Genomic DNA, 57,671 nt, shown 5'->3' with positions numbered 1-57,671 from the left:
TCGCTTCCCCCTGGTCTCTGCGGCCCACACCCGCTCACAACTGCAAGAGCTGATCACGAGGCAGGCCCCCCTTCTTCCGAAGTTACGGGGGCATTTTGCCGAGTTCCTTAACCATGATTCTCTCGATCGCCTTAGTATTCTCTACCTGATCACCTGTGTCGGTTTGGGGTACGGGCGGACTGGGACCTCACGCCGATGCTTTTCTAGGCAGCATAGGATCACCGAATCACCCCACAAATGGGGCGCCTATCAGGTCTCAGAAACATGAGTGGCGGATTTGCCAACCACTCTTCCTACACCCTTGGACCAGGTCAATTCCATTGCCTGGCTCGGCTACCTTCCTGCGTCACACCTGTTAATACGCTGACCTCACTGCATCGGTTCCCACAACACCACACAACAAACAACCCGAAGGTCATCACGCCATGATCCGTCATGGTTAGCATCCACAGCTCAGTATGGGCGGTCCTTCGCCGGTACGGGAATATCAACCCGTTATCCATCGACTACGCCTGTCGGCCTCGCCTTAGGCCCCGACTAACCCAGGGCAGATTAGCTTAACCCTGGAACCCTTGATCATTCGGCGGACGGGTTTCTCACCCGTCATTCGCTACTCATGCCTGCATTCTCACTCGTATAGCGTCCACCGCTGGTTTCCACCGCGACTTCACCCGCTATACGACGCTCCCCTACCCATCCAAACACCCAATCGAAACCGGGTTAATATTTGAATGACGCAACTTCGGCGGTGTGCTTGAGCCCCGCTACATTATCGGCGCGGAATCACTTGACCAGTGAGCTATTACGCACTCTTTCAAGGGTGGCTGCTTCTAAGCCAACCTCCTGGTTGTCACAGCAACTCCACATCCTTTTCCACTTAGCACACGCTTAGGGGCCTTAGTTGGCGTTCTGGGCTGTTTCCCTCTCGACTATGAAGCTTATCCCCCACAGTCTCACTGCTACGCTCTCACTTACCGGCATTCGGAGTTTGGCTAAGGTCAGTAACCTTGTAGGGCCCATCGCCTATCCAGTAGCTCTACCTCCAGCAAGAAACACGTAACGCTGCACCTAAATGCATTTCGGGGAGAACCAGCTATCACGAAGTTTGATTGGCCTTTCACCCCTACCCACAGCTCATCCCCTCCATTTTCAACTGAAGTGGGTTCGGTCCTCCACACGCTCTTACACGCGCTTCAACCTGGCCATGGGTAGATCACTTCGCTTCGGGTCTAGACCGTGCCACTCAAACGCCCTATTCAGACTCGCTTTCGCTACGGCTACCCCACACGGGTTAACCTCGCGACACAGCACTAACTCGCAGGCTCATTCTTCAAAAGGCACGCCATCACAACCACAAGTGGCTGCTCTAACGGATTGTAAGCACACGGTTTCAGGTACTATTTCACTCCCCTCCCGGGGTACTTTTCACCATTCCCTCACGGTACTGATTCACTATCGGTCATCAAGTAGTATTCAGGCTTACCAGGTGGTCCTGGCAGATTCACACAAGGTTTCACGGGCCCCGTGCTACTCGGGTATCAACACTAGAACGGCAGACACGCATTACACCTACGGGACTATCACCCTCTATGGTCCGGCATTCCAACCGATTCACCTATACGCCTGCACCTCATCCCACCAGCAAGATAGCACTGGTACATGTTGACCCCACAACCCCGATGATGCAACGCCTATCCGCTATCACACACCAACCGGTTTAGCCCCATCCGCGTTCGCTCGCCACTACTAACGGAATCACTATTGTTTTCTCTTCCTGCGGGTACTGAGATGTTTCACTTCCCCGCGTTCCCTCCACACAGCCTATACATTCAGCTGCAGGTCACACCACATAACATGGTGCGGGGTTCCCCCATTCGGAAATCCTGGTCTCAACGTCCGGTTATCGACTCCACCAGGCTTATCGCAGATTCCCACGTCCTTCATCGGCTCTTGATGCCAAGGCATCCACCGTGCGCCCTTAAAAACTTCAACACAAAATCAAAGTTCCCAAAAATAATTGAGCAATAAAACAATCTAACAAAATCACACAGACAAGACTCAAACACCCAACAACCCCAGGAAAAGGATCATCAGACTCATCTCATCTGCAAGATGCTCGCGTTCACTATACAGTTCCCAAACAACAACCCCACACCCCCACAACAACACCCCAAACCAACACCAACCCAAAGGCCAGTATCAATCCACCAGGACATCACCGCAGCAAACACAGGACAAACACCGAAACACCAAGAACCCCAACACCACAACAACAACCCCAAAGGATCATCACCACGGTATTAGAGGCTTGTTGCCTCAAAACCCAACAGCATGCCAAACCATACAAACCACACACCACTCACACACCACGTTCCAACACCACCAACAACAACCCCCAAGAGGACCATCATCACCAGTGCGTACTAACAGCACACAAACACCATGCAGCCACAGCCAGTACCCCACACACACCACACAACCCCCATATAAAGGACTGATCAGGCATGCATGCTTTCCAGTACTGAGTTCATTGATATTCCACCCATGAGCAACCCACCCGTACAACACTCGTGCACAGACATGGGCAACCAAAAAATGGTTAGCTCCTTAGAAAGGAGGTGATCCAGCCGCACCTTCCGGTACGGCTACCTTGTTACGACTTAGTCCCAATCGCCAGTCCCACCTTCGACGACTCCCCCCACACAAGGTGGTTAGGCCATCGGCTTCGGGTGTTACCAACTTTCGTGACTTGACGGGCGGTGTGTACAAGGCCCGGGAACGTATTCACCGCAGCGTTGCTGATCTGCGATTACTAGCGACTCCGACTTCATGGGGTCGAGTTGCAGACCCCAATCCGAACTGAGACCGGCTTTTAGGGATTAGCTCCACCTCACAGTATCGCAACCCATTGTACCGGCCATTGTAGCATGCGTGAAGCCCAAGACATAAGGGGCATGATGATTTGACGTCATCCCCACCTTCCTCCGAGTTGACCCCGGCAGTCTCCCATGAGTCCCCACCACTACGTGCTGGCAACATGGAACGAGGGTTGCGCTCGTTGCGGGACTTAACCCAACATCTCACGACACGAGCTGACGACAACCATGCACCACCTGTGAACCAGCCCCGAAGGGAAAGACCATCTCTGATCCGGTCTGGCACATGTCAAGCCTTGGTAAGGTTCTTCGCGTTGCATCGAATTAATCCGCATGCTCCGCCGCTTGTGCGGGCCCCCGTCAATTCCTTTGAGTTTTAGCCTTGCGGCCGTACTCCCCAGGCGGGGCACTTAATGCGTTAGCTACGGCGCGGAAAACGTGGAATGTCCCCCACACCTAGTGCCCAACGTTTACGGCATGGACTACCAGGGTATCTAATCCTGTTCGCTCCCCATGCTTTCGCTCCTCAGCGTCAGTAAATGCCCAGAGACCTGCCTTCGCCATCGGTGTTCCTCCTGATATCTGCGCATTTCACCGCTACACCAGGAATTCCAGTCTCCCCTACATCACTCTAGTCTGCCCGTACCCACCGCAGATCCGAGGTTGAGCCTCGGACTTTCACGGCAGACGCGACAAACCGCCTACGAGCTCTTTACGCCCAATAAATCCGGATAACGCTTGCGCCCTACGTATTACCGCGGCTGCTGGCACGTAGTTAGCCGGCGCTTCTTCTGCAGGTACCGTCACTCTCGCTTCTTCCCTACTGAAAGAGGTTTACAACCCGAAGGCCGTCATCCCTCACGCGGCGTCGCTGCATCAGGCTTGCGCCCATTGTGCAATATTCCCCACTGCTGCCTCCCGTAGGAGTCTGGGCCGTGTCTCAGTCCCAGTGTGGCCGGTCACCCTCTCAGGCCGGCTACCCGTCGTCGCCTTGGTGAGCCATTACCTCACCAACAAGCTGATAGGCCGCGAGTCCATCCCCCACCGATAAATCTTTCAACAACCCACCATGCGGTAAGAAGTCATATCCGGTATTAGACCCAGTTTCCCGGGCTTATCCCAAAGTCGGGGGCAGGTTACTCACGTGTTACTCACCCGTTCGCCACTAATCCACCCTGCAAGCAGGGCTTCATCGTTCGACTTGCATGTGTTAAGCACGCCGCCAGCGTTCATCCTGAGCCAGGATCAAACTCTCCATAAAAAAACAAAAAGCCACCGAAACCCCTCGGAAAATAAGGGAGAATCAATGAAAAAATCCTGGCGAATAAAAAACACTCAAGAACACTACACGGGGGTGCAATGCCTCAAGCAAATGTTATGTATTCACCAAATAAAAATAATTCGGTATCAACAAACTTGGCACACTATTGAGTTCTCAAACAACAAACACTCTCGACACCACAACCACCACAAAACCAGTGACTGCTTCGCTCCGGAGCAACTTTTCTAGCCTACCATGTTTCAAGAACCGGTCAAAACCGGTGAAACCTTTCGGTGAAAAGTGATTGGCTACCGGGTAAACAACTCGTAGATTCCGTGTTGTTTCCGTTCCGGCAGCAGATAAAAACTATACAGAGGTTTTCACGAAGTTACAAATCAGATTGGTACTTTTGGAGGTGACTGTCGTTACACATGAATAAAGCGCCGGCAACATCGGGCTGCAAGGAAGATCAGCGCTTATTCCTACTGGGTATCAGATTCTCTTTCGACGACGGTATTGGTTTCAAAAAACCATGATGAACAGCTCCGCAACAACACGAACTTTCCGATGGTTGCGATACAACCACTCGTCGCAAAACAGACAGCCCGATCTGAGCGGTTCGCCCTAGTGCCGGTCACGGCCACACACGATATGGAACTAGCCAGTTCGCCGGTTCCTTGTCGTGACTGTTCTTGGAGTAGTCAGGCAACCATGCCCTTCTACACGAACGTCTTAGTTCATTCTTAGCGGCGCTGGACTCTGCCCGTTCCACAAGTAGTTAGTACTGAAAGCTATATCACCGGGAGATGAAACCACTTGCGACATGCTAATCACATATTGGCCGCACGCCAGTTCTCTGCCTCCGGCCCGTGGTTATAGCTCCGCTTAGCCCTGGGTACTTGTCTGTCCGGTTCGCGTTCCTAGTATTCCGGCATCCTTTCTCCCCCGCTATCTTTCTTCTAGACCGTAAATGACAAAGAAACCAAGATGAGAACGGATAGTGCAGCATGAGCGCATTCGGCAGAAGGAGCAATCCCGGACTCTGTTCCTAAAACTAACTACTCGTCATGTGAATGCATCAGCAAGGGGAACATTTCCCGTTTCAAAGTTCAGTACCGTTATCCGTCCATACACGGGTTGATGCTTCATGGATCATTTGCCAATAACGAACTGTGGTTGCTGACTCACGGGCCACAGACAATAGCCTCATGAATAGTATTTGATACTTGGTCCCATCAAATCGGCGCCAACCATTATGAACGTAGCAGGTAGCCTATACCCGCTCCCATGCTTTCGTCCTGACGGTTTTCTATTTCTAGGAGTACGGAAACAAGAGCACTATTCAGGTGCAAGTACTCGGGGCAAAGCCCTGAATAGCAACACTGTCTTTGACTCGCGATGTGTCCAGTCTAAGAATTCGCAGCTCCAGAGATTCCTCGTTCAAACTCGAGTTGCGGTGTTCAAGACGACTTTCACCATCCTGTCGAGCGTTATGGAGGGTTAAGTGCCAAAAAGGTTTACAGAACTCCCAAAAAACACAAAACCACTAGGGCTAACACCACAACGACATGCTTTGAATGAATGTAATCCACTGACAGTTTTGGGCATAAAAAAATCGCGGAACCGAAGTTCCGCGATATTTGTGACCCCAACGGGATTCGAACCCGTGTTGCCGCCGTGAGAGGGCGGAGTACTAGGCCGCTATACGATGGGGCCGTATGCTGAAGACGAATCTTCAACTCACCAAATAACTTTGATGAAGCGCTGGGATACCAGGACTCGAACCTAGAATGACGGAACCAGAAACCGTTGTGTTGCCAATTACACCATATCCCAATATGACAAGCTATCCATTCTTGATCGGTAATCCGAACACCAATGAATGCCTTAGCACGAGATATAACTATACCTAAAAAGTTCCACGAACGCACATCCAGAGGCGATATCCTCGAGTGATCTACAGCTCGTGTCCCACATATAAAGGACTGAGCGAACGATGTCGTTGTATTGCACCGTAATTACTTGTCCCCGAAGCCTTTTCTGAGCCAGCAGCATCAATATGTCGTGACAACAGAAAGGGCACCCAGTTCAAAATAGAACTGAATGCCACTTAGCCGTCATTGGTCGGGATAACAGGATTTGAACCTGCGACCTCGTCGTCCCGAACGACGCGCGCTACCAAACTGCGCCATATCCCGCGAACAAGACGTTTTTACTCTACACCCGGCGCAATCTGATCACATAATCCTTTTGCATCCGGCGAATTGTACGAACAGACGAACCCAAACTGCTGATTTATCTAGATAGCTTTACCAGGGTTCAGGATGCCCGATGGATCCAAAAGCGATTTAATGTCTTTTTGAATCTGGAGAACCTCTGTAGATTGTTCCCAAGGGAGCCAATCCTTCTTAATCAGTCCGACGCCATGCTCGCCGGTTATCGTTCCACCCATTTCAAGGGCAAGCCGCACCGAAGTTTCAACGACACGATTTAGCCGGTCCAGTGGATCCGAGCCATCGTTAGGTTCCACAGAGAATGTAGGGTGTAGATTCCCGTCTCCAACGTGAGAAATCAACCGCATCTGCACTCGCTCTTGTTTAGCGACCTTTTGCAGGCGACGAACGTATTCAACCATTTTACTTTTGGGAATAGCGACATCTTCCCCTGTCCTGTATGCATCATCTTTCGTATCGCCTCGGCTTGTACGTCGCATCTCGATGAGTTGAGTAGCTTCACTGCTGCCTTCGACGCTGACTACTACGTTGTGATTGGCGAAAGAATAACGGATGACTTCTTCTTCGCGCATTGCACCGTATCCGTCAAGTCTGATCAACAGCATAGCGCCGCCCGCATCAGCTAAACTAGTGGAATACTGCTCGTCTAATACTTGCATCGTTGCGTGGTCGATTAGTTCAAGGATGGCTGGTTGGATTGTGGCCTTTGCAATGATTTGTACACCGTGGACCGCGTCTTCCAAGGTAGGGAAAAGTAACGAAAGGTCTCGTTCGTCCACAGGCAGGTAGCGCAATCTAAGTACTGCTCTGACGACAATCCCTAAGGTGCCCTCAGATCCAGTGAACAAAGCGGTCAGATCGTAACCGGCTACTCCTTTAAACGTATTCTTACCTACTCGAATCAAGCGACCATCGGCAAGGACGACGTCTAGCGAGAGCACTGATTCACGAGTTACTCCATACTTCGCGCAACGCAGTCCACCGGCATTTGTCGCGATATTTCCGCCCAAGGTCGACATCTTATAGCTGGCCGGATCAGGGGCGTACATCAATCCATATTTGGCCGCTGCTATATTCAGCTCCTGATTGATAACGCCCGGTTCTACGACAGCTATTTCGTCATCGGGGCGAATCTCGATGATCCGGTTCATCTTGCTCAAGTTCAGAATGACTGCTTGACCGATTACGTGAACACCGCCCGAAACGCCTGTTCCTGCCCCTCGGCTGATAACAGGTATCGAAAATTCGGTGGCCAGTCGCATCACTTGTTGAACCTGCTGAACTTGCGTGGGGAAGACAACCGCAATAGGTTGAAGCGGCTCGACGGCAAGCTGACCAAAGTCCCTGGAGTTTTCGGATAAGACGAGTTCGTCCTGGACTATCAATTCACTAGGAAGAACACTCCGTAGTTTTTCAAGGAATGACATTTGCTTGATGGACATCATTGTCTCCATGGTCGCCTGGGTAGGTGGTTTCTCTAGACACTACGACTAATGAAGAAACACAGAAAATTCGTGACCCATTTTTGCTTTCAGATGCAGGACTAAGCGCCCAAATAAGCAAACAGAAAAATAGTGGTTGAGCTACGCCTCAACCCCACCAACCAAACAGCAGCTTTTGTGGTTAAACAGGTGAGGCCCTGAACACCATAGTGTCCAGGGCCTCAAACCATATTCTTTAGGTTAAGTCCGGCGGTGACCTACTCTCCCACACCCTCACGAGTGCAGTACCATCGGCGCAATGGGCCTTAGCTTCCGGGTTCGGTATGGGACCGGGCGTTTCCCCCACGCTATGACCGCCGTAACAATCACGAAGCACACAAACCATCACTCTTGGTCATGTTTCCGGTGTTAAAACTTATCTCATGTTTTTATGGTTCGAGGTTGTTGTCTCGTAACCGCATAGTGAACGCGAACAGCATACTAACTTTGCTAGCAAATTATTGTTTTATAGTTGTGTTGAAAGTCATCGGCCTATTAGTACAGGTCAGCTACACAAGTCTTCAGTCCTTGCTTCCACATCCTGCCTATCAACCCAGTGGTCTAGCTGGGGGCCTCACACACAATAGTGCATGGAAATCTCATCTCGAAGCAGGCTTCCCGCTTAGATGCTTTCAGCGGTTATCCCTTCCCAACGTAGCTAATCAGCGATGCACTTGGCAGTACAACTGACACACCAGAGGTTAGTCCGTCCCGGTCCTCTCGTACTAAGGACAGCCCTTCTCAAATTTCCAACGCGCGCAGCGGATAGGGACCGAACTGTCTCACGACGTTCTAAACCCAGCTCGCGTACCGCTTTAATGGGCGAACAGCCCAACCCTTGGGACCTACTCCAGCCCCAGGATGCGACGAGCCGACATCGAGGTGCCAAACCATGCCGTCGATATGGACTCTTGGGCAAGATCAGCCTGTTATCCCCGAGGTACCTTTTATCCGTTGAGCGACGGCCCTTCCACGAGGTGCCGCCGGATCACTAGTCCCGACTTTCGTCCCTGCTCGAGCTGTCACTCTCACAGTCAAGCTCCCTTGTGCACTTACACTCAACACCTGATTGCCAACCAGGCTGAGGGAACCTTTGGGCGCCTCCGTTACATTTTAGGAGGCAACCGCCCCAGTTAAACTACCCATCAGGCACTGTCCCTGAACCAGATCATGGTCCGAAGTTAGGTGACCGATACAGCCAGAGTGGTATTTCAACGATGACTCCACCTGAACTAGCGTCCAAGCTTCAAAGTCTCCCACCTATCCTACACAAGCTGCACCGAACACCAATACCAAACTATAGTAAAGGTCTCGGGGTCTTTCCGTCCTGCTGCGCGTAACGAGCATCTTTACTCGTACTGCAATTTCGCCGAGTTCATGGTTGAGACAGCGGGGAAGTCGTTACTCCATTCGTGCAGGTCGGAACTTACCCGACAAGGAATTTCGCTACCTTAGGATGGTTATAGTTACCACCGCCGTTTACTGGGGCTTAAATTCTCAGCTTCGCATTACTGCTAACCAGTCCTCTTAACCTTCCAGCACCGGGCAGGAGTCAGTCCGTATACATCGTCTTGCGACTTCGCACGGACCTGTGTTTTTAGTAAACAGTCGCTTCCCCCTGGTCTCTGCGGCCCACACCCGCTCACAACTGCAAGAGCTGATCACGAGGCAGGCCCCCCTTCTTCCGAAGTTACGGGGGCATTTTGCCGAGTTCCTTAACCATGATTCTCTCGATCGCCTTAGTATTCTCTACCTGATCACCTGTGTCGGTTTGGGGTACGGGCGGACTGGGACCTCACGCCGATGCTTTTCTAGGCAGCATAGGATCACCGAATCACCCCACAAATGGGGCGCCTATCAGGTCTCAGAAACATGAGTGGCGGATTTGCCAACCACTCTTCCTACACCCTTGGACCAGGTCAATTCCATTGCCTGGCTCGGCTACCTTCCTGCGTCACACCTGTTAATACGCTGACCTCACTGCATCGGTTCCCACAACACCACACAACAAACAACCCGAAGGTCATCACGCCATGATCCGTCATGGTTAGCATCCACAGCTCAGTATGGGCGGTCCTTCGCCGGTACGGGAATATCAACCCGTTATCCATCGACTACGCCTGTCGGCCTCGCCTTAGGCCCCGACTAACCCAGGGCAGATTAGCTTAACCCTGGAACCCTTGATCATTCGGCGGACGGGTTTCTCACCCGTCATTCGCTACTCATGCCTGCATTCTCACTCGTATAGCGTCCACCGCTGGTTTCCACCGCGACTTCACCCGCTATACGACGCTCCCCTACCCATCCAAACACCCAATCGAAACCGGGTTAATATTTGAATGACGCAACTTCGGCGGTGTGCTTGAGCCCCGCTACATTATCGGCGCGGAATCACTTGACCAGTGAGCTATTACGCACTCTTTCAAGGGTGGCTGCTTCTAAGCCAACCTCCTGGTTGTCACAGCAACTCCACATCCTTTTCCACTTAGCACACGCTTAGGGGCCTTAGTTGGCGTTCTGGGCTGTTTCCCTCTCGACTATGAAGCTTATCCCCCACAGTCTCACTGCTACGCTCTCACTTACCGGCATTCGGAGTTTGGCTAAGGTCAGTAACCTTGTAGGGCCCATCGCCTATCCAGTAGCTCTACCTCCAGCAAGAAACACGTAACGCTGCACCTAAATGCATTTCGGGGAGAACCAGCTATCACGAAGTTTGATTGGCCTTTCACCCCCTACCCACAGCTCATCCCCTCCATTTTCAACTGAAGTGGGTTCGGTCCTCCACACGCTCTTACACGCGCTTCAACCTGGCCATGGGTAGATCACTTCGCTTCGGGTCTAGACCGTGCCACTCAAACGCCCTATTCAGACTCGCTTTCGCTACGGCTACCCCACACGGGTTAACCTCGCGACACAGCACTAACTCGCAGGCTCATTCTTCAAAAGGCACGCCATCACAACCACAAGTGGCTGCTCTAACGGATTGTAAGCACACGGTTTCAGGTACTATTTCACTCCCCTCCCGGGGTACTTTTCACCATTCCCTCACGGTACTGATTCACTATCGGTCATCAAGTAGTATTCAGGCTTACCAGGTGGTCCTGGCAGATTCACACAAGGTTTCACGGGCCCCGTGCTACTCGGGTATCAACACTAGAACGGCAGACACGCATTACACCTACGGGACTATCACCCTCTATGGTCCGGCATTCCAACCGATTCACCTATACGCCTGCACCTCATCCCACCAGCAAGATAGCACTGGTACATGTTGACCCACAACCCCGATGATGCAACGCCTATCCGCTATCACACACCAACCGGTTTAGCCCCATCCGCGTTCGCTCGCCACTACTAACGGAATCACTATTGTTTTCTCTTCCTGCGGGTACTGAGATGTTTCACTTCCCCGCGTTCCCTCCACACAGCCTATACATTCAGCTGCAGGTCACACCACATAACATGGTGCGGGGTTCCCCCATTCGGAAATCCTGGTCTCAACGTCCGGTTATCGACTCCACCAGGCTTATCGCAGATTCCCACGTCCTTCATCGGCTCTTGATGCCAAGGCATCCACCGTGCGCCCTTAAAAACTTCAACACAAAATCAAAGTTCCCAAAAATAATTGAGCAATAAAACAATCTAACAAAATCACACAGACAAGACTCAAACACCCAACAACCCCAGGAAAAGGATCATCAGACTCATCTCATCTGCAAGATGCTCGCGTTCACTATACAGTTCCCAAACAACAACCCCACACCCCACAACAACACCCCAAACCAACACCAACCCAAAGGCCAGTATCAATCCACCAGGACATCACCGCAGCAAACACAGGACAAACACCGAAACACCAAGAACCCCAACACCACAACAACAACCCCAAAGGATCATCACCACGGTATTAGAGGCTTGTTGCCTCAAAACCCAACAGCATGCCAAACCATACAAACCACACACCACTCACACACCACGTTCCAACACCACCAACAACAACCCCCAAGAGGACCATCATCACCAGTGCGTACTAACAGCACACAAACACCATGCAGCCACAGCCAGTACCCCACACACACCACACAACCCCCATATAAAGGACTGATCAGGCATGCATGCTTTCCAGTACTGAGTTCATTGATATTCCACCCATGAGCAACCCACCCGTACAACACTCGTGCACAGACATGGGCAACCAAAAAATGGTTAGCTCCTTAGAAAGGAGGTGATCCAGCCGCACCTTCCGGTACGGCTACCTTGTTACGACTTAGTCCCAATCGCCAGTCCCACCTTCGACGACTCCCCCCACACAAGGTGGTTAGGCCATCGGCTTCGGGTGTTACCAACTTTCGTGACTTGACGGGCGGTGTGTACAAGGCCCGGGAACGTATTCACCGCAGCGTTGCTGATCTGCGATTACTAGCGACTCCGACTTCATGGGGTCGAGTTGCAGACCCCAATCCGAACTGAGACCGGCTTTTAGGGATTAGCTCCACCTCACAGTATCGCAACCCATTGTACCGGCCATTGTAGCATGCGTGAAGCCCAAGACATAAGGGGCATGATGATTTGACGTCATCCCCACCTTCCTCCGAGTTGACCCCGGCAGTCTCCCATGAGTCCCCACCACTACGTGCTGGCAACATGGAACGAGGGTTGCGCTCGTTGCGGGACTTAACCCAACATCTCACGACACGAGCTGACGACAACCATGCACCACCTGTGAACCAGCCCCGAAGGGAAAGACCATCTCTGATCCGGTCTGGCACATGTCAAGCCTTGGTAAGGTTCTTCGCGTTGCATCGAATTAATCCGCATGCTCCGCCGCTTGTGCGGGCCCCCGTCAATTCCTTTGAGTTTTAGCCTTGCGGCCGTACTCCCCAGGCGGGGCACTTAATGCGTTAGCTACGGCGCGGAAAACGTGGAATGTCCCCCACACCTAGTGCCCAACGTTTACGGCATGGACTACCAGGGTATCTAATCCTGTTCGCTCCCCATGCTTTCGCTCCTCAGCGTCAGTAAATGCCCAGAGACCTGCCTTCGCCATCGGTGTTCCTCCTGATATCTGCGCATTTCACCGCTACACCAGGAATTCCAGTCTCCCCTACATCACTCTAGTCTGCCCGTACCCACCGCAGATCCGAGGTTGAGCCTCGGACTTTCACGGCAGACGCGACAAACCGCCTACGAGCTCTTTACGCCCAATAAATCCGGATAACGCTTGCGCCCTACGTATTACCGCGGCTGCTGGCACGTAGTTAGCCGGCGCCTTCTGCAGGTACCGTCACTCTCGCTTCTTCCCTACTGAAAGAGGTTTACAACCCGAAGGCCGTCATCCCTCACGCGGCGTCGCTGCATCAGGCTTGCGCCCATTGTGCAATATTCCCCACTGCTGCCTCCCGTAGGAGTCTGGGCCGTGTCTCAGTCCCAGTGTGGCCGGTCACCCTCTCAGGCCGGCTACCCGTCGTCGCCTTGGTGAGCCATTACCTCACCAACAAGCTGATAGGCCGCGAGTCCATCCCCCACCGATAAATCTTTCAACAACCCACCATGCGGTAAGAAGTCATATCCGGTATTAGACCCAGTTTCCCGGGCTTATCCCAAAGTCGGGGGCAGGTTACTCACGTGTTACTCACCCGTTCGCCACTAATCCACCCTGCAAGCAGGGCTTCATCGTTCGACTTGCATGTGTTAAGCACGCCGCCAGCGTTCATCCTGAGCCAGGATCAAACTCTCCATAAAAAAACAAAAAGCCACCGAAACCCCTCGGAAAATAAGGGAGAATCAATGAAAAAATCCTGGCGAATAAAAAACACTCAAGAACACTACACGGGGGTGTAATGCCTCAAGCAAATGTTATGTATTCACCAAATAAAAATAATTCGGTATCAACAAACTTGGCACACTATTGAGTTCTCAAACAACAAACACTCTCGACACCACAACCACCACAAAACCAGTGACTGCTTCGCTCCGGAGCAACTTTTCAAGCTTACCACCGCGTCAACCAAAGTCAACTCGACGTTTCCAGCTCGTTCACCCCACTGTTTCCTTCAGACCATTTCGGCCCGTCCGGATCAGCGGCGCGAGATAAAACTTTACACGGATTCCCACCAGAGGCAAAATCGGCCTGTCCACTCGCCTTTCCCCACAAAAACCCCGAGTTCATGCGCTTTTCGGGGCCTCGTGAGTGAATTCTGCCCAAAAACAACTGAAATTTGTTGTTATGAAGCGGGTCACGTTACTAAAAATGGGCCTGTACCCGTCCGAGGACAGGTACAGGCCCATTCATCAACGCAGAGCGTTACTTGGTGCCCTGGTTACGCAAACGAGAAACTTCGTAGAGTGAAATACCTACAGCCATCGATGCGTTCAGCGACTCCATAGCCGAGTCGATCGGAATCGAAACAATGGCATCGCAGTTTTCACGAACCAAACGCGATAGACCCTTGCCTTCAGAGCCAACCACGATGCACAGCGGTCCGGTTGCTAGTTCAAAGTTTGGAAGTTGCATATCTCCGCCGGCGTCAAGACCGATCACGAAGATGCCAGCAGCCTTGATTTCCTTCAGCGCATTAGTCAGGTTGGTGCACTTGGCTACCGGAACACGAACCGCAGCACCGGCACTGGTCTTCCATGCCGAAGCAGTCATGCCAACGCTTCGACGTTCAGGAATAATGACTCCGTCGGCACCGAATGCGGAGGCCGAACGAACAATCGCGCCGAGGTTTCGTGGATCGGTGATGCCATCAAGTGCTAGGAACAGTGGCTGGGAGTTGGAGTATCCGCGCTCGTAATCCTTGATGGTCTTGGTCGCCAACTGCACGGCGTCCTTGTACTCATAAGGAGGGATCTGCAGAGCAAGACCCTGGTGGATCGCGTCATCGGTCATGCGATCGAGTTCTGGCTTCGACGCTTCCATCAGTGGAATACCCTGCGCGGCAGCAAGCTTGAGTGATTCGCGCACGCGGTCATCGACGTCAATGCGGATTGCCACGTGAAGTGCCTTGGCAGGAATCCCCGCGCGCAGCGCCTCAACTACCGAGTTACGACCGGTGACAAATTCAGCGTTGACCTTGATGCGGCCGGTGCGCTGACCGGTGGCGCGTTTAGCTGCCGAGCGCTCCGATAGCTGCTTGGCTCGGTAGGCCTTGTGGTACGGGCGATCTTCTGCCTTGGGGGTCGGGCCCTTGCCCTCGAGGGAACGTCGTCCCTTGCCACCACTGCCCTTGGTTGGGCCCTTTTTGCTCATAATATGTGTCCTTATAGTTGAGTTTGTCGTAGCCGATCAGCGGCTAGTTGTTCAGAGTCCAGCGGGCGCCGTCAGCAGAGTCGAGAACCGTGATTCCCGCAGCGGCCAATGCATCGCGGATCGCATCCGAGCGAGACCAGTCCTTGGCTGCTCGGGCTTCAGCGCGCTCAGCAAGCTGCGCTTGAATGAGTTGATCCAATACCTCATGCTCGGCTGAGGCTGCGGAGTTTTGCTCATCACCGGCATCGTCCAATCCGAGTACCTGGGTCATGGCCAATACCTGGCCCAGGGCGGTAGCCGTAGCTGCGTCATCGTGCTGATCCAGGGAAGCGTTTCCCTGGCGTACGGTTTCATGCAGTGCAGCAAGACCCATCGGAACATTCAGGTCGTCGTCCATCGCCGCGGCAAAAGCTTCGGGCACCTGTGTGGCAACGATTGCTGACGCGTTTGCGCCCAATCGGTAACGGGCATTGGAGATGAAGGTGTCGATTCGTTCTACTGCTGCTCCCGCTTCGGTCAACGAATCGGGGCGGTAGTCCAGCATCGAGCGGTACTGCGCCTGTCCTAGGAAGTAACGCACCACGCGGGCCGGGGCCAAGGCGAGCATTTCTTCTGGGGAAATGGTGTTGCCAATAGACTTGGACATCTTTTCACCCTGATAGGTGACCATGCCGTTATGCATCCAGAAATTGGCGAAGCCATGCCCAGCAGCATTCGACTGTGCCATCTCGTTTTCGTGGTGCGGGAAGCGTAGGTCAAGTCCACCACCGTGGATGTCGAATTCGCTGCCAAGGTACTTGCCTGCCATGGCCGAGCATTCAAGGTGCCATCCCGGGCGTCCCCGTCCCCACGGACTTGGCCATGAAGCGGTGAGTGGATCGGTGTCCTTGTGCCCTTTCCACAGGGCAAAGTCTCGTGGATCCTTCTTGCCACGCGGATCCGAATCCGCGGCGTCTTGCATATCGTCGATCTTCTGTCGGGTCAGGGCACCATACTGCGCATAGGAGCGCACGTCGAAGTACACATCGCCTGAATCATCGGAGGCCGCGTAGGCGTGGCCATTCTCGATCAACTGCGCGATCAGCTCGTGCATTTCGGTGATGTGCCCGGTTGCGCGTGGCTCGTAGGTCGGCCGACGAACGCCCAAGGCTTGGTAAGCGCGAGCGAATTCCTGTTCGAAACGGTAGGCCAGGGCAAACCATTCTTCACGGGGCTTGTAGTACTCATCTGCTTCAAAACCATCAGCAAAAGACTTCGACGACTTTTCTAGGATCTTGTCGTCGATGTCCGTAACATTGCGAACCGTGGTGACCGCAAACCCGCTGTATTCCAGCCAGCGAACCAAAACATCAAAGACGATGGCGCTACGAACGTGGCCCACGTGCGGCATGCCCTGCACAGTGGCGCCACAGTAGTACAGCTTAACTTCGCCTTCGGTGATCGGCTGAAAGTCACGTACGGATGCTGTTTTGGTGTCATAAAATCGCAGGCTCACGCCTTAAAGGTTATCCGATCCAGACACTTCTTGTACCTGCCTTGTGACGCGCTCGCTACACCGAGGCTTTCGCTGGCACCTGCATGCTTAGCTGTGCTGGGCGAAGACGAGGGCGGTGGCGTAGGCGGTAATTCCTTGCCCATCCCCCTCATAGCCCAGACCATCACTCGTGGTTGCACTGACGCTGACCGGAGCGCCGATCGCTTCGCTGAGTACCTGGTTCGCTTCTTCGCGCCGGGCGGCGAAGCGTGGTCGTCGACCCACAAATTGCACAGCAACGTTCCCAATTTCGAAGCCTGCTTCACGCACCAAACGTGCCGCTTCAGTCAGGAGGCGAACCCCACTTGCCCCCGCAAATTCTTCGCGATCCACACCAAAGTGGGTTCCCAGATCCCCGATCCCTGCCGCGCTAAAGAGTGCGTCGCAGGCTGCATGGGCTACCGCGTCGCCGTCCGAATGCCCTGAAAGTCCTATGTCTTCGGGGAAATGCAGGCCGGCCAACCACATCGGGCGGGCTGGGTCTTGGCTCACCGCGTGCACGTCGATGCCATTCCCTATACGTGGCAGGTTCATAGTTTCCTTCGATTTCTTCACGCGCGAGTCTTGTTCAGCGACGAGTTGATTGGCGGTGTCGATGTCCTCGGGATGGGTAACCTTCAACGCCTGCTGATCACCGTTGACCACTTGAACCTTTTCCCCGTTGGCCCGCACGATCGAAGCATCGTCGGTCACTTTTTCCAATTCGGATTCGGTGTAGTGATCAAGCTGGGCATGGGCTTGGCGTAGCGCCTCAGCGTTGAAGCCCTGTGGTGTTTGCACGGCGCGAAGGGTGGATCGTGCCGGAGTGTTTGCGATAAATTCGACGCCCGCTTCTCCTGCTGGTTCCACCACCGAAATCGTGTCGGTGACCGCTAGTGCTGGAATGACCGCGGCGGCTTTCCCTGCGTTGAGGGCATCGATCACGCGTTGGTAGAGCTCTACCGGGGCAAATGCGCGGGCAGCATCGTGAACCAAAATGTTTCTGGCGTGGTCACTGACTTCACCAAGCCCGCGACGTACTGAATCGGCTCGGCTACTTCCACCGTCAACGGTGCGTAGCGCCGTGCCATAGGGTGCCAATACTTCGGCCATCCGCGGATCATCGGCGGGGGTGACCACGATTATTTCGGTGATCTCTTCGACCTTGAGGATGCGGTCGATAGCGTGTTCCACTAAGGTTTTACCGGCCACTTTGACCAGTGCTTTAGGAATTCCGGCTCCTAGCCGGGTGCCCATTCCGGCGGCAACCAAGATCAGACTCGAAGTATTCAATGGGGTTTGCTTCACAGCGCTCAGCTTATCGTGTTCCACCGATAGTGTTTGGGCTTTTAACGGCAACAGCCGTGAAACGCTTTTCAGCGCTCCACGGCAAGATGCAATCGGGAGTTTTGCTTAGGCCGAAGCCAAAACCTCATCCAGCAGGCCCTCGGCCTTGGTCTCGTCCAGATCCTTGGCCAGAGCCAATTCACTGATCAAAACCTGACGGGCCTTGGCCAGCATGCGCTTTTCGCCAGCCGAGAGACCACGATCATTTTCACGGCGCCAGAGGTCACGAACGACCTCAGCAACCTTGATGACATCGCCGGAAGCTAGCTTCTCAACGTTTGCCTTGTAACGGCGCGACCAGTTGGTCGGCTCTTCAGTAAATTCAGCACGAAGGACATCGAACACATGGTCCAAGCCTTCCTGACCTACCACGTCACGCACGCCAACCAGATCAACGTTCTCTGCAGGAACTTCAATGGTCAGGTCGCCCTGAGCCACCTTGAGCTTGAGATACATTTTCTCTTCGCCCTTGATCTTGCGCATCTTGATCTCTTCGATCATTGCGGCACCGTGGTGCGGGTAGACAACAGTCTCGCCAACCTCAAAAACCATGTGGATAAACCCCTTTCCCACTATCTAGTCTAACATGTTTGCCGGCAACCAGTCCCCGCTTGTGCCCCATATAACCGCGGATTCATGCGGAATCACCTCTTCTATTCGCAAGAGAAATATGGTAAGAAGAAAGTACACGAAGTCGGGTTTCATACCTCTTTATCCCAAACCCCGTTCTCTACTTCTTGTCGAAAAGCGTGTGTTGCACGTCGCTAAATCACGTCTTTGAGTGAAAAACAGCTAGGCTTAGAGGTAATCGTGGTCTATATCTTTGGTAGCTCCCTGCAATGGGCGCGGTCCAACGTTTAGCCATGAACCCAAGCAACTCATTATTCTCACCGAGGAGTTAGTGTCGTGATCACCGCACGCATGACCGCTGGACGTCGCATTGCCGCGTCCCTCGCTGTGGCTGCCCTGGCATTCGGTGTCACCAGCTGTGGCGCCATCAACGAGCAGGCCACCAACACCGACTACGCTGCCAGCGATGGCGTGCATGTCGACGTCGCCGATGCAAAGGTCCGCAACCTGTTGCTCGTGACCAACAGCGACGGTTCGGAAGCTCGTCTGATCGGCTCCGTTGTCAACGACAGCAAGTCCGCACTGACCCTGAGCGTTGAAGCAGCAAGCACCACGCCGGTCACCATCTCCGTTCCTGCTGAGCAGAGCGTCAAGCTGGAAGATGATGCCAACGAGAAGATCATCTCCAACCTGCACATCATGGCTGGCGAGCACGCAGAAACCAGCTTCACCGTCGCCGGCGAAACCGTGGACTTCAGCGTTCCGGTAGTCGACGGCACCCTTGCTGAATACCGCGACTTCGTTCCAGGCGGATCCGATGAATCGGTCACCGAGCATCTGAAGGCCACCGAGACTCACTCGACCTCGGGCCACTAAGCACTAAAAGCTAGGGAGCCGGGCTGCGAATCATTTGATTCGCAGCCCGGCTCCCTAGCTTTTAAGCCCCCGTCGTCTAGACGACGAACTTGTAGCCCAGTCCTCGCACCGTCACCAAGTGCTCTGGCGAAGCTGGATCAGGTTCAATTTTGGAGCGTAGGCGCTTGACGTGTACGTCCAGAGTCTTGGTGTCCCCCACGTAGTCGCTACCCCAAACGCGGTCAATGAGCTGGCCACGGGTCAGCACGCGGCCGGCGTTACGCAGCAGCATTTCAAGTAGTTCGAATTCCTTCAGCGGCATGGATACCTCGGTGTTATCTACCGAAACCATGTGGCGTTCGACGTCCATGCGTACCGGGCCGGCGGTGACCACGTTGCTGATGAGTTCTTCGCCTTCGCCCTGACGACGCAAGACAGCCCGAATACGAGCTAGTAGTTCGCGTGAAGAATATGGCTTGGTGACGTAGTCATCGGCTCCGAGTTCCAGGCCAACTACCTTGTCAATTTCGGAATCCTTAGCGGTCAGCATGATCACCGGAACCTGGCTGTTCAGACGGATCTGACGAATAACCTCGGTACCCGGCTGGCCTGGCAGCATCAGGTCCAGGAGCACCAGATCGGCGCCGTGGCGTTCGAACTCGGTCACGGCAACCAGTCCGTCTTCGGCGATCCGAACTTCGAACCCTTCGCGTTCCAGCAGGAAAGACAGCGGGTCAGAGAGCGATTCCTCGTCCTCTACGATCAAAATGCGGGTCATCGTCGTCCTCCTTCGCGATCCGAGGTTCTCGCCTCGACCGCTCGTTCCTTCATCATCTCGTCGGGGGCACCATCAGTGCCGGCCCGTTCTTCGTCCGCTAGGGGAAGTCTAAGGGTAAAAGTGGAGCCCTGACCTGGTTGGGACCACAGGGATACTTCGCCACCGTGATTGGCCAGCACGTGTTTTACGATGCTCAGCCCCAGGCCGGTACCACCGGTTTGTCGTGAACGTGCCGAATCGACCCGGTAGAAACGCTCGAACACGCGCTCTTGCTCCTCGGGAGAAATCCCGGGACCCTGATCGGTGACCGAAATCTGCGCGTAACCATCACGCTGACGCACGCCCACACCCACCTTGGTATTTTCCGGTGAATAGCGGATCGCATTATCGATCAGGTTGCGTACTGCAGTCATCAACAGATCCGGGTCGCCAAGGATCGGCTCTTCCAGATGACCACCGACGGTAATCTGGATGCCCTTTTCTTCGGCGAGCAAATGGCTGCGATCCACGGCTTCGGCCACCACGCTGTCGATGTTCACTTCCTTGCCCTGCACAATGGCGTCACTGGCCTGCAGTCGGGAGAGCTCAATGATGTCCTGCACCAGCGCGGCCAACCGTCGCGATTCCTTGTCCATGCGGGTGGAAAAGCGGCGCACGGCGGTTGGATCGTCGGCGGCTTCGGTAATCGCCTCAGCCAGCAGGGAAATGGCGCCGACTGGAGTTTTGAGTTCGTGGGACACGTTGGCTACGAAGTCATTACGCATGGCTTCGGTTCGCGTGATCTCGGTGCGGTCATCGGCGAGCAACAGAATGTACTCATCGCCCAAGGGAGCCACACGCACATGCACAATGAGCTGGCCCGCCCCCAGCGTTGAACGTTGCAGTTCGTATTGGCTTTCAGCGATCACGCCGTCTGCTCGTACCTGGCGCACCAGAGCCAGTAATTCGCTGTGCACCAGCGTGTGGCCACGTACCAGCCCGTAGGCATACGAGGCTGGGTTGGCGCGCACGACACCGTCAACGTCGTCGAGGATCACGAAGGCGCGTCCAATAACGGACAAAACGGCCGCCGCACCTTCGGGGAGCAGGGGCTCGTCTACCTGCGGCAGTCGGGCGGTCCGGCGTTGGGAAATCCTAAAAGCGATCACGCCAACGATGCCCAGGGCCAGACCGAGGAGACCGGCTATCAGAGTCGAGATCACATCGTTCACCCTTTTAGCCTAGCTTCCCCGATGGGTCCCTTCGTTCCTAAATGACGCGAATATGGCCAAATCGGCGCGCTGTTCACCAAACGTTCACATTTCGTGGCATATTCGTTAATCACCCACTGACAGGCTGGGGGAAGACCCTCCACCATGCCATAAAACTGTTCGGGGTGCTTTACTGCGTTATGGCAGAGAAGCCAGCTGGCATGGGAACCGACACTCGAAAGGAACTGCTATGCGTAAGGTTTTTCAGGCAGATCTACAACAAATTGGCGAAGAACTTATTGAAATGGCCAACCAGGTCGCGACCGCTATGGGTCGTGCATGGGATTCATTGGCAAATGCCGATGTTGACTTGGCTCAGGAAGTCATCGCCGCGGACGCGAAAATTGATTTCCTGCAGAACCAGCTAGATGAACGAGCTATTGATACCCTCGCCCTCCAGGGCCCGGTAGCCAGCGACCTGCGTATGATCGTTGGTTCGCTACGTATGAGTGCTTCCCTGGAGCGCATGGGCGACTTGGCACGCCACTTGGCACAGCTAGCCCGCCTGCGTTTCCCGCAGCCAGCCATTCCTGAAGCGATCGCGCAGACCTTTGCTGACATGGCGAAGCTCGATATCCAGATCGCTCAGGCAGTTGCTACCCTGCTCGATACCCGCGATCTGAAGATTGCTACCCAGATTATTGAGCTGAACCACGAGGTTGATCGTTTGCACTCCAGCGTGTTCGCTCAGATCGCTGAGGCCGGCTGGAACGAATCGGCACCAACGACCGTAGACGTTTCGTTGACCAGCCGCTACCTGGAGCGCTTCGGCGACCATGGTGTTTCGGTAGCCCGCAAGGTGACCTACCTAGTGACTGGCGAATGGGATCCATCCGACGTCTAAGCGTCAGAGATTTACGCTGAAATGATGGTGTAGTGCCTGCTCTCGGAACTTTCCGGAAGTAGGCACTACTTTTTTGTTGAGCATTTATATCGTGCATAAACGCCGCACATAATCCTCGTGCTTTAAAGGCGAAGGGCAACTCACCAGTTGGTGGGTTGCCCTTCGATGTTTTCGGCGCGCTAATGGCGCCAGCGTAAAGCTGGAATTAGCCTTCGCACTCTACGCAGAAACCTACATTGCCTTCTTCGCGAACCAGCTGTGAGCGGTGGCGAATCAAGAAGCACGAGCCACAGATGAACTCGTCGTCTTTCTGTGGAATGACGGTAACCGTCAGTTCCTCGTTGGACAAATCTGCGCCTGGCAGATCCATACCATCGGTGTGATCGGCTTCGTCGAGCTCGCGCACGACGGACTTGGCGTCCGGTGCGTTTGCGGACTTGACCGCATCCAGAGAAGCCTTACGTGCCTCAGCAACGTCTGGGCGGACTTCATCGTAATCAGTTGCCACGAATTGCATTCCTAACGTGAGCCATTGAGCCTATTCGAAATAGGAGATTACAGCATACTAATGCTAAAAATACAATCGTGCGTAGTTGTTTCGCTCACAGCCATACGCCCACCCTATTTTCTAGGTTAAAGACGTAACGGCGGCACCAGAACTTCCAAGTTAAAAACTTGGGTTCTGGTGCCGCCGAAAAGTGGGTCTTACTTGCGTCCCTGGTTCGCAACAGCCTTAATTGCGTCGGCCGCAGCTGCTGGGTCAAGGTAGGTTCCACCCTTGGTAATTGGCTGGAAGTTGTCGTCCAACTCATACACCAGTGGAATGCCGGTTGGGATGTTCAGACCAGCAATGTCCTCATCGCTGATCCCATCCAGGTGCTTGACCAGTGCGCGCAGCGAGTTTCCGTGTGCGGTAACCATCACGGTCTTGCCGGCGGACAGATCTGCCTTGATGTTGTTCTCCCAGTAAGGAAGCATGCGCTCGAGAACGTCCTTGAGGCACTCGGTGCGTGGTGCGGAATCGCCCAACGCGGCGTAGCGCTCGTCGTTGATCTGGCTGAATTCCGAGGAGTCATCCAAAGCTGGTGGTGGGGTGTCGTAGCTACGACGCCATTCCATGAACTGCTCTTCGCCGAACTCGGCCAAGGTCTGTGCCTTGTCCTTGCCCTGCAGCGCACCGTAGTGACGCTCGTTCAGGCGCCAGTCGCGGTTCACTGGGATCCACGAACGTCCGGCTGCTTCCAGCGCCAGGTTAGCGGTGACAATCGCGCGGGTCAGCAACGAGGTATGCAGTACCTCTGGCTTATAACCGGCTTCCACCAGCAGCTGGCCACCGCGTGATGCTTCGGCACGTCCCTGCTCGGTCAGCGATACGTCGTACCAACCGGTGAAGAGGTTCTTTTCATTCCATTCGCTCTGCCCGTGGCGAAGCAAGATCAAAGTGTGACTCATACGATCCATCCTATCGAATGCTCTGGCACAGTTGCGCCAAAGTTAAGGAGTGTTCATTAATTGAGAAGACCCGCACCTTGCAGGTAACGCATGGTACGGGTTCTCGAAAATTCAGGGTGGTTCGACGTGGGCTAGTAGTTGTACCAGCCGCCGCCTTGTCCACTGACTGCCGGCTTTACATCTGCCAGGTAGACACAGGCGATGCAGGCTCCAATGAGCTGCAGGAAACCAATCCCGCCACCGGTGAGGATGCCCAGTAATGACACCACGGCACTGGCAGCTGTCAGGCCAGTCCAGAAGCCTTTGGTCCGTTTTCCTTCTTGCGCGAAGCGCTGTGCACCGTGGCGCAGGCAGTCAACGAGTGCCCAGACAGCGAGCACCAGAATGATCACGCTCAGAGCCAGCATCAAGTAGTACTCGATCAGGTGTGCAACATACATCATGGACATATCTTTACTCTACCTATCACCCTTCGGGTTTTGGGTACTGCCACGCGCTAAAGCTGTTCCAGGGCTTGCTGCAGATCGCGCCAGAGATCTTCAACCTCTTCAATACCCACAGACAAGCGAATCAAGTTTTCTGGCACTGTTTCTGGTTCCGAGGCATGGCGGGCTCGGCGTTCAGCCAAGGTCTCTACCCCACCGAGCGATGTCGCACCAGTAATGAGTTCAAAGGCCGCGACAAGTTGATCTGCTTGCGCAGCATCTTGTCCGGCTTGGAAGGCGATCACCGAACCATAACCATCCATCAGCCGGGTCGCCCGCTCATGACCGGGGTCCTGCTCCAGCCCCGGATAGCGCACAGCCTGCACCTTGGGATGCGCAGCCAAACGCTCGGCGAGCACTTGAGAATTCTTCTGCGAACGTTCGATGCGCACCGCCATGGTGCGTACCCCACGCAAAGCCAAGAAGGTATCCATCGGAGATGAAATCGCTCCGTGCAAGGTGCGGTAACCATGCAGTTTTTGCCGCAGTGATTCATCGCTAGTGACCAAGGCGCCCATGATGACGTCAGAATGCCCGGAGAGGTATTTGGTCACCGAGTGCACGACCAGGTCGGCGCCCAGAGTCAGCGGGCGTTGCAGCAAGGGAGTGGCGAAGGTGTTATCCACGATGCTTAGCACACCACGGCTCTTGGCTTCCGCTAGCAATACGGGTAAATCTGCCACTTCCAGCATGGGGTTGGTCGGCGACTCGACCCACAGCACGTCTGCACCCTGCAACGCGGCAATCACGTCGTCGGTGTCTGCGATATCTACCGGACGAATACTCAACCGGCCAGCAGCCTGCAATTCCGAGCTCAGCGCTAAGGAACCGTTATAAGAATGCTTAGGCATGACCAGCACTCCCCCGGCCGGAACCAAGTTCAGGGCCGCCGCAATGGCCGCCATCCCCGAGGAGAACACCAGTGCAGGTGAGTCAGCAACTTCCAACTGACCCAATACCTCTTCGAATGGATCCCAGGTCGGGTTGGAGAAGCGCGCATAAACACGTTCGCCGGCGGCAGCCTGCCCCTGGGAGTGATATGTAGAGGTAAAGGTCACCGGATAATTCACCGGCGCATCGGTGTCATGGGCCGGGCGGCCGCCGGCAACGATGAGTGTCTTCGGATCCCACTGCGGGCTCGGAGCTGAGGGCATACTGCTGGAGTTCATGGAAAAAACTTTACGCGCAGCCCCCACGAAGCCACGGATGGATTTCACTACATTTCACCGGAGGGATCTGCCACAACTTGGCGATTAGTTATCCCGAGTATCAGGGTTGCGCAAATTTTTCGGTGGCTACTTGGATAGGCTAGAGGGGTGAATAATGAATCGAGCGCGCCGGCCCCTGGCTTGTTCATAGTCTTTGAAGGCGGCGACGGCGCAGGTAAATCCACGCAGGTCGCCCTGGCCCAACAGTGGCTACGAAAGCAGGGATCCGAGGTCATCACCACCCGTGAACCTGGAGGAACCCAAATTAGCGAAGCGCTACGTTCGTTAGTGCTTGAACACGGCCACGGTGAAATCGACTCACGTACCGAAGCGCTCATCTACTCTGCGGCGCGGGCAGCGCACGTCCAACAGGTCATTACCCCGGCGTTGGCTCGCGGCGCCCATGTCATCTGTGACCGCTTTGTTGACTCTTCGCTGGCCTACCAAGGCATGGGCCGTGCCCTCGGCTTTGATGCTGTGGCCAGTATCAACGATTTTGCCACCAATGGGTTGAAGCCAGATCTGACCATCATTTTAGATATTTCGGCTGCCGATGGTCGGGCTCGACGGATCGTTGCCGGTGGTGGCGTGGAAGCAGCTGACCGGTTAGAGGCAGAGCCCGACGACTTCCATGAACGCATCCGTCAGGCTTTTTTGGAGTTGGCCGCTCGCGAGCCAGCACGTTATCTCGTGCTGGATGCGAATTCCAGTGTTGAAGATCTGCACCAGTCCATCACCGAACACCTAGCTGGCCTGCTATGAGTCGCCCGGTCTTTGCTGATCTGGCGGGCCAACAACGCGTGATCGATACGTTGTGCGCCGAAGTTGACCGTGGAAATCCCACCCATGCATGGTTGGTCACTGGCCCACCGGGTTCGGGGCGAACTACCGCTGCCCGTGCCTTTGCCGCGGCTCTGCAGTGCACGCAGACTCCGGCCGGGTGCGGTCAATGCGAGAACTGCAAATTGGTCCTCGCCTCCTCCCACCCCGATGTTTCCTTCGTCTCCACCGACAAGTTTGAATACCAGATTGCCGATGTCCGGCACCTGATCACTCGTGCCCAGGAAAGCGCGAGCACCGGTCGTTGGCGCATCATCATTATTGAAGACGCGGACCGTATGTCTGAACGCAGCACCAACGTGCTGCTCAAGGCCATCGAAGAGCCACCTGCGCGGATGATCTGGATCCTGTGCGCACCATCTCCGGCCGACGTTCTGGTGACCATCCGCTCGCGCTGCCGCGCAGTAAATCTGTCGGTTCCCTCAACCAATGACGTGGCCGACCTGTTGGTGCGTCGTGATGGGCTTGATCCGCAGCAGGCACTCTTTGCTGCCCGCGTTTCGCAGTCCCATATTGGTGTGGCTCGCCTGCTGGCTCGTGATGAGCAGGCTCGCATCCAGCGTGAAAAAGTAGTCACTTTGCCACTGCGCACCACTACTTTGCCTCAGGCTATGGCCGCTGCTGCAGAAATATCGAAGCTGGCCACAGAGCGCGCTGAGAACATCACCGGCACCGATTTGCAGAAGAAGACCGAACAGCTACGCCACGCTAATGGTTTGGGGGCTGAAGAAACCATTCCCCCAGGTTTGCGCAGCCAGTTTAAAGCGTTGGAAGAAGACGCGAAACGCTTCGCCCGTCGCGCCAGTTTTGATGCGTTAGATCGGACGCTGACCGACTTGACCACCTTTTTCCGCGATGTCTTGAGCCTTCAGCTAGGAACAGGCATTGAACTGATCAATGAACACCTGCGGGACAAACTGGAAACCTACTCGCAGAATCAGAGTAAAGAAAAATCTCTGGCTCAATTAGATGCCATCAATCAGACGCGGAGCCGCTTGGCGGCCAACGTCAATCAGCTCATGGCTTTGGAAGCCCTCATGACACGACTCTTACCGAACCCCGGTCGTCGATAACCCACGCAAGGAGACACTCAACGTGCCTGTACGCTCATCCAAACTGCGTTTGCTTGCAGTGGGGACCCTACTTGCCATGGCTGGGCTAACTAGTTGTTCGGCAAGCTCATCGCTTCCCGAGGTAGAGGGTAGCGACGCAACCCAGAATGCCGGCAATACCGATGCACCCCAAGGGCTGGAGAACTATTACTCTCAACAAGTTAATTGGGAAAAGTGCGGCGACGTCATTGAATGCGCCACCATCAAGGTGCCGCTGGACTATGCCGATCCGAGTGGTGACAGTATCGATCTGGCGCTGAATCGACGAGTCGCTGAAGGCGCCAGCCGAAACCTCCTCGTGAACCCCGGCGGACCAGGTGGTTCCGGCCTGGATCTGGTGGAGTCATCGGTGCAGAGCATGTTCAGCGCCGACCTCCAAAAGGCGTATAACATCATCGGATTTGATCCTCGTGGCGTCGGTGAAAGCACCCCCGTCACCTGTCAGAGCGATGCCGAAACTGATGCAGGGCGTCAAGAGAACCTGCGGGCTTGGCTGCCTGAAGACCAGGATCAAATCATCGAAGAAACTGAAGATTACGCGGAGGATTGTGCGCGAAATACCGGAGACCTCTTGGGCCACGTTGATACGGTGTCGGCTGCCAAGGACATGGATGTTATCCGCGCGGTACTCGGCGATAAACAGCTGGATTATCTCGGGTTCTCCTACGGGACGTTCCTCGGAGCTACCTATGCTGATTTGTTCCCACAAAAGGTTGGACGTTTTGTCCTCGACGGCGCCATGGATCCAAAGAGCCAGGCCTCGGATCTAACCAAGGCGCAGGCTGTTGGTTTCGAGCAAGAGATTGAAGCTTGGCTTGGCCAATGCCTAGAATCCGACGGTTGCCCGTTCAGTGGCACGGTCGAATCCGCTAAGGTGCAGTTGCAGCAGTTCTTTGCTCAAGTCGAGAACGAACCAATGGTTTCCAGCGACGGTCGTACCGTACCCATCATCGATTTTGTTAACGGCTTCATCTTGCCGTTGTACGACAATTCCAATTGGCCATATCTGACTCAAGCCATGGCTTCTGCTGTGAATGACCGGAACGTCGATACGATCCTCGGATTTGCTGACCTTGCCGCTGATCGACAGAGCGATGGGACCTACGATTCCAACTCCAGCGATGCGTTCACTGCAATCAACTGTTTGGATCGCCCAATGAATGCTGACGCTGAGACGATGAATAAGGAAGCCATCGAATTAATGCGTGTGGCGCCCACTTTGGGCAAGTATCTTGCCTACGGTGAGATTGCCTGCGACGTGTGGGATGAAAAGTCCACGGGTAAGGCCGGTGCGTTAACCGCTAAGGGCTCGAACGAAATCTTGGTGGTTGGTACCACCTCGGATCCTGCGACCCCGTACCAGTGGTCGCAATCGTTGGCCGAACAGTTGGATAACGCCACGCTACTGACCTATCAGGGGCATGGCCACACCGCGTACGGTCGCTCCAATGACTGCATTACCGAGGCAGTAGATGGCTACCTAATTGATGGGAAGGTGCCGGAGTCGAATACTCAGTGCTAACTGGGGCATTCATGTCTTGCTCGTTTTGACGTTCAGACAATTCCTCGGATAAAGTGACGTGGTGCCTGTTTACAGGTACAGGCCTCCTTAGCTCAGGGGTAGAGCAGCTCCCTCGTAAAGAGCAGGTCGCCGGTTCAAATCCGGCAGGGGGCTCATGTGAAGAAAAATCCCGGAATCATGTTTACGCATGATTCCGGGATTTTTGTTGCCTAAATCTAGTTGCGGCACTGTCTGATAGAGCCCAAATAATGGGTCAAAAAAGCGCCAATCTCATTTAACTCGCACTTTTGAAACCGCGACGCCTTTGCACCTAAACAATCAATTACCCTTAGGGTTAAGATGACAGCATGCTAAAAAACCTACGACGCACGGATGTAGTAGCTTTGCCATCGATGCCACTATTTTTGGCTGCTTTCGGAATAGCTGCATCTATGAGCACGACGGCGACTTGGGGCGTGCTAGGACTCGGGCTTCTTGGCATCTGCGTCGCTTGGATGTTTGTCAAGATTTTTTCACTTTCGAAGAACGTTGAAAATAGTGAACCCGCGATATTAACCAAGCAGCACGGGCTTTGGTGCGCACTGGCGGGGCCACTTGCTATCATCGCCGGTTATTACATTTTTAGCGCTTCTATTTCGCTAATTGCCATCGTGCCAATAGCTTCGATGTTTTGGGGTGTTTTCATAAGTCGTCAACGCGATGGTTCATCGGCTCTCAAAGCTAGTTATGCATGCGCATTTATTGCCGTGTTAGTCCTAATTGTCGGATCCGCGGGAGCCTTGGAAAGTTTTAATCTACTTGTGCAAGGATCAGTAGTTTCGCTTGTCGCCATAGCAGTTGTAGTAGTTTTTTTCGTTTTAGTGCGCAAAATTTTTGTCGACCATCGGTAACAAGAAAGACCCTTCGGAGCTTGTCAGCTTGCTTATATAAGCCCTAGTCACATTTGTTATCCTGAGCTTCGTAGCAATTACCTAAAATACGCTTCAATACGCTCCGAGTAAGCCATCGCCAGCTGTTGCACTCCCTGCTTCCAACTGTTCTTCCCGGTCCCCTCGACCATGTGCTAATCCGCACCAGGGCACGGGGTGCGGCCCTTCTTCTGCGTATCTTTGAAGCGCTCGCGGGCCTGTTTGTCCTCAATATTGCATATCGCCAACCAGCGCATCTTCACCACCGCAGCATCAGACGGGGAGCGCTTCAAAGGTTAGAAGAGGATCCTGATCCTCAAATCAATAAACTCGCATGTAGTCACCCGTTGTCACACTACGAAACCACGCGGCAAAAAGAAATTGAACGGTCTGAGGCCCCGCGCAATTCAAGTAAGCCACGGAGTGTTCTTGAGGAAACGGCGGCCGCAACTTTAGTCACGACACGGATCCGGGTTGCCTACGAGAAAGAAGCGCCTGCAGATACTCTCAAATTTCGGGTTAAGTGCCAAAAAAGGGGGTGCGGACTCTTTTTTGGAGTCTTTCTTTGCTCCCTGATTCGAAACTTTCCAACGTGAATCACTGAGAATAAAGCAAGGGCAGGACCACGGGACACAACCTGAGAGAAGTCCCAGAATGCTTCGTTGCTACCAGCGGTCCCGAAGACTTCGAGCACACAGCTATGTGCACCGATTTGTGCATATTCTGCTGGAACTTAAAGCGATCGCGATTCCGGGGGTTTTCGCATCCCCACTGCCTAATTGCCACCGGTAATTTCATAGTCGAGCGTTATCGCTCCCCCGGTCGCGTAGTTAGGAACGTCGACGGCAACGGCTTGACCCTCGGGTGAGGCCATGGCAACACGAAACGCTTCAACATCACTGAACTCGGCCTCAAAAATCGCGAAGTACTTCGCCGGGTTACCTTGCGCGTCCAGGGAAATATCCGTTGAGTAGCGCCACGAACGAAGCCCCGGAAGTTGGGCCGCAAGTGGCAAGTGGGTCTTCTCGTAGTACTCAATGAAAGCGGTACGATCTTCTGGTTCTGGATATAGCACGACGAGCTTATGCATGGCGACTTCTCCTCTGGAATTGTGGGGTACACGGTCCACAACGGCCCCTCAAATTCTCCAAGAATCTGAGGGGCCGTGGGCTAATGCTTTGTCTTACTCGAAGTCGGCGGTGGCTGGGTCAGCCGCGATGCGTCCTTCTGCTCCGCGATCCAAGGTGGCGATCGCTTCGATGTCTTCAGCGTCTAGGCTCACGTTCAGCGATTCGAAGTTCTCAACGATGCGTGCATCGGTCACGGACTTAGGAATCACGACATTGCCCAGAGCCAGATGCCAAGCGATGACAACCTGCGCTACCGAGGCGTCATGCTTCTTGGCGATGCTCTCAAGTACTGGGTCCTTGAGCAGGTCCCCGCCCTGGCCCAGTGGTGACCACGACTCGTGCAGGATGCCATGTTCGGCTTCGTAGGCACGCAGTTCGGCCTGGGGGAAGTATGGGTGGGTTTCCACCTGGTTGATAACCGGGCGCACACCGGTTTCGGTGTAGAGCTCTTCGAGGGCTTCTACGGTGAAGTTGCAGACGCCAATGGACTTGGCCTTGCCGTCCTTCTGGAGCTGGATCAGCGCCTTCCAAGTGTCCACGTAGGTGCCACGCTTCGGCTGCAGCCAGTGGATCAGGTACAGGTCGACATACTCCAGACCCAATCGTTCCAAGGAAGCGTCGGCCGCTGCGAGGGTCTTGTCATAACCCTGGTCTGCATTCCAGACCTTGGTGGTGATGAAAAGGTCTTCGCGAGCAATTCCGCTGGCAGCAACAGCGCGGCCAACGCCAGCCTCATTGCCATAAATCTTTGCGGTGTCGATGTGACGGTAGCCAGCCTTTAATGCCTTGCCAACAGCGACTTCCGCTTCGTCATCTTTAACTTGCCAGACACCGTAGCCCAGCTGATCGATGGTGTTTCCGTCGAGGAACTTACTTTTGGGTATTGTTTGGGTCATGCAACCAATCTAGTGCACAAAATACTCAGATATCTAGGATTGCTACGCAACTGATCGGGAAAGATCAACTATTCATTTTCGGTGAGCAACTGGGCTGCTCGTCCAACATCTTCTTTAACGAGTTGTGCCCGATGACGCACCGATTCAATATCGATGTTCTCCCCCGCCTCAGCCTGCATCCTCATCATCGCAATAACCTGTGCGGTAGTAGCAAGATCATTAGCTGACTTGGTCAGGCTACGGTGTACGCCGGCCGTGGATTGCGGAATATGCTCATCATTACTCGGTGTGAGCTGATGAGCCATGCAGCACAGCTGTCGCACGGTAGGCAGCAGGTCGGCCATCTCATTGGCTTCCTTCACCAGCTGGTTGTACACCTGGACATCGCTAATGCCTTCCACCACTTGAAAAACGCGATCCAAGGATCGCTCGAAGCGATCGTGGGCGCGACGCCACACGCCCTCGCCAAGTTCGCGAGTAGCTGCGCGTTGTGCGCGAAGTCGTGAAAAGAACGCCATGACTCTTCTTTAGTGGTGTTGTACAAAATTGCTTAGTTCTAGCCTACCGGTGGGAAGGCATCACCATTTCCCTGACATCGACATAAAACGAAACCGGCCTTGGAACCTACCGCAGGTGGGCAGGTTCCAAGGCCGGTTCGCAGCGTCTCTAGCAGCAACGCCCCTCAGGGTTCTTCTCTTGCCAGTCGGTATAGTCCTTCCAGAATTCACGTTCATTCATCGGTGCTTGTTCCGGATGATTTCGAGCGTGATGTTCCAGATAGTGCTGGTACTTATCTGCGCCCAGCACCCCGTCTACAAACCGCTTGGCCTGACTAAGGCGTTCCATCAACGAAGCCATGGCTAGTGCCCGCCACGCTGAACTTGAGAAGCAGCAGGAACCTGCTTCCACTGATTCGCCAACTGCTTTTCGGCAGGAGTGGAAATGATCCCTGCCGGTGCGTACATCTTGGAAGGAACTGCAGGGTCTTCAGTATTGTTTCCGCCACCGTTCTTTTTGGCCTTGATCGTCGCTACGATCGCCGAAACAATCACCACTGCGGTCAACAGTAAGAAGAGCACCGAAAGCCAACCCTGGACGCCGGTATTGCGGACCACGGCTTCCATGGCCTCGACCGTCTTGGCTGATCCGAGTGAGGTTTCGCCATTGGCCAGTGCATCTTTGTAGGCATTGTGGTTAGCGAAGTACCCGACCTTGGTATCGGTCGAGAAGATCTTCTGCCAGCTGGCAACGAAGGTCACCACCACGGTGAAGGCCAATGGCAGAGCTACAACCCAGAGGTACTTGAAGTTGTTGCGCTTAGCGATGATACCCATCACCACGGCTAGTGCGATGGCCGCCAAGAGCTGGTTGGCAATACCGAAGAGTGGGAAGAAGGTGTTGATTCCGCCCAGTGGATCGGTGACGCCAAGAATGAGGATGTAGCCCCACCCTGCGACCATAATCAGGGTACAAATCCATACCCCGGGGCGCCATGAGGTGTCTTTGAACTTCGGCAGGAAGTTACCGATGGTGTCCTGCAGCATGAAGCGAGCAACACGGGTACCAGCGTCTACCGCGGTAAGAATGAACAATGCCTCGAACATGATGGCGAAGTGGTACCAGAAGCCCATCATCGCGGTTCCACCGAACCACTGATGCATGATGTGTGCGATGCCCACGGCCAGGGTCGGAGCACCACCTGTACGAGATACCACACTGGTTTCGCCGACGTTCGTGGCCAGTTCCGTGAGTGTGTTTGGTTCCAGGTTCACCCCGGTGAGCCCCAAGGAGTTCACAAAGGCGACCGCAGTTTCCACGGTGCCACCGGTGGCGGCCGCCGAAGAGTTCATCGCGAAGTACACGCCACGGTCAATGGAGATCGCGGCAACCAATGCCATGATGGCCACCATGGATTCCATGAGCATGCCACCGTAACCCAAGAAGCGGGTCTGCTTTTCCTTTTCAACCAGCTTCGGAGTGGTACCCGAGGAGATCAACGCGTGGAAGCCAGAGAGCGCACCACAGGCAATAGTCACGAACAGGAACGGGAAAATATGCCCGGAAACAACCGGACCATCAGAACGACCAGCAAATTCAGAGAACGCCGGAACGGTAATTTCTGGACGCACAACGATGATGGCTACGGCCAGCAGGGCAATGACACCGATCTTCATGAACGTGGACAGATAGTCACGTGGTGCCAGCAGCAACCAGACCGGTAGAACCGCAGCGATAACGCCGTAGATAATGATGGCCCACGCAATGGTGGTGCGATCTAGATGGAAGAATTCAGCGCCCCAAGGTGATTCGGCAATCCAACGGCCTGAGATGATCGCGAACATCAGCAGGACGAAGCCGATGATGGAGATTTCTAGAACCTTGCCCGGACGAATGAAGCGGAGGTAGATACCCATGAACAAGGCGATAGGAATGGTTAGACCCACCGAGTACACGCCCCAGGCAGATTCGCCCAAAGCATTGACCACAACGAGCGCCAGAATGGCGGTAATGATGATCATAATCGTCAGCGTGGCGATCAGGGCAGCGGTGCCACCAATCAATCCGAGTTCTTCGCGAGCCATTTGGCCCAGCGAACGCCCGCCGCGACGCATGGAGAAGAACATCACCAGGTAGTCCTGTACAGCGCCGGCCAAGACCACACCGACGATAATCCAGATCGTTCCTGGCAGGTAGCCCATCTGGGCAGCCAGAATCGGACCAACCAACGGACCTGCACCGGCAATAGCTGCGAAGTGGTGTCCGAAGAGCACACGGCGGTCGGTCGGAACGAAGTCACGGCCATTGTTGACCGATTCGGCCGGAGTTGCACGGAAATCATCAGGCTTGACGATCTTGCGTTCAATGAACTTCGCATAGAAACGGTAGGCGATGAGGTACGTCGCTACCGCTGCGAAGACAAACCAAATCGCGTTGATAGTTTCGCCTCGCGAAAAGGCGAGGAAGGACCAGGCAATACCGCCGACTAACGCGATGGCAATCCAGATAGCAATGCGTAAGGGAGTCCACCGGGATTCTTCGCGCTCAGCGACTTCGGGATCTACGCCTGCCGGGGGCAGCGTATTTTGGGTACTCAAGGTGAGCATCCTCCTCAGGGCGTAACAAGTGATGCACGTGACTAGCCCTTATAAGGTCAATCACGTCTTTATGACTACTTTGTCACTTTACGCGCCTGAAACAATTCTGGCTAAACCTCAATAACAATTTTTCCCGTATGTTCACCCGAATCAAAGTATTCATGAGCACTAGTCAAATGGGAGAAGTCGAAGACCTTCGAGACGTTGATGGACACTTTTCCTGCATCGACCAACGGCATCACCCGTGCGACGGTCTGCTTCACAATTTCAGACTTCTGCGACAAAGGACGGGACCTAAGAGTTGTGGCAATGATTCGAGCCCGCTTGCCCAGCAACACTCCGAGGTTCAGTTCAGCCTTCGTTCCGCCTTGCAGTCCGATGACCACCATTCGCCCCTCCACGGCGAGCGCCCGGATGTTACGTTCTAGGTACTTTGCGCCGATGACATCCAGAATGAGGTCAATGCCCTGCCCGTCAGTGAGCTCTTTGACTCGTGCTTCGAAGTCATCCTCTCGATAGTTGATTCCCTCATCTGCTCCGAGACTCAGACAGTACTCGAGTTTCTCGGGCGAAGACGCGGTGACAAGCACTCGTGCGCCAGCAGCCTTGGCCAGCTGAATAGCCATGGACCCGATGCCGCCGGCTCCCCCATGAATCAGGATTGTCTCTCCGGACTTCAGATCGCCTTCAATGAAGAGATTGGAAACCACCGTCGCACAGACCTCTGGTAGTGCCGCGGCTTCAACGCTCGACAAGCCCTCTGGGATTCGGAAGAGCAACTCGGCCGGCACGTTGACAAACTGTGCGTAGCCACCGCCGGCCAACAGGGCGGCGACCCGGGTTCCGATACTCCAATCAGTCACGTCCTCACCGACCGCGACAATACTTCCGGATACTTCTAATCCTGGAATGTCGCTGGCACCCGGTGGGGGCGGGTACACACCTTTACGTTGTTGCACATCTGCACGGTTCAGTCCGAACGCTTCTACCTTGACCAAAACTTCGCCTGAACCGACGGTTGGGATTGGCCGTTCGATCAGTTCGATAACCTCTGGACCGCCGCCAGCGTTATAGATATAGGCGCTCATTACTTCACTCATGGAGGTCGATTCCTTTCATCCGGGGTTCATGCCGTATACTTTTTCGGGTTGGATGGTTGTCCGAGCGGCCGAAGGAGCTGGTCTTGAAAACCAGTAGGCGGCAACCCCGTCTCAAGGGTTCAAATCCCTTACCATCCGCGTTTTAAGTTTGGCGGGCTGATCATGAGATCAGCCCGCCAAACTGTTTAAAGTCTCTGCGTTGGCAATCCTTCACCAACGAGGAATCCCGCTAAACGCGCCACTTCGTTAGCAACGTGGGTAGCGTCCTTGAGCGTGCGAGCCGCTGGGTTGTTCAGGTCCCCTGCCTGCGCGGCAATGGCCGTGCCCCACTGAGCCGATGAAAGCTGTAGCCCCATCACAAAAATTCCTCGATGCGCCAGTCCTTCACTGTTGACCAGACGATAGGGCTCACCCACAACGTCGAAACCCGACCCTGGAAGAATTTCACCTTCGGAGTTACGCCAGGTGTGTGCACGTCCGACGTGGTCCTTGAGCAGCTGTTGGATGAGTGTTGTGTCATTCTGCAGAACACGATTGCTAGGCATCATGGCTTCACACATGGTTTTGGCGGTGTGCACTTCGGCATCCACCCATGGCGAAGAGGCAGTGAATTGGCCAGTTACTTCGTCGAAGGAGAATTCAGGTTCTGGTCCGATGAAGGTCACTATCCCGACACGAGATAGCGCCAATAGCTGTTCAATGCGCTCCAAGGGCGGTCCGGAGGCAAGCCCTTCCACCAGAGGTTCGAAGTGAGCTTGGATCTCTTCAATTCTTGATTGTTCATCGATAACGCCAGCGACAATCAGCTCTTTGACCAGCATACGACCGGCGTTCATCGTCATAATTGCGCAGGACAGTGGGTCGTTGAGGCCTTCGGAGCTGTGTTGGGCATTGCTGACCAGATACTCCTGCACACCCTGCTGGTAGTCCTCATCAGAAGCGAAGCCGATCTCTTCAAATGGTCTTGCAAGCTTTGGAACATCCAGCCACTGGATCTCTGGGAACTGCGAGATGAATTTGCGCAACTCCCCCAACCACACTTGGCTTCCCTCACGGTGTTCAGCAACAAGGATCGCCTCTAGCTGTTCGACAAAGTCCTCGACAGAGAACCCTTCAGGTGCACCACTGTTTCGTGCACACTGCCGATAGTAGGCAAAGAGCACATCGCGGTGAAGCTTTGGCCAAATATGCCGGGAAAACTCCAACGTAGCGTTCGAATTCGTCGCACGAAGCTCGGCCAGATGACCAATCAAGTCCTGAACGTCTAGAAAACGTAATTGAATTTCGTCCGGTATGAATTGCTCGACGACAGGCTTACCCCAATAAGGAGTTCCTCTACGCGAGGCAACGATCAGCTCTGGTTCCCGAGAAGAAGCTATGTACTCAAATCGCTGGCCAGGTTCGGTACTGACTTCTCGGAAAATACCACCACGACCCATGGTGAGTTCAGCCATGCAGTCAAAGAAATTCAGGCCTAGCCCACGAATGAGCGCTGGTTGACCCTCAGCAAATTTGCTGAAATCTAGGTCTGCTGGAATGTTCGGTGGCAAATAGGTAGCGCCATGGTTAGCGGCAGCTTCTTGCAGTTGTTTTTGCCAGGGATTCAGCTCAGCGCTCTGGTGCCCTAGAGCCAACACCACAGCATCTACAGATAGATGCTGTATCTCTGAACCTTGAGTACTTGCACGATATTCCAAGTCATACCCGTTGCCCTGTGGGCGCAGTGAAAGTACTTCTGCAGGAACATGCTGGATAGTAAATGATTCATGCTGTTCAAGCACCGCACAGCTGCGGTCAAAAACATGTTCTAGGTACTCGCCGTACATGGCCCGTGATGGGTACGTTCCGGCAGTAATCTGTTCAATACTTTTCGCATGTTCGTCGGTGAGCTGTCGCCCGTCCCCACGCAACGCAACGAACTGCCTAAAGCTCAGACCCGGTTCATCGCTGATACGTTCTGGCGCCACAGTGGGAAAGGAAGCTGGAGTGTTCATCCAGAAATTTTCTGACTGGTGAGGATTCCAAACATGTCCTGAGCCCGGACGATAGGGATCAAAAACCACAATATTCAGCTTGCTGCCCTTGGGCGCCAGCTTCAGTGACAGGTCTGCGAATCGTTCCACGACGCTGGTGCCACGCGGCCCCGCCCCGACAATGGCCAGACTGTATTCGTTGATTGGATTATCGTTCACGGTGCTCACCCCTATAGGTTATTACCTTTAACGCAGGCCACACGCCTCAACGCATAGACTATGCCCATGACTGAGCATGTTTCCAAGGCGACGAGCAACGATCCGTATTCATGGCTAGAAGAAACCCGGGACGAGGCAGCCCTTAGATGGGTTCGAGAGCAAACTGCCCGGACCGAAGACGAACTGTACGATGACTCATTCCACGAGCAAGTTCAACACATCAAGACCGTGCTCGATGCCCAAGACCGCATTCCCATGGTCACCAAACGCGGCGAGCACTATTACAACTTCTGGCGGGATTCGGAACACCGGCTCGGGCTGTGGCGACGCACCACCTGGCAGTCCTATCTCACCGACGACCCTACATGGGAGATCTTGCTGGATCTGGACGCCTTAGCCGCATCTGAAGGGCAGGAATGGCATTTCGCAGGCTCCACGCTTCTTCGCCCGAAGGAATCTGAACCGTATGAACGGGCACTGATTCGCCTAAGCCCCGACGGAGGCGACCAGGTGCGCATCCGTGAGTTTGACCTGACGAGTAAGTCCTTTGTTGCCAACGGCTTTGACCTGCCGGTGGCTAAGACTCAGGCTTCCTGGATCGACCGCGATACATTACTCGTTGGTTCAGCCAGCAGCGAGCAGTTCACCACTCGCTCCACGTATGCCAACACCCTGCGACGGGTTGCGCGCAGAATGGAAATTGAAGATGCTCCAAAATTGTTCGAGGTTAACAAGGAGCACGTGGCAGCCTTTGGATACTTCGATTCCACCTCGGGCTTCGAACGCGTGGTCACCACGGATGCCATCGATTTTTATCATTCCATCACCGGAGTCTTGATCGATCAGGAACATCGCGTGATCGACGTTCCTACCGATGTTCAGGTTAGTCTTCATCGTCAGTGGGTGCTCTTTGCTCCGCAAACAGATTGGGAGCATCAAGGCCAGATCATTACAGCAGGCTCCTTGGCCATTGCCGAACTGGAAAAATTCTTTGAGGACGGCACTATCCAGCAGGTGCTGTTCATTCCTGATGACAGCACTGCGTTGGAATCCTTGAGCTTTACCGCAAATTATCTACTGCTCACTGTGTTGCACCATGTGGCAGCGCAAGTTCGCGTGATCAACCTGCGAGAGAACTTCAGCGAATCACAAATGCCGCTCGAAGATCCGATGCTGAGCATTTCGGTGGGTGCCGTAGACGATGAGGACGCAACCGCGGGCGATGACTATTGGATGACCGTCACCGGATTCACGACACCGACTACCCTGCTACGGGGATCCGTCGGCTCCACAGCGAACGCTGTAAAGAGATCACCAGAGCGTTTTTCTGCCGAAGGGTTAAAAGTCACCCAACATTTCGCGACGTCTAAGGACGGGACACAGGTTCCATACTTCCAGGTGGCAGACGAGCACATGTTGCTTGACGGTCAGAATCCGGTGCTCATGGACGGATATGGCGGCTTCCAGCACAGTATGACGCCCGGTTACGCTGCAGCGATGGGTGTTGGATGGTTATCTCGCCGCAACGATAGTGGTCGGCGCGCTGTTTACGTTATGACCAACATTCGCGGTGGTGGCGAATACGGCCCGGCATGGCACCGAGCAGCGCTGCGTGAAAATCGCCACCGCGCCTACGAGGACTTTGCGGCGATCGCCGAAGACTTAGTACGTCGCGGTGTGACTTCACGAGCCCATTTGGCCGCTACCGGCCGTTCCAATGGTGGTCTGCTCATGGGCAATATGATCGCCGGATATCCTCATTTGTTCGGTGTCATTTCCTGCGGCGTTCCGCTGCTTGATATGCAGCGCTACACCCAGTTAGCAGCGGGACATTCGTGGATTGCCGAATACGGGGATCCTGAGAACGCTGAGGACTGGAAATTCTTGCGGACGTTCTCGCCGGTACACCGACTCAGCGATCAGCCGCATCCAGTAGACGACTACCCGGCCTCGTTGATTTGGACCACAACCTCTGATGACCGCGTTGGTCCCTCGCAGGCCCGCATCATGGCAGCCAAGATGATGGATCTGGGTATTGAAAATGTGCGGTATCACGAGCCAGAGGGCGGAGGCCATGCTGGGTCCACAGATAACGAATCGACCGCGAAAATGCTGGCTACCAGCTACGAATTCCTGTGGCGACATGTGCGGTAGCCTACTCGTTTTGGAACACGCGCCTATCTTCAGGTAGGCTAGATTCTGCTGGAAACAGCGGATGGACACGTGCCAGAGCGGCCGAATGGACTTCACTGCTAATGAAGGGTCGGGGTTAAACTCGACCGGGGGTTCAAATCCCCCCGTGTCCGCCATAAAACCCCTACTCAGGTAGGGGTTTTCTTTTTCTCCGGTCAAAGAACATGCCAGATCTGTCATCTTGAGGATCGCTGCTCACCTCAGCCCACCGGTGCACTGCCCGTCCATCAAAAAATCAGTGTCGCGCAGACCTGAGCAGCTCCTCCAGAAACACGTTTTTCTTTGCGCTTTACGGACATTTTCACTACATAACACTGATGGCGTCCACCAAACAAAAGTTTGGTGGACGCCATCAGTGTTAAAAGATTCGGGATCTTAAGGCTTGGGCTAGTCCTTGCGCTTAACGAAGGTCTGCAGCATGTTCTGCACAATATCTTCCGGCAATGACGTGTGGCGCACGATGATCTCTGACATGCGATCGAGATCAGTATCGGCGATGGCTTCAAAAAGCGCCTCACGATCCGCCTCAGGCAAATCTGCTGCGTCAAAATGAACGGGACCGTCTGGACCCTGTCCTTCAAAACGGAAATCCGCGACATTACCGTTGGAGACTCCGCCAGACATTGGCGAGGTGGCGATCATTCGCTCCAAGTCTTCGACCGGCAGGCCCGTGTATCCATGCAAGATTTTTGCTGCTTCTTCAAAGTTGGAATCACGCAACATGGAGAACAGCTGATCATACTCATTCGGTGGCAACTGCTCGCTGGAAAACTCACGGCTCTCACCGTCAAGCTCAAAGGCCATTTTGAAATGAGTGGCGCTCGGTTCGTTTTCTGAACCAAACTGCTCGCTCCATTCCTTAGGCACCACCCAAAGGTCATCAGCCGAACCATCCAGTGGTTCCAGAGCCTTGTCCTTGGCCGATTCACGGTCTTCGCGCTCTACCTGAGCTTCCAACTTGTCGCTCAAAGCCTTGATTTCGGATTCATCAATGGGCAGTTCCTTAGCCGGAGCCACCTGCGGGTATTTGTCGAGGCTACGCACCGCGATGACGCAGTTCTTCACGGTGTCACCGGTTGCAGCGCGATATGCCTGGACGGCACCCATAACATCGCCCTTGGCCAAATTGCGATAGACCGAATTGCGCGAGGAATCATCTAATTTCGCGTTGGCAGCTTCAGCCGCTTCACGGGAGATCGCCTGCGCAACCTGCGCAGTGTTCTTCTTCCGTAATGCCTGCAATCCGAAGTAGCCCAGGGCAATCACGGCGATGACAACGACGAGCCAGATGATAATTTCCATACATCCAGACTACTTCGTTTAACTGTGCAATTACCCTGCTACGCCCAAAGTGAAAGGCAAGACACCCGGCGCCCCAGCGATCCTCAGGGCCCGCCCGGCCATGGCCAAGGACCAACGAGAATCCGCAAGGTCATCAACCAGCAATATTGGACCAGGTGCACTGGCGATCAACGACTCTAGATCGGCGGGAAGTTCAAAGGTGTCCGCCACCGCGGCCACTCGGAAGGCAGAGTTTCCGCCGGGGCCATTTTGCGGACCAGTTCCCCGATACTCCAGTTGTCCCAGATAGCGAAGACGGCCCACCTGTGCCAATTTCTGCGCCAGTGAAGTAATCAGCTGCGGACGCTTATTTGATGGCATGGCCACCACTCCAACAGGCCGCTCTTCCCAATTCCATTCGGCCAATACTTTGACGCAGGCATCAAGCATCGCCTGATCAATTGGATGGTCCGTAGGATCTGCAAAGAGCTGACGCAGTCGATTGCCCCATCCCAGGTCGGTCAATCTAGCCAGGGCCCTCCCCTCAGCGAGCTGCTCGTCGACTGGGATTTTTCCCTTGAGCGAGTACCCTAGTCGGTCCAGCCCTGAAGGGTAGAGCTTGCGGGGTTCGATCGGAATACCAACGCGGCCCAAAGCTGCCTGAGCACTGTCTTTAGAGTCTTCTGGGATGTGGTCATCGAACCACACACCGGCGCAGTTATCGCACCGACCACAAGGTACCGAGCGGGGATCGTCCAAAGCTTCGGTCAAAAATTGCATGCGGCAACCGCGCGTGTTTTCGTAGCTGACCATCAGGGTCTGCTCATGGATCCGGCTTTGTGCCACGCGCTTGTACCGGTCAGCGTCGTAGTTCCACGGCATGTCGGTGCGCATCCATCCGCCAGCAACACGCTCCACCGCGCCGTCGACGGCCAATACCTTCAACAGCAGTTCCAAGGGTGAACGTCGCAAGTTCACTGCGCTTTCTAACGCCGGAACGCTCATCGCCCCATCGGTACTGGCTAAAGCGTCCAGCACCTGAGTTGCGCGGAATTCATCTGGCATAGAGCTGGTTGCAAAGTACTCCCAGATTTCTGAGTCATCCGGGCCGGGAAGCAACAGCACATCCGCGTTGACACTGCCACGGCCAGCACGACCCACCTGCTGGTAGTAGGCCACCGGTGAGCTCGGTGCACCGATGTGCAGGACAAATCCGAGGTCCGGCTTATCGAAGCCCATGCCCAGCGCGCTAGTGGCAATCAACGCTTTAACTTCGTTGTTTTTCAGAGCCAGTTCAAGACGTTCGCGCTCTTGCAGATCGGTGCGCCCGGTATACGAAGCCACTTCATGTCCTGCTTCGCGCAAGAGCCTGGCAATATCCTCGGCCGCCGATACCGTCAGGGTATAGATAATCCCCGAACCGTTGAAGTCGTTGATATGGCTCAGTAGCCAGGCCAACTGCATTCGCGGTGAAGGCAGACGAAGCACCCCAAGCCGTAGGGAATCACGAGCTAATGTTCCACGCAGGGTAAAGACCTGCGCACTTCCACCAGCCAATTGTTCTGCCACGTCCTTAACAACACGGCTATTGGCTGTGGCGGTAGTGGCCAATACCGGCAGACCTTGCGGCAAGCGTGCGATCAAATCGCGGATACGCCGATAGTCCGGACGGAAATCATGGCCCCAGTCCGAGATGCAGTGCGCTTCATCGATCACCAATAGCCCCAAGCGTTCTAAAAGCATCGGTAATTGTTGCTCGCGGAAGGATGGATTGTTCAGTCGCTCAGGCGACACCAGCAACACGTCGAGTTCATTGCGTTGCAGTTTTTCAAGAATCTCGCGCCATTCGAGCACATTGGCAGAATTGATGGCCGCAGCACGCACCCCGGCCCGCTCGGCGGCAGCCACCTGGTCACGCATCAGGGCCAACAGAGGCGAAACGATCAGCGTCGGCCCATAACCTTGCTCACGCAAGAGCAGTGATGCAATGAAGTACACGGCAGATTTTCCCCAGCCGGTGCGTTGCACGACGAGGGCACGACGACGTTGGGCGACCAAAGCCTCGATCGCCTCATATTGTCCGTCGTGAAACTGGGCTTGCGGGTTTTGTACCAGGGCACGCAGTTTCTGCAGGGCGAGTGTTTTCAGATCCACTTGCATTGAGCCATCCATGGCTCAAGTATTTCAGTTTCCTCCCCTGTTTTAGTCCTGGCGTGACCCCATTTGTGCAATAACTGGGTGCCACCGGCCACGCCGCACCACTATTTAGCGGAAGTGTTAGGCATTTCCCATGCACAATCGCGCAGTTCTCAATGATTTGAATCAGTCAAACCGGTAGGCTGAAAGGCGTGAGTGAAGAAATTGATCTTAATCAGAGCTTTAAGGCCTACGACGTTCGTGGCGTCGTCGGCGAAAGCTTGAATGCCGAAGCAATCGAAGCGATCGGCGCAGCTTTTGTTGATGTCTTGTCCCTGGCTGGCAAGGACGTACTGGTCGGTGGGGACATGCGTCCGTCCTCGGAGGAATTTGCCCAGGCTTTCGCCCGAGGTGCGACCTACCGTGGCGCTAATGTCATCATGCTCGGACTGATTTCCACCGACGAGCTGTACTTTGCTTCAGGCAAGCTAGATGCAGCTGGCGTCGTCTTCACCGCTAGCCACAACCCAGCACAGTACAACGGCATTAAGATGTCCAAGGCTGGCGCCCGTCCGATCTCTTCGGCCACCGGTCTGTTCGACATTCGTGATCTCGCACAGCAGTACCTCAACGAGGGCCTGCCGGTCTCTGGTGACGCCCCGCAGGGAAGCACCATCGAACGTGATGTGCTCGCCGACTACGCTGCCTACCTACGCGAATTAGTTGATCTTTCCGCTATCCGCCCGCTGAAGATTGTGGTGGATGCAGGCAACGGTATGGGCGGCCTGACCACCCCAGCGGTACTGGGCGACACCGTGCTCTCGGCCCTGCCATTGGAAATTGTTCCGCTGTACTTCGAACTGGACGGGACCTTCCCTAATCACCCGGCTAACCCGCTGGAACCAGAAAATCTCAAGGATCTGCAGGCCGCCGTGCTAGAGCACTCAGCGGATTTGGGGTTGGCCTTCGACGGGGATGCGGACCGTTGCTTCGTTATCGACGAACGCGGCCTACCGCTCTCGCCTTCGGCCATCACCGCCCTGGTCGCTGTTCGTGAAATCGCTCGCGTTCAGGCCGCCGGCGAACAAAACCCTGTGATCATCCACAACCTGATCACTTCTAAAGCGGTTCCGGAATTTGTCGCCAAGGCCGGCGGGACCCCGGTAATGACTCGTGTGGGTCACTCCTTCATCAAGGCTGAAATGGCAGCCCAGGGTGCGGTCTTTGGTGGCGAACACTCCGCTCACTACTACTTCCGCGACTTCTACAATGCTGACACCGGTATGCTCGCTGCCATGCACGTGCTGGCGGCTTTGGGCGAACAAGAACTTCCGCTTTCCGAGCTGGGCGCAGAATACGAGCCCTATGTCGCTACCGGTGAGATCAATTCCCAGGTTGAAGACAAGGACGCTGCCATCGAGTTGGTGCTGGCGCACTTTGACGGACAGCCGGTGGATGTGATGAAGATGGATGGCACGACCATTTCAGCCACTGATGGAAGCTGGTGGATCAACCTGCGTCCTTCCAATACCGAACCGTACCTCCGCTTTAACGGCGAAGGTCGAACTGCAGAAATCATTGAGCCCCTGCGCGATACCGTATTGGCAATCGTGCGTTCAGAAAACGTCACCAACTAACAAAGGGAAGACATGAATCTCGAATCATTAGATGAGGGCGTCAAGGACGCACTGAACAAGGTTCTGGGCACCGCCTTGGGTGTGGCTCGCGAACAGCTTGAAGAGCAGGGCGTATTCCTCCCCTTCGCCATCGCGCTGGAGCCAAAGGAAGGCGAGGACGAACCTGAGCTCCGTCTCATTGCTGTTCCTCCAACGGACGATCCCGAGGATCCAGATGCCGACATCGACACCGAGGCCATGGCTGCAGAGCTGGTCCAGGTGTTAAACCAGCAGGGAACGCACTTCGAGGCCATCGCCATTGCCTCGGACGTTCTGTTGCAAGAGAACGACCGCGATGCTGTCCACGTAGTGGCTGAACACCGTATTGGCGCGGCCTTGGCCATCGTCCAGCCGTACACCATGCCAGCAGAGCCTGGTGGAGAGTGGATCTTTGACGAGCCAGCTGCCGAGTCCGCCGAAGCTATCTGGGCCAACGCGCTCTAAAACATAGATACACATATTCTGGGGTCAGCATAGTCACTATGCTGACCCCAGAATGCTTTTCCCACGTAAAGTAATAAACATGAAACTCAGTGCCTTCGCCGACGTCTGCTTGCGAACCATCATGGTTCTAGCAACGCCAGGTACCGGGCAACTGACTAGCCGGGAAATCTCCGATTCAGTGGGAGTCCCCTATAACCACGTTGCCAAGGCCGTACTGGAATTACGTACCCTAGGGATCTTGCAGGTTACTCGCGGCCGCAATGGTGGCGCGACGTTGAGCAATGATGCCTTGCAGGCATCCCTCGGCGGACTCTTGCGCAAGTTGGACAAGCGTACGGATATCGTGGACTGTTCCGAGCATGATGCCCAAACCCCCTGCCCACTTTCGGGTAATTGCAGACTACGGGCGGTATTCCGTCAGGCCCGTGAAGCGTTCTATGCTTCATTGGATCCGCTGACCATTGAAGATATCTGCCCGGTCGCACCAGGATCGCCTATTAAGGCACTCCCGTTCCCTACAATTCGCAGCTTTTCCTAGGCGAGCTTTGCCCTTGAAGTGACATCACACACTTTCGGTGTGATGTGAGAACTATTTAACTTGCAATCCTTTTCTACCAGGCGTAGAAATGAATCATAAATCTTGTATCTCAGATACAAGTAATCCCCTATTCCCAAGGAGACCCGATGCTGTCCACCAAATCCTTCCCGGTCATCGAAGCCACATTGCCAATCATCGCTGAGCGCATCTCCAGCATTACCCCGAACTTCTACAACCGCCTGTTCACCGCGCATCCAGAACTACTGGACGGAATTTTCTCCCGCTCGAACCAGAAGAATGGCACCCAGCAGCAAGCTCTGGCAGGATCCATCGCTGTCTTCGCCACCTACCTGGTCAAGTACCCCAACACCACCCCAGAAACCATGCTTGCCCGTGTAGCCCACAAGCACACTTCGCTCGGTGTCGTCGAGGAACAGTACCCGATTGTGTACAAGCACCTCTTTGACGCTATCGCCGAAGACCTGGGTGACGCGCTCACCCCAGAAATCGCCGAGGCCTGGACCGAGGTCTACTGGCTCATGGCTCACGCGCTGATCAAGATCGAGAAGGGCTTGTACGCACAGCAGGCCAACGCAGAAATCTACGCTCCATGGAAGCTGGTTGAGCGCACCGAAACCGGCCTTGATTCAGTCGTCTTTAGCTTTGAGCCAGCTGATGAGACTCCAGTGACCGTGGCGAAGCCGGGCCAGTTTGTTTCGGTTCGTATGCCGATGGCAGATGGTATCCGTCAGGTACGTCAGTACACCCTGAGCAACGACATCGAACATGCCAGCCGCCGTACCATCACCGTGAAGTTGGATGTCAATGGCGAGTTCTCTCCAGTCATCCACAACGACCTGAAAATCGGCGACATCGTTGAGCTCTCGAACCCTTACGGCGACTTGGTCGTAGAAAACGACGGTTCGCCACTGGTTATCGCTACCGCGGGCATTGGTTGCACTCCGAGTGCTGCTGCGCTGCAGACTTTGGCAGCCAATGGCTCGAACCGCAAGGTTACCGTCCTGCACGCTGATCAGGAATTCTCCGCTTGGCCACTGCGCGATCAGATGATTGAGTCCGTTAGCAAACTGCCAGAAGCTACCATCAGCACCTGGTTCGAGCGTGGCGAACTTCCAGAGGGCTTGAACGCCAAGGCCGGTTACATGGATCTCACCGAGGCACTGACCGAGGATGCTCAGGTGTACCTGTGCGGTCCTTTGCCGTTCATGAATGCGGTGCGTAACCAGGCACTCGAAGCCGGCGTTCCAGCCGAGCGTATTCACTATGAAGTCTTCGGCCCAGATGTATGGCTTGCTGCCTAACCAACAGGTCGAATAGCTGTGCTGCAGGTTGAATTTTTGGGGAATTCACCTGCAGCACTTTTTTGTCGTTATTTCTCGGTTTCCTCAGGAGCTTGAGCAGTTTCGCTCTGCTTCGTCGTCTTCCTCTTGAAATCCAACTTCTTAGGATCCAGCCTTCGCGGATCAAGCTTTTTAGGGAATTTACCCGCGCTACCTTGCTCCGTTTCTTCGGCTGCCTTGCTCATACCTGCTGGGACTTCGAGGGTGCGGCTCGGTTTTGCTGCCTCGGGATCGACCAGGATCTGATGTAAACCGCCGTCTGAAATCCACTTGCGTAGTACCGAGTTAAAGAGGATTGGGTTTTCAATATTCCATTGGTGGTGCATGCCCGGTACCACGCGGGTGATTGCTTGCGGAAGTTTCTCGCGCAGAGCCACAAAGGACTTTTGCACAAGTTTAGGTTCTTTGGCTCCCACCAGGGCCAACACTGGCCCTTGGTAGTTCTCCAAGTTCTTAGGCAACGCGCCAGGATCCAGATCATCCATGATGGCCCGCATATTTTCTGGCTTAAGCTTGACCCCGTGCTCGGTGAAAAGCTCACGCTCATCATCGACCATGCCATAGGCGCCAGCTTGGAATCGCCAGTACCACTCACTGCCAATCAGCTTCAGTTGCATTCGGTTTAAGGCTCGCGCCGTCGCGCTGGCCCCGGTCAACGGGGTGCCGGTGACCAATACGGAATCCACCAGTTCTGGATGTCGCGCCGCCACGTGCAAGGCGATGACGCCTCCGAGTGAAATCCCGACCAGATGCACTCCGCCTTCGGAAACTTCATCTGCGATCAAGGCGGCAACATCGTCGGCCGCTGATTCCAGCCCGTCCCAGGTTTCTTCGAAACGCGCGCCAAAGGCAGGCAAATGTAAGGTCAAGATGTTGAAATCACCGAAGGCCAAAACCTGTGGGTCCCAGCTCCAGTTGCCAACATTCCCGCCGTGCAAGAAAACCAGAGTTTGAGCCTGGCGCTGGCCTTCGGGCGCTCGTCCCGGGTGCACTTCGGGGTAGTCGGTGGCCTCACGCACAAAATCCTGCGTTGCCTTGGGTCCTGATTCTTTATCGGAAGTCATGGCAGGTACTCCAATACCGCGTCGAGCCATTCCAGCTCTGCGGCTTGTTGTCGGATGGCATGGTCAAGTGTGGCGGCCATGAGGAAACTTCGGCGGTCAGCTGCGGCTCGCATGTCGATGCCTTCGCGTTGGGAAAGATAGTCGTCGAGAATGAACTGCGTCGCTTCACGGCGCTGGATCAATAGCTGCTCAATGTCTTCGCGTTCCAGCTCGGCTGCGAAGAACACCTGACCCATGAAGGGGTCTCGTTCTGGGGACTGCGCTGCACCAGATGAGAGCCAACCGGTGAGGACTTCGCGCCCCGCTTCGGTGATGTGGTGCTCCTGGCGGTCAGGGTAGTTGCTCTGCGCTACCGTGCGCACGGTGGCATATCCCTTATCAACCAGCTGGGCCAAGGTGCGATATATTTGCGCCTTATCCGCGTTCCAAAAGTGGTTAATAGAGGAGTCAAAGTGCTTTTTGAGTTCATAGCCGGTCATCGGTGACAAACACAGTAGCCCAAGAATCAAACGTGCCAAAACCATAGAATTATCTTTTCACAGTTAGTTGATTTTGCACCCACTTTTACTCGGCGTGGGAAAACTGTGCCCGGATTGTGACTATTCCGCACCGAGCAGCATCCCATGGACACGAAAAAGCTCCTTGACTCTGGGGTTCCAGAATCAAGGAGCCTTAGATCGCGGATTACTCCGGGGTTTAGACTAGGCGCTCAGGCGTGCCTTCAGGCCATCAAGCTCAGCACGCAACGATGCTGGCAATGCGTCGCCGAAGTTTGCGTACCATTCTTCGATACCTTCAACTTCGGTAGCCCATTCGTCCTTGTTGACGGCTACGGCTGCCTCAACATCAGCGGGGGTGAACCCTTCGAGTCCGGTCAAATCGATGGACTCGCCGGTTGGGACGTTACCAATGATGGTTTCCTTGGCATCCGCGGTACCTTCGATGCGATCGATAGCCCACTTCAGTACACGCGAGTTGTCGCCGAAGCCTGGCCATGCGAAGCCACCATCTGCGGTGCGACGGAACCAGTTGACCAGGAAGATCTTCGGCATTTGCTCTTCGTTGAGCTTGGTCGAGATCTGATCCCAGTGGTTCAGGTAGTCACCTGCGTTGTAACCGATGAATGGCAACATGGCCATTGGGTCACGACGGATAACGCCGGTGGCGCCCGCAGCAGCTGCAGTGGTTTCGGAGGACAGGGTGGAGCCCATGAAGATCCCGTTAGTCCAGCTGCGAGCTTCGGTCACCAAAGGAATGGTGGTCTTGCGACGTCCACCGAAGAGAATCGCATCAATCTTCACGCCGTTTGGCGAGTAGTAATCCTCGGAGAGCATGTCGACCTGGGAGATCGGCGTGCAGAAACGCGAGTTAGGGTGAGCCGCTGGGCGACCGGACTCTGGGGTCCAGTCATTGCCCAACCAGTCGATCAGGTGTGCTGGGGCCTCGTCGGTCATGCCTTCCCACCACACGCCACCTTCGTCGGTCAGCGCAACGTTGGTGAAGATGTTGTTGCCCTTGGCAATGGCGCGCATGGCATTCGGGTTGGTGGACCAGCCGGTGCCCGGTGCCACACCGAACAGTCCGTATTCTGGGTTAACGCCGCGCAGTTCGCCCTTGCTGCCGATGCGCATCCAGTTGATGTCATCACCCAGGGTTTCAGCCTTCCAGCCTTCGATGGTTGGATCCAGCAGAGCCAGGTTGGTCTTGCCACAAGCCGATGGGAAAGCAGCAGCAATGTGGTAGGCCTTGTTCTGTGGGCTGGTCAGCTTCAGGATCAGCATGTGCTCTGCAAGCCATCCCTCGTCACGAGCCATGGCCGACGCAATACGTAGCGAGTAGCACTTCTTGCCCAGCAGCGCGTTGCCACCGTAGCCGGAACCGTAAGACATGATGGAGCGTTCTTCTGGGAAGTGCACGATCCACTTGTCGTCGTTGCATGGCCATGCAACGTCCTTCTGTCCTGGCTTCAGTGGTGCGCCTACCGAGTGCAGTGCGGGAACGAAGAAAGCGTTCTCGGCTTCCATCTTGCGCAGTACTTCCGTACCGATCTTGGCCATGATGCGCATCGAGGCGACAACGTAGGCCGAGTCGGTGATTTCGACGCCGTAAGCAGGAGTTTCTGCATCCAGCGGACCCATGACGAACGGAATGACGTACATGGTGCGTCCGCGCATCGAGCCGTCAAACAATCCATTAAGCATGGATTTCATCTTTTCTGGGTCTTCCCAGTTGTTGGTGAAGCCGGCGTCTTCCTTCTTCTTGGAGCAGATGAAGGTGCGCTCTTCTACGCGTGCAACGTCCTTAGGATCGGAAAAACCTGCGTAGGAGTTAGGGAAGTTTGGATCGGTCAGCTTGACCAAGGTTCCGGACTCAACCAATTCGGCATTCAGTCGCTCTGATTCTTCAGCTGATCCGTCAACCCAATAAACACGATCCGGCTTCGTCAGTGCGGCCACATCTTCAACCCAGCTTGCCAACTCCTTGTGCGAAGTTGCTACTGCGTCGATTACGGTCTGATCCGAGCTCGTGCTCATTATGTGTTCCCTCCATTGGGCTCAACTAGCAATGAATCAAGGCTATGGGGAACGACTGGCGGGCGACGTGTGACTGAGACCTCAGAAATCTTCAGCAAGCAAAGCGCAAAGAAGAAAATTCCCGAAATTCCGGGAAAAACAAAAGTGTCAAGGGTAAAAATATGTGACTAAGGTCACGTAGACCGGTACCCTTTCACCCGCTTCATATAACCTTTTGTTCATCTGGGCGCGGTAGCTTTGCCTGCCGATTTGTACATGCACAAAACGACCTGTATAGTAATTCGAGGTTCGTGAGAACGAATCAACAATAGAATATGCGCCCATAGCTCAGCTGGATAGAGCGTCTGTCTACGGAACAGAAGGCCAGGGGTTCGAATCCCTTTGGGCGCACAAATTGAAAATTCCCACTCTTACGAGTGGGAATTTTTTGCTTCTCTAGGAGAATTTAGTGCGACGCATACCCGTCGATTCTCAAACCGCCCTGCGCATACTCAAGGTTAACGACGCCGCTCAAATTGCCCAGGCCTACCAACGAAACCAGGAGCACCTACTCCAGTGGGAGCCAGAACGCGATCGCGAGTTTTATACCGAAGCTTGGCAAGCGGAGAACATTTCTCAGACCCTCGCAGCGAATCACAAGGGTCTAGCCTTTCCCTATGGTCTATTCCGCGGCGAAATCCTGATAGGTCGCTTCAACATCTCGTCCGTCGTCCGCGGCGCTTTCCAAAGTGCAAGCCTCGGCTATTGGGTGGACCACCAATACACTGGCCAGGGTTTAGCTTCGCGCGCAGTGGCTGAACTCCTCAAAGAAGCAACTAGCGCCCTCAAGTTACACCGGATTGAAGCGAGCACTCTTCTACATAATCAAGCGTCTGCGCGAGTACTCTTGAACAACGGATTCACCCACATCGGCATGGCACCGAATTACCTCAAAATCAACGGACGTTGGCAGGACCATAATCTGTATCAAGCCATCTTGCATGAGTGACCCTTCCCCGCGCAGTGCGCCAAATTGTCACGCTCATGCTTCACCCAAAACGACTTTCATTAGATATTTTGTGAATCACCGCACTTTTGGCAGTTTTGGTTTTTCCTCCGGCTCAATCTCGTGTAGAGTTATTCAAGTCGTCAAGGCGACAACAAATAAATATGCGCCCATAGCTCAGCTGGATAGAGCGTCTGTCTACGGAACAGAAGGTCAGGGGTTCGAATCCCTTTGGGCGCACAAATTGAAAATTCCCACTCAAATGAGTGGGAATTTTTTTGCGTTTACACGGTATTTGACGAGCTCCTAGTGAGAATCGCGCAAGACAAGTTTGGTGTCCATGATGCTCCATTCAGGCACTTGCTCTCCATGGATCCGCTTGATCAACAATTCGGCCATGATCTCCCCCTGACGTTCAGGGAATTGTGCAATCGTCGTCAAAGGCGGAGTTGAGCTGCGCGCAAAAGAGTCATCGTCCACCGCTGTTACCGAAACCTGCTCCGGAACACTAATTCCTGCCTCTGCGAGAGCCTGTAACGCTCCGAAGCCCATCTGGGCGCTGGCAGCAAACAAGCCATCAAACTCTATGTTGTTCTTAATCATCTGCTGCATGATCTGATGGCCGCTAGCTGGGGTGAAATCTCCAGCTTCAATGGCTACCGGTTCCAATCCAGCGTCTTGGACGGCGCGCTGGAATCCGATCAAACGGTCCAGCCCAGCGCCCATATCCTGTGGCCCGGCAATCATTGCTAATTTACTCCGGCCTCGGTCGATGATCAGTTCAGTTGCCTGACGCGCCGCTGCAATATTGTCAATGTCCACGACGTAAATTTCATTCTGATCGGTGCTCATGGTTCGTCCGCCGTAAACCATCGGCAGCAACGCTCCTAAATCCGCATACGATTGATCATCCGCATGGTGCGACAGGACCAGGGCACCGTCAACGTTTCCGCCTTGAAGATAGCGGGTAGTTTTTGCCGGATCAGATTCTGTAGAGAGCAACAAAGTCAGCATAAATTCGGTCCCGGCCAAATACTGTGCGGCGCCCTGAACAACCTTGGCAAAGTAGGGATCTGCGAAAAACTTTGCAGTATTCTCTGGAACGACAAGCGCGATGGAGTTGCTTCTGCCCTGTGCCAGCGAGCGTGCTGCACGGTTAGGCACGTAGTTCAGTTCTCTAATGGCCTGCTCGACTGCTTTTTTGGCGCCCGCCTTAACACGATCTGAACCGTTAACAACCCGCGAGACAGTGGCACGCGATACCCCTGCCCGTTCTGCCACCAATTCGAGCGTTGCCTGTGGCTTGCGCGGTTCTTCCATGCTCATTCTTTTACGCCTAGGTCCGAGGAGTTTATTGATCAGCCACGTAAGCAAGATGGTTCGCAGTGCCCGTAGGATCTGCGAACCATCATCTTGCTCCGTTGTTATGCCATTGTACGATTAGCCGCAATGAGGCTTGCGTAGGCCCGGCCACTATTCTTGATGATTCGTTCTTGGGTCTGATAATCCACGTAAATAATGCCGAATCGCTTGTTATAGCCCCAGGCCCATTCGAAGTTATCGAGCAAGGACCAAACAAAATAGCCACGCACGTCCACGCCGTCTTCAATTGCGTGGGCCACTTCGTCTAGATGATCTAAGACGTACTCGCTTCGTTCATGGTCCTCGATGCTTCCTTCTTCGCTCACGACATCGGTGTAGGCGGCACCATTTTCGGTGATGTACAGTGCCGGCAGAGTTTCATAGTCCCGATGCAAGCGGTTAAGCAGCACTCGCAAGCCCTGGGGATTCACTTCCCATCCCATCGCGGTCCGAGGCAAGTCTCGTGCAGGGAAAGTGACGTATTCACTGCCGACAAACGGCGAAGACTTCGCTGAGTCCGTCGGAACCACCGCGACCGGTTGGTCATGGGGCAGCGGGTGTCCTGAAACGTTGTCATCGTGATAGTGGTTCACGCCCAGGAAGTTCAGCGGCTGGTGAATAGTTTCCAGATCACCGGGCTGAATCAGCTCGGCTAAACCGTAATCACTGACATCTTCGAGGAGATCTTCAGGATAGGAGCCCTTTAATAGCGGATCTAGGTACATGCGATTCCATAACGCATCAATGCGACGAGCAGCTTCCTGATCAACTGGATCGCTAGGATCATTAGGCACAGCATTGGTCAGGTTCAGGGTGATCCCCAGTTCCTGGGCGCCAAGTTCACGCAACCGTTGCGCGGCCAACCCATGTGCCAGGTGCTGATGATGCACAGCAGCCAACGCGGACTTGGGTTCTTGGCGTCCAGGGGCATGCTCTCCTGCAGCATAACCAATCAGAGACGAGCACAGTGGCTCATTAAAAGTTGTCCAATGCTGGACCCGATCACCAAGCTTGTTGTAAACAACTTCGGCATATTCCACAAATTTGTAGGCTGTCTCGCGATTGGTCCAACCACCTTGTTCCTCAAGGGCCTGCGGTAAATCCCAGTGGTACAGGGTCAGCCACGGCAAGATTCCATTTTCGAGCAGCTCGTCAACAAGGCGCGAATAAAAATCCAGCCCCTGAGCATTTACCTCGCGTCCGCCAGGAATCACTCGTGCCCAACTGGTAGAGAATCTATAAGAATCCAGTCCTAGTTCTCGCATCAACTGAACGTCTTCGCGGTAGCGGTGATAATGATCTACCGCGACTTCGAGGTCCTCTCCCCCGGCAATGGCACCTTCCTTACGGGCGAAGGCATCCCAGATAGAGTCTTCCTTGCCGTAGAGGTGCCCGGCACCTTCAATTTGCGCTGCGGCGGTAGCTGATCCAAAAAGGAAGTGCTTGGGCCACGCGAATTCTTGAGATAGATGATGAGTCATTAACCTTTAACAGCTCCTGCCATAATTCCGGATACAAGTTGTTTGCCGGCCACGATGAAAAGTAACAACAGAGGAATCGTGGCCATCAGTGCGCCGGTCATCACGATGGTGTAATCAACATAGCGGGCTGATTGCAACTGGCTCAATGCCACCTGCAGGGTAGGTGTTTGTGGTGCGACAAGCATTGGCCAAAGATAGTCGGTCCATGCGGTCATAAAAGTGAACAGCGACAAGATCGCCATCGCTGGGCGCGCGGCCGGTACACCAACGTGCCAGAAGGTTCCAATCATGGAGGCGCCATCCACTCGGGCAGCCTCGATGAGTTCGTCGGGGATATTGTCCACCAGATATTGGCGCATGAAAAAGACGCCAAAGGCTGTCACCAGGGTTGGGATCATGATCGCGCCCAAAGAACCGGTCCATCCCAGTTCCTTCATCATCATGAACATCGGGATGATCCCGAGCTGGGTCGGCACCGCCAGTGTTGCAATGACAAAAACCAGCAGTCCCTGACGCCCGCGGAAGCGCAACTTGGCGAAGGCGTAACCGGCAAGGGTAGAAAACGTCACCACCGAGAAGGTAATAACGGAGGAAACAATCAAGCTGTTACCCAGTGTCGCCCAGAAATCCACCGAGTCAAAGACCTCAGCCACGTTAGTCCAGAACTGTCCGCCCGGAAGCAGTGGCGGCCATGCCGAAGAAAAGACTGCACCGGTAGAAGAACCGATCACAAAGGAGTACCACAGCGGGTAGGTGCTTCCGATGAGGAAGGCCAGCAGGATGCCGTAGGTGAGAAATCCTGGACGCCGGTCGGCTGAAAAGTTCTTGTTTCGGCCCGGGCGTATCAACTTGGGTCTAGCAGTTGATTGCAAGGTAGCGTTACTCATCGTTGGCACTTTCTCGGAGCGAACCTGTGGGATGGGATTTGATACGTTTGGCTTTTCGGCCTGGAATCCGTCGGGGTCTGCGCTTATCTGAAGACGAGGCGATGGTGCCGGAGATCAAGAAGTTGATCACGCCGATCACGATGATGATCAAAAACAGCATCCAGGCCACGGCCGAAGCCCGCCCAAAGTCCCCGCGGTTGAAGGCCAGATCCCACAGGTAAAGCACCGTGGTTTGATACTGCCGATCAGGTCCGCCCGGGACCGAACTACTGGGGTTGAAGAGTTTGGGCTCGGTAAAGATCTGTAAACCGCCGATGGTCGCGGTGATGATCACGAAGATCATGGTGGGACGGATACTTGGCAGAGTAATGGAGAAGAACCGACGAATGGCCCCTGCCCCATCGATGGCCGCCGATTCGTGTAGTTCCCGAGGTACGGCCTGCATGGCCGCCAGCAAGATCAACGCGTTGTACCCAGTCCAACGCCAGTTCACCATGGTGGCAATAGCCATGTGGGAGGGGAACACATCGGTTTTCCAGGCAATGGTGTCCAGGTTCAGTGCACCGAGCAGGTTGTTGATCAGTCCGTATTTCTCGTCGAAGGCAGTGGAGAAGATCAGCGTGACAGCCACCGGAGTCACCACGTAGGGAACCAGCACGCTCATCCGCCAAAAAGTTTTTGCCCTGATATTTTGATCAAGCATCGCTGCGATGAAGGTGGCAATTACCAGCTGCGGAATGGCGGAGAGCAGGAAGATGCTGAAAGTGTTGAACAGCGAATTCCAGAACAGCGGTGAGGCTAGTTCTGCCTGGTAGTTTTTCAGCCCCACCCAGTCACCGGCTCCACTTAGCAGGTCCCAGTCGTTGATTGATACCACGAAGGTGTAGATCAGTGGGAAGAGGCCAACTAGCGCGAAGAGGATGAAAAAGGGCGAGATATATAGGTATGGGGAGTACTTAAAATCCAGTCGGCCACGCAGGTGCCTGCGACGCATTTTGCGTTCTGCCTTGGCTTCCTGCAGCCTTTCTGGGGTGGGCGTACTGGGTTTTTCGGCCCGTAGTTTCGGCCGTGGCATGGGTGTCGTGGTGCTCATCGGTGTCTTCTTTTCTGCTGCAGTTGCGCTCTGTGGGGCCAGGGTCAGTGATGAACGCTTACCCCACAGGGTGCTGTGTCGGCCAATCCGATTACTTGATTTCCAGTTCCTGCAGCGTTAACAGGGCCGTGTTCCACGCGGTGTCCCCGTCAGTGCCCTTGTCAATGGCGATAGTTGCTGGGCCGAAGACCTGCTCCTGAATCACCGAATCATCCGCGCCCTTGTACTGTGCTTTGACGCCTTCGGCGCGGTTGGAGAGAATTTCACCGATCGGTGCACCGTTGAAGAACTTGGTCAGCTCGTTCTCACCGGTAACGGCCTTGAACTTCTGTGCTTCGATGTTGCTTGGGAAGGCTCCGGCTTCTTCGAAGGAGGTCGCCTGCGAGGTGGCGTTGGTCAGGTACTGCGCGAGCTTGGCCGCCTCAGCGGGATGCT

At 54.6% G+C, this 57,671-nt stretch carries 40 protein-coding genes, 8 tRNA genes, 5 rRNA genes and 1 pseudogene (2 of these 54 running past the window's edge); 17 read left to right on the top strand and 37 right to left on the bottom strand.

Annotated elements, in window-relative coordinates:
• The 13 genes from QMQ05_RS02705 to QMQ05_RS02645 form a co-directional block, all read right to left on the bottom strand.
• A 23S ribosomal RNA gene (locus QMQ05_RS02705) occupies positions 1-1,992 on the bottom strand (it extends 1,134 nt beyond the left edge of the window).
• 619 nt (positions 1,993-2,611) lie between these two features.
• Positions 2,612-4,137 (bottom strand): 16S ribosomal RNA (locus QMQ05_RS02700).
• Together the 16S and 23S rRNA genes form the textbook arrangement of a ribosomal RNA operon.
• A 1,643-nt stretch (positions 4,138-5,780) precedes the next feature.
• Positions 5,781-5,853, bottom strand: a tRNA-Glu gene (locus QMQ05_RS02695).
• 48 nt (positions 5,854-5,901) lie between these two features.
• Positions 5,902-5,973 (bottom strand) — tRNA-Gln (locus QMQ05_RS02690).
• Between the two features lie 285 nt (positions 5,974-6,258).
• Positions 6,259-6,335: transfer RNA gene (locus tag QMQ05_RS02685), tRNA-Pro, on the bottom strand.
• Positions 6,336-6,436: 101 nt separating this feature from the next.
• Positions 6,437-7,816 carry an FAD-binding oxidoreductase gene (locus QMQ05_RS02680; RefSeq protein WP_345472803.1) on the bottom strand — a complete coding sequence of 460 codons (1,380 nt, stop codon included), beginning with the start codon at positions 7,814-7,816 and terminating at the stop codon, positions 6,437-6,439.
• A gap of 241 nt (positions 7,817-8,057) precedes the next feature.
• Positions 8,058-8,174 (bottom strand): 5S ribosomal RNA (rrf, locus tag QMQ05_RS02675).
• A gap of 152 nt (positions 8,175-8,326) precedes the next feature.
• Positions 8,327-11,452 (bottom strand): 23S ribosomal RNA (locus tag QMQ05_RS02670).
• 618 nt (positions 11,453-12,070) lie between these two features.
• Positions 12,071-13,594, bottom strand: a 16S ribosomal RNA gene (locus tag QMQ05_RS02665).
• 562 nt (positions 13,595-14,156) lie between these two features.
• Positions 14,157-15,104: a 23S rRNA (guanosine(2251)-2'-O)-methyltransferase RlmB gene (gene rlmB, locus QMQ05_RS02660; RefSeq protein WP_345472801.1), complete on the bottom strand. Its 948-nt coding sequence runs from the start codon at positions 15,102-15,104 to the stop codon at positions 14,157-14,159.
• Positions 15,105-15,147: 43 nt separating this feature from the next.
• Complete coding sequence (gene cysS, locus QMQ05_RS02655; RefSeq protein WP_345472799.1) at positions 15,148-16,599, bottom strand: cysteine--tRNA ligase; 1,452 nt, start codon at positions 16,597-16,599, stop codon at positions 15,148-15,150.
• Between the two features lie 87 nt (positions 16,600-16,686).
• Positions 16,687-17,925, bottom strand: coding sequence for a 2-C-methyl-D-erythritol 4-phosphate cytidylyltransferase (gene ispD, locus QMQ05_RS02650; RefSeq protein WP_345472797.1), 1,239 nt, complete (start codon positions 17,923-17,925; stop codon positions 16,687-16,689).
• Positions 17,926-18,030: 105 nt separating this feature from the next.
• Positions 18,031-18,516 (bottom strand): CarD family transcriptional regulator, encoded by a 486-nt coding sequence (locus QMQ05_RS02645; protein WP_022877089.1) that lies wholly within the window; start codon positions 18,514-18,516, stop codon positions 18,031-18,033.
• A gap of 354 nt (positions 18,517-18,870) precedes the next feature.
• Between QMQ05_RS02645 and QMQ05_RS02640 the strand changes: the two genes are divergently transcribed.
• A complete protein-coding gene (locus QMQ05_RS02640) occupies positions 18,871-19,410 on the top strand; it encodes a hypothetical protein (protein WP_345472791.1) in 540 nt (179 codons plus the stop codon).
• 76 nt (positions 19,411-19,486) lie between these two features.
• On the opposite strand, the gene QMQ05_RS02635 is transcribed toward QMQ05_RS02640, so the two are convergent.
• The gene (locus QMQ05_RS02635) at positions 19,487-20,167 is read right to left on the bottom strand and encodes a response regulator transcription factor (RefSeq protein ID WP_058256319.1); all 681 of its coding nucleotides are present in this window, start codon (positions 20,165-20,167) and stop codon (positions 19,487-19,489) included.
• Positions 20,164-21,369, bottom strand: a complete 1,206-nt coding sequence (locus QMQ05_RS02630) for a sensor histidine kinase (RefSeq protein WP_345472787.1) — start codon at positions 21,367-21,369, stop codon at positions 20,164-20,166. Before QMQ05_RS02630 ends, QMQ05_RS02635 begins: the two co-directional genes overlap by 4 nt.
• Before the next feature lie 238 nt (positions 21,370-21,607).
• Here QMQ05_RS02630 and phoU point away from each other — a divergent pair, with 238 nt between their 5' ends.
• Positions 21,608-22,261 (top strand): phosphate signaling complex protein PhoU, encoded by a 654-nt coding sequence (gene phoU, locus QMQ05_RS02625; protein WP_345472785.1) that lies wholly within the window; start codon positions 21,608-21,610, stop codon positions 22,259-22,261.
• Positions 22,262-22,466: 205 nt separating this feature from the next.
• Here phoU and QMQ05_RS02620 read toward each other — a convergent pair whose 3' ends face one another.
• The 4 genes from QMQ05_RS02620 to QMQ05_RS02605 all read right to left on the bottom strand — a co-directional run bounded on the left by QMQ05_RS02620 (position 22,467) and on the right by QMQ05_RS02605 (position 25,367).
• Entirely contained in the window at positions 22,467-22,769 is a 303-nt protein-coding gene (locus QMQ05_RS02620) for a DUF4193 domain-containing protein (RefSeq protein ID WP_022877094.1), read from the bottom strand.
• A 197-nt stretch (positions 22,770-22,966) separates the two neighbouring features.
• On the bottom strand, positions 22,967-23,713 hold the full coding sequence (locus QMQ05_RS02615) for a phosphoglyceromutase (RefSeq protein ID WP_345472780.1): 747 nt from the start codon (positions 23,711-23,713) through the stop codon (positions 22,967-22,969).
• 131 nt (positions 23,714-23,844) lie between these two features.
• A complete protein-coding gene (locus QMQ05_RS02610; protein WP_345472778.1) occupies positions 23,845-24,156 on the bottom strand; it encodes a DUF2516 family protein in 312 nt (103 codons plus the stop codon).
• A 53-nt stretch (positions 24,157-24,209) separates the two neighbouring features.
• Entirely contained in the window at positions 24,210-25,367 is a 1,158-nt protein-coding gene (locus QMQ05_RS02605) for a trans-sulfuration enzyme family protein (RefSeq protein ID WP_345472776.1), read from the bottom strand.
• Between the two features lie 147 nt (positions 25,368-25,514).
• Between QMQ05_RS02605 and tmk the strand changes: the two genes are divergently transcribed.
• The 5 genes from tmk (at position 25,515) to QMQ05_RS02580 (ending at position 29,770) form a co-directional block, all read left to right on the top strand.
• Positions 25,515-26,168, top strand: coding sequence for a dTMP kinase (tmk, locus tag QMQ05_RS02600; RefSeq protein ID WP_345472774.1), 654 nt, complete (start codon positions 25,515-25,517; stop codon positions 26,166-26,168).
• Positions 26,165-27,319 carry a DNA polymerase III subunit delta' gene (locus QMQ05_RS02595; protein WP_345472772.1) on the top strand — a complete coding sequence of 385 codons (1,155 nt, stop codon included), beginning with the start codon at positions 26,165-26,167 and terminating at the stop codon, positions 27,317-27,319. The genes tmk and QMQ05_RS02595 overlap by 4 nt, the downstream gene beginning before the upstream one ends.
• A 22-nt stretch (positions 27,320-27,341) precedes the next feature.
• Positions 27,342-28,880 carry an alpha/beta hydrolase gene (locus QMQ05_RS02590; protein WP_345472770.1) on the top strand — a complete coding sequence of 513 codons (1,539 nt, stop codon included), beginning with the start codon at positions 27,342-27,344 and terminating at the stop codon, positions 28,878-28,880.
• An 81-nt stretch (positions 28,881-28,961) separates the two neighbouring features.
• Positions 28,962-29,033, top strand: a tRNA-Thr gene (locus QMQ05_RS02585).
• Between the two features lie 194 nt (positions 29,034-29,227).
• Positions 29,228-29,770, top strand: coding sequence for a hypothetical protein (locus tag QMQ05_RS02580; RefSeq protein WP_345472768.1), 543 nt, complete (start codon positions 29,228-29,230; stop codon positions 29,768-29,770).
• Positions 29,771-29,847: 77 nt separating this feature from the next.
• On the opposite strand, the pseudogene QMQ05_RS02575 reads toward QMQ05_RS02580, so the two are convergent.
• From QMQ05_RS02575 to QMQ05_RS02545, 7 genes and pseudogenes are all read right to left on the bottom strand, one after another.
• A pseudogene (locus tag QMQ05_RS02575) lies at positions 29,848-30,069 on the bottom strand (IS256 family transposase); the annotation flags it as partial.
• Positions 30,070-30,563: 494 nt separating this feature from the next.
• A complete protein-coding gene (locus tag QMQ05_RS02570; RefSeq protein ID WP_345472766.1) occupies positions 30,564-30,878 on the bottom strand; it encodes an EthD family reductase in 315 nt (104 codons plus the stop codon).
• A gap of 93 nt (positions 30,879-30,971) precedes the next feature.
• Entirely contained in the window at positions 30,972-31,814 is an 843-nt protein-coding gene (locus QMQ05_RS02565) for an aldo/keto reductase (protein ID WP_345472764.1), read from the bottom strand.
• A 68-nt stretch (positions 31,815-31,882) separates the two neighbouring features.
• On the bottom strand, positions 31,883-32,332 hold the full coding sequence (locus QMQ05_RS02560; protein WP_345472762.1) for a hypothetical protein: 450 nt from the start codon (positions 32,330-32,332) through the stop codon (positions 31,883-31,885).
• A 148-nt stretch (positions 32,333-32,480) separates the two neighbouring features.
• The gene (locus QMQ05_RS02555) at positions 32,481-32,660 is read right to left on the bottom strand and encodes a YbdD/YjiX family protein (RefSeq protein ID WP_334123784.1); all 180 of its coding nucleotides are present in this window, start codon (positions 32,658-32,660) and stop codon (positions 32,481-32,483) included.
• A gap of 14 nt (positions 32,661-32,674) precedes the next feature.
• Positions 32,675-34,918 (bottom strand): carbon starvation CstA family protein, encoded by a 2,244-nt coding sequence (locus QMQ05_RS02550; protein ID WP_345472759.1) that lies wholly within the window; start codon positions 34,916-34,918, stop codon positions 32,675-32,677.
• A 101-nt stretch (positions 34,919-35,019) separates the two neighbouring features.
• Positions 35,020-35,997: an NAD(P)H-quinone oxidoreductase gene (locus tag QMQ05_RS02545; protein WP_434063189.1), complete on the bottom strand. Its 978-nt coding sequence runs from the start codon at positions 35,995-35,997 to the stop codon at positions 35,020-35,022.
• 62 nt (positions 35,998-36,059) lie between these two features.
• Here QMQ05_RS02545 and QMQ05_RS02540 point away from each other — a divergent pair.
• A tRNA-Ser gene (locus QMQ05_RS02540) sits at positions 36,060-36,147 on the top strand.
• A gap of 47 nt (positions 36,148-36,194) precedes the next feature.
• Here QMQ05_RS02540 and QMQ05_RS02535 read toward each other — a convergent pair.
• Complete coding sequence (locus QMQ05_RS02535; RefSeq protein ID WP_345472755.1) at positions 36,195-38,201, bottom strand: FAD/NAD(P)-binding protein; 2,007 nt, start codon at positions 38,199-38,201, stop codon at positions 36,195-36,197.
• A gap of 66 nt (positions 38,202-38,267) precedes the next feature.
• Here QMQ05_RS02535 and QMQ05_RS02530 point away from each other — a divergent pair, with 66 nt between their 5' ends.
• Positions 38,268-40,355 carry a prolyl oligopeptidase family serine peptidase gene (locus tag QMQ05_RS02530; RefSeq protein ID WP_345472753.1) on the top strand — a complete coding sequence of 696 codons (2,088 nt, stop codon included), beginning with the start codon at positions 38,268-38,270 and terminating at the stop codon, positions 40,353-40,355.
• Between the two features lie 63 nt (positions 40,356-40,418).
• A tRNA-Ser gene (locus QMQ05_RS02525) sits at positions 40,419-40,510 on the top strand.
• Positions 40,511-40,781: 271 nt separating this feature from the next.
• Here QMQ05_RS02525 and QMQ05_RS02520 read toward each other — a convergent pair.
• Together QMQ05_RS02520 and QMQ05_RS02515 are read right to left on the bottom strand one after the other, a co-directional pair.
• Positions 40,782-41,696, bottom strand: coding sequence for a hypothetical protein (locus QMQ05_RS02520; RefSeq protein WP_345472751.1), 915 nt, complete (start codon positions 41,694-41,696; stop codon positions 40,782-40,784).
• Positions 41,697-41,726: 30 nt separating this feature from the next.
• Entirely contained in the window at positions 41,727-43,847 is a 2,121-nt protein-coding gene (locus QMQ05_RS02515) for a RecQ family ATP-dependent DNA helicase (RefSeq protein ID WP_345472749.1), read from the bottom strand.
• A 176-nt stretch (positions 43,848-44,023) separates the two neighbouring features.
• Between QMQ05_RS02515 and QMQ05_RS02510 the strand changes: the two genes are divergently transcribed.
• From QMQ05_RS02510 to QMQ05_RS02495, 4 genes are all read left to right on the top strand, one after another.
• On the top strand, positions 44,024-45,448 hold the full coding sequence (locus QMQ05_RS02510) for a phosphomannomutase/phosphoglucomutase (RefSeq protein WP_345472747.1): 1,425 nt from the start codon (positions 44,024-44,026) through the stop codon (positions 45,446-45,448).
• A 12-nt stretch (positions 45,449-45,460) separates the two neighbouring features.
• Positions 45,461-45,931, top strand: a complete 471-nt coding sequence (locus QMQ05_RS02505; protein WP_058256302.1) for a hypothetical protein — start codon at positions 45,461-45,463, stop codon at positions 45,929-45,931.
• Between the two features lie 79 nt (positions 45,932-46,010).
• Positions 46,011-46,469, top strand: a complete 459-nt coding sequence (locus QMQ05_RS02500; RefSeq protein ID WP_345472744.1) for an RrF2 family transcriptional regulator — start codon at positions 46,011-46,013, stop codon at positions 46,467-46,469.
• 146 nt (positions 46,470-46,615) lie between these two features.
• On the top strand, positions 46,616-47,791 hold the full coding sequence (locus QMQ05_RS02495) for a globin domain-containing protein (protein WP_345472742.1): 1,176 nt from the start codon (positions 46,616-46,618) through the stop codon (positions 47,789-47,791).
• Positions 47,792-47,859: 68 nt separating this feature from the next.
• On the opposite strand, the gene QMQ05_RS02490 is transcribed toward QMQ05_RS02495, so the two are convergent.
• From QMQ05_RS02490 to QMQ05_RS02480, 3 genes are all read right to left on the bottom strand, one after another.
• On the bottom strand, positions 47,860-48,894 hold the full coding sequence (locus tag QMQ05_RS02490) for an alpha/beta fold hydrolase (protein WP_345472740.1): 1,035 nt from the start codon (positions 48,892-48,894) through the stop codon (positions 47,860-47,862).
• Positions 48,891-49,418, bottom strand: a complete 528-nt coding sequence (locus QMQ05_RS02485) for a PadR family transcriptional regulator (RefSeq protein ID WP_058256298.1) — start codon at positions 49,416-49,418, stop codon at positions 48,891-48,893. The genes QMQ05_RS02490 and QMQ05_RS02485 overlap by 4 nt, the downstream gene beginning before the upstream one ends.
• A gap of 177 nt (positions 49,419-49,595) precedes the next feature.
• Positions 49,596-51,428, bottom strand: a complete 1,833-nt coding sequence (locus QMQ05_RS02480) for a phosphoenolpyruvate carboxykinase (GTP) (RefSeq protein WP_345472739.1) — start codon at positions 51,426-51,428, stop codon at positions 49,596-49,598.
• Between the two features lie 316 nt (positions 51,429-51,744).
• Between QMQ05_RS02480 and QMQ05_RS02475 the strand changes: the two genes are divergently transcribed.
• From QMQ05_RS02475 to QMQ05_RS02465, 3 genes are all read left to right on the top strand, one after another.
• A tRNA-Arg gene (locus tag QMQ05_RS02475) sits at positions 51,745-51,818 on the top strand.
• Between the two features lie 58 nt (positions 51,819-51,876).
• Positions 51,877-52,416 carry a GNAT family N-acetyltransferase gene (locus QMQ05_RS02470; RefSeq protein ID WP_345472737.1) on the top strand — a complete coding sequence of 180 codons (540 nt, stop codon included), beginning with the start codon at positions 51,877-51,879 and terminating at the stop codon, positions 52,414-52,416.
• A gap of 163 nt (positions 52,417-52,579) precedes the next feature.
• Positions 52,580-52,653 (top strand) — tRNA-Arg (locus tag QMQ05_RS02465).
• Between the two features lie 66 nt (positions 52,654-52,719).
• Here QMQ05_RS02465 and QMQ05_RS02460 read toward each other — a convergent pair.
• The 5 genes from QMQ05_RS02460 to QMQ05_RS02440 form a co-directional block, all read right to left on the bottom strand.
• The gene (locus QMQ05_RS02460; RefSeq protein ID WP_345472735.1) at positions 52,720-53,739 is read right to left on the bottom strand and encodes a LacI family DNA-binding transcriptional regulator; all 1,020 of its coding nucleotides are present in this window, start codon (positions 53,737-53,739) and stop codon (positions 52,720-52,722) included.
• A 98-nt stretch (positions 53,740-53,837) separates the two neighbouring features.
• A complete protein-coding gene (locus QMQ05_RS02455; protein WP_345472733.1) occupies positions 53,838-55,256 on the bottom strand; it encodes a GH1 family beta-glucosidase in 1,419 nt (472 codons plus the stop codon).
• Positions 55,256-56,143: a carbohydrate ABC transporter permease gene (locus QMQ05_RS02450; RefSeq protein ID WP_345472731.1), complete on the bottom strand. Its 888-nt coding sequence runs from the start codon at positions 56,141-56,143 to the stop codon at positions 55,256-55,258. The genes QMQ05_RS02455 and QMQ05_RS02450 overlap by 1 nt, the downstream gene beginning before the upstream one ends.
• On the bottom strand, positions 56,136-57,236 hold the full coding sequence (locus tag QMQ05_RS02445) for a carbohydrate ABC transporter permease (protein WP_434063167.1): 1,101 nt from the start codon (positions 57,234-57,236) through the stop codon (positions 56,136-56,138). The genes QMQ05_RS02450 and QMQ05_RS02445 overlap by 8 nt, the downstream gene beginning before the upstream one ends.
• 91 nt (positions 57,237-57,327) lie before the next feature.
• On the bottom strand, positions 57,328-57,671 hold the final stretch of the coding sequence (locus tag QMQ05_RS02440) for an ABC transporter substrate-binding protein (protein ID WP_345472729.1). The gene runs 988 nt beyond the window's last position; only the last 344 of its 1,332 coding nucleotides appear in the window; the start codon falls outside the window, past its right edge; the stop codon is at positions 57,328-57,330.

The organism is Glutamicibacter sp. B1, assembly GCF_039602135.1.
GTDB lineage: Bacteria > Actinomycetota > Actinomycetes > Actinomycetales > Micrococcaceae > Glutamicibacter > Glutamicibacter ectropisis.
Note: the sequence above shows the minus strand (reverse complement) of the source record. Positions and strands in the feature narration are given on the sequence as shown.

Bases quoted from the DNA above. Each gene is read 5' to 3' on its own strand.
- QMQ05_RS02680 (WP_345472803.1), bottom strand. From the start codon at position 7,816: ATGATGTCCATCAAGCAAATGTCATTCCTTGAAAAACTACGGAGTGTT.
- rlmB (WP_345472801.1), bottom strand. From the start codon at position 15,104: ATGAGCAAAAAGGGCCCAACCAAGGGCAGTGGTGGCAAGGGACGACGT.
- QMQ05_RS02645 (WP_022877089.1), bottom strand. From the start codon at position 18,516: ATGGTTTTTGAGGTTGGCGAGACTGTTGTCTACCCGCACCACGGTGCC.
- QMQ05_RS02635 (WP_058256319.1), bottom strand. From the start codon at position 20,167: ATGACCCGCATTTTGATCGTAGAGGACGAGGAATCGCTCTCTGACCCG.
- phoU (WP_345472785.1), top strand. From the start codon at position 21,608: ATGCGTAAGGTTTTTCAGGCAGATCTACAACAAATTGGCGAAGAACTT.
- QMQ05_RS02615 (WP_345472780.1), bottom strand. From the start codon at position 23,713: ATGAGTCACACTTTGATCTTGCTTCGCCACGGGCAGAGCGAATGGAAT.
- QMQ05_RS02610 (WP_345472778.1), bottom strand. From the start codon at position 24,156: ATGATGTATGTTGCACACCTGATCGAGTACTACTTGATGCTGGCTCTG.
- QMQ05_RS02605 (WP_345472776.1), bottom strand. From the start codon at position 25,367: ATGAACTCCAGCAGTATGCCCTCAGCTCCGAGCCCGCAGTGGGATCCG.
- QMQ05_RS02595 (WP_345472772.1), top strand. From the start codon at position 26,165: ATGAGTCGCCCGGTCTTTGCTGATCTGGCGGGCCAACAACGCGTGATC.
- QMQ05_RS02580 (WP_345472768.1), top strand. From the start codon at position 29,228: ATGCTAAAAAACCTACGACGCACGGATGTAGTAGCTTTGCCATCGATG.
- QMQ05_RS02570 (WP_345472766.1), bottom strand. From the start codon at position 30,878: ATGCATAAGCTCGTCGTGCTATATCCAGAACCAGAAGATCGTACCGCT.
- QMQ05_RS02565 (WP_345472764.1), bottom strand. From the start codon at position 31,814: ATGACCCAAACAATACCCAAAAGTAAGTTCCTCGACGGAAACACCATC.
- QMQ05_RS02560 (WP_345472762.1), bottom strand. From the start codon at position 32,332: ATGGCGTTCTTTTCACGACTTCGCGCACAACGCGCAGCTACTCGCGAA.
- QMQ05_RS02555 (WP_334123784.1), bottom strand. From the start codon at position 32,660: ATGGAACGCCTTAGTCAGGCCAAGCGGTTTGTAGACGGGGTGCTGGGC.
- QMQ05_RS02550 (WP_345472759.1), bottom strand. From the start codon at position 34,918: ATGCTCACCTTGAGTACCCAAAATACGCTGCCCCCGGCAGGCGTAGAT.
- QMQ05_RS02545 (WP_434063189.1), bottom strand. From the start codon at position 35,997: ATGAGCGCCTATATCTATAACGCTGGCGGCGGTCCAGAGGTTATCGAA.
- QMQ05_RS02530 (WP_345472753.1), top strand. From the start codon at position 38,268: ATGACTGAGCATGTTTCCAAGGCGACGAGCAACGATCCGTATTCATGG.
- QMQ05_RS02520 (WP_345472751.1), bottom strand. From the start codon at position 41,696: ATGGAAATTATCATCTGGCTCGTCGTTGTCATCGCCGTGATTGCCCTG.
- QMQ05_RS02515 (WP_345472749.1), bottom strand. From the start codon at position 43,847: ATGGATGGCTCAATGCAAGTGGATCTGAAAACACTCGCCCTGCAGAAA.
- QMQ05_RS02505 (WP_058256302.1), top strand. From the start codon at position 45,461: ATGAATCTCGAATCATTAGATGAGGGCGTCAAGGACGCACTGAACAAG.
- QMQ05_RS02500 (WP_345472744.1), top strand. From the start codon at position 46,011: ATGAAACTCAGTGCCTTCGCCGACGTCTGCTTGCGAACCATCATGGTT.
- QMQ05_RS02495 (WP_345472742.1), top strand. From the start codon at position 46,616: ATGCTGTCCACCAAATCCTTCCCGGTCATCGAAGCCACATTGCCAATC.
- QMQ05_RS02490 (WP_345472740.1), bottom strand. From the start codon at position 48,894: ATGACTTCCGATAAAGAATCAGGACCCAAGGCAACGCAGGATTTTGTG.
- QMQ05_RS02485 (WP_058256298.1), bottom strand. From the start codon at position 49,418: ATGGTTTTGGCACGTTTGATTCTTGGGCTACTGTGTTTGTCACCGATG.
- QMQ05_RS02480 (WP_345472739.1), bottom strand. From the start codon at position 51,428: ATGAGCACGAGCTCGGATCAGACCGTAATCGACGCAGTAGCAACTTCG.
- QMQ05_RS02460 (WP_345472735.1), bottom strand. From the start codon at position 53,739: ATGAGCATGGAAGAACCGCGCAAGCCACAGGCAACGCTCGAATTGGTG.
- QMQ05_RS02455 (WP_345472733.1), bottom strand. From the start codon at position 55,256: ATGACTCATCATCTATCTCAAGAATTCGCGTGGCCCAAGCACTTCCTT.
- QMQ05_RS02450 (WP_345472731.1), bottom strand. From the start codon at position 56,143: ATGAGTAACGCTACCTTGCAATCAACTGCTAGACCCAAGTTGATACGC.
- QMQ05_RS02445 (WP_434063167.1), bottom strand. From the start codon at position 57,236: ATGAGCACCACGACACCCATGCCACGGCCGAAACTACGGGCCGAAAAA.